General features: G+C 73.0%; 55 protein-coding genes (2 of these 55 running past the window's edge). 28 read left to right on the forward strand and 27 right to left on the reverse strand.

What is annotated here, in order from left to right:
- On the reverse strand, positions 1–1042 hold the 5' portion of the coding sequence (locus ACFVU7_RS18415) for an APC family permease (protein ID WP_387969862.1). It extends 596 nt beyond the left edge of the window; the window shows 1042 of its 1638 coding nt (coding positions 1–1042); it begins with the start codon at positions 1040–1042; the stop codon falls past the left edge of the window.
- 259 nt (positions 1043–1301) lie between these two features.
- Here ACFVU7_RS18415 and ACFVU7_RS18420 point away from each other — a divergent pair, with 259 nt between their 5' ends.
- Positions 1302–2876 (forward strand): phosphonate degradation HD-domain oxygenase, encoded by a 1575-nt coding sequence (locus tag ACFVU7_RS18420; protein ID WP_388045977.1) that lies wholly within the window; start codon positions 1302–1304, stop codon positions 2874–2876.
- Between the two features lie 9 nt (positions 2877–2885).
- On the opposite strand, the gene ACFVU7_RS18425 is transcribed toward ACFVU7_RS18420, so the two are convergent.
- The gene (locus ACFVU7_RS18425) at positions 2886–3728 is read right to left on the reverse strand and encodes a GntR family transcriptional regulator (RefSeq protein WP_234348617.1); all 843 of its coding nucleotides are present in this window, start codon (positions 3726–3728) and stop codon (positions 2886–2888) included.
- Positions 3729–4139: 411 nt separating this feature from the next.
- Between ACFVU7_RS18425 and ACFVU7_RS18430 the strand changes: the two genes are divergently transcribed.
- The 11 genes from ACFVU7_RS18430 to ACFVU7_RS18480 all read left to right on the forward strand — a co-directional run bounded on the left by ACFVU7_RS18430 (position 4140) and on the right by ACFVU7_RS18480 (position 13080).
- Positions 4140–5309, forward strand: coding sequence for an ABC transporter substrate-binding protein (locus ACFVU7_RS18430; RefSeq protein WP_380664315.1), 1170 nt, complete (start codon positions 4140–4142; stop codon positions 5307–5309).
- Positions 5310–5352: 43 nt separating this feature from the next.
- Complete coding sequence (locus tag ACFVU7_RS18435) at positions 5353–6333, forward strand: ABC transporter permease subunit (RefSeq protein WP_074001649.1); 981 nt, start codon at positions 5353–5355, stop codon at positions 6331–6333.
- Positions 6321–7166, forward strand: coding sequence for an ABC transporter permease (locus ACFVU7_RS18440; RefSeq protein ID WP_049654281.1), 846 nt, complete (start codon positions 6321–6323; stop codon positions 7164–7166). The genes ACFVU7_RS18435 and ACFVU7_RS18440 overlap by 13 nt, the downstream gene beginning before the upstream one ends.
- 21 nt (positions 7167–7187) lie before the next feature.
- Positions 7188–8273, forward strand: a complete 1086-nt coding sequence (locus ACFVU7_RS18445) for an ABC transporter ATP-binding protein (protein WP_388045978.1) — start codon at positions 7188–7190, stop codon at positions 8271–8273.
- Between the two features lie 93 nt (positions 8274–8366).
- Positions 8367–9065, forward strand: coding sequence for an HAD family hydrolase (locus ACFVU7_RS18450; protein WP_388045980.1), 699 nt, complete (start codon positions 8367–8369; stop codon positions 9063–9065).
- A gap of 1 nt (position 9066) precedes the next feature.
- Complete coding sequence (locus ACFVU7_RS18455; RefSeq protein WP_117490004.1) at positions 9067–9390, forward strand: multidrug efflux SMR transporter; 324 nt, start codon at positions 9067–9069, stop codon at positions 9388–9390.
- A 123-nt stretch (positions 9391–9513) separates the two neighbouring features.
- Positions 9514–10005: a hypothetical protein gene (locus ACFVU7_RS18460; RefSeq protein ID WP_074001651.1), complete on the forward strand. Its 492-nt coding sequence runs from the start codon at positions 9514–9516 to the stop codon at positions 10003–10005.
- Between the two features lie 169 nt (positions 10006–10174).
- Entirely contained in the window at positions 10175–10471 is a 297-nt protein-coding gene (locus ACFVU7_RS18465) for a hypothetical protein (protein ID WP_049654274.1), read from the forward strand.
- A complete protein-coding gene (locus ACFVU7_RS18470; RefSeq protein WP_375873262.1) occupies positions 10468–11787 on the forward strand; it encodes a putative T7SS-secreted protein in 1320 nt (439 codons plus the stop codon). The genes ACFVU7_RS18465 and ACFVU7_RS18470 overlap by 4 nt, the downstream gene beginning before the upstream one ends.
- Positions 11780–12451, forward strand: a complete 672-nt coding sequence (locus tag ACFVU7_RS18475; RefSeq protein ID WP_143204501.1) for a hypothetical protein — start codon at positions 11780–11782, stop codon at positions 12449–12451. The genes ACFVU7_RS18470 and ACFVU7_RS18475 overlap by 8 nt, the downstream gene beginning before the upstream one ends.
- Positions 12448–13080 (forward strand): hypothetical protein, encoded by a 633-nt coding sequence (locus tag ACFVU7_RS18480; protein ID WP_387825809.1) that lies wholly within the window; start codon positions 12448–12450, stop codon positions 13078–13080. The genes ACFVU7_RS18475 and ACFVU7_RS18480 overlap by 4 nt, the downstream gene beginning before the upstream one ends.
- 62 nt (positions 13081–13142) lie before the next feature.
- Here ACFVU7_RS18480 and ACFVU7_RS18485 read toward each other — a convergent pair whose 3' ends face one another.
- The 5 genes from ACFVU7_RS18485 to ACFVU7_RS18505 all read right to left on the reverse strand — a co-directional run bounded on the left by ACFVU7_RS18485 (position 13143) and on the right by ACFVU7_RS18505 (position 17110).
- Positions 13143–13862 carry a phosphonatase-like hydrolase gene (locus ACFVU7_RS18485; protein ID WP_388045981.1) on the reverse strand — a complete coding sequence of 240 codons (720 nt, stop codon included), beginning with the start codon at positions 13860–13862 and terminating at the stop codon, positions 13143–13145.
- An 11-nt stretch (positions 13863–13873) separates the two neighbouring features.
- Entirely contained in the window at positions 13874–14995 is a 1122-nt protein-coding gene (locus tag ACFVU7_RS18490) for a TIGR03364 family FAD-dependent oxidoreductase (RefSeq protein WP_049654265.1), read from the reverse strand.
- Between the two features lie 115 nt (positions 14996–15110).
- Entirely contained in the window at positions 15111–15626 is a 516-nt protein-coding gene (locus tag ACFVU7_RS18495; RefSeq protein WP_049654261.1) for a pyridoxamine 5'-phosphate oxidase family protein, read from the reverse strand.
- Positions 15627–15773: 147 nt separating this feature from the next.
- Positions 15774–16445: a phosphatase PAP2 family protein gene (locus tag ACFVU7_RS18500; protein WP_388045983.1), complete on the reverse strand. Its 672-nt coding sequence runs from the start codon at positions 16443–16445 to the stop codon at positions 15774–15776.
- Positions 16442–17110: a DedA family protein gene (locus tag ACFVU7_RS18505; RefSeq protein ID WP_049654256.1), complete on the reverse strand. Its 669-nt coding sequence runs from the start codon at positions 17108–17110 to the stop codon at positions 16442–16444. Before ACFVU7_RS18505 ends, ACFVU7_RS18500 begins: the two co-directional genes overlap by 4 nt.
- A 114-nt stretch (positions 17111–17224) precedes the next feature.
- Between ACFVU7_RS18505 and ACFVU7_RS18510 the strand changes: the two genes are divergently transcribed.
- From ACFVU7_RS18510 to ACFVU7_RS18520, 3 genes are all read left to right on the forward strand, one after another.
- Positions 17225–17629 (forward strand): BlaI/MecI/CopY family transcriptional regulator, encoded by a 405-nt coding sequence (locus ACFVU7_RS18510; protein ID WP_049654255.1) that lies wholly within the window; start codon positions 17225–17227, stop codon positions 17627–17629.
- On the forward strand, positions 17626–18750 hold the full coding sequence (locus tag ACFVU7_RS18515) for a M56 family metallopeptidase (protein WP_388045985.1): 1125 nt from the start codon (positions 17626–17628) through the stop codon (positions 18748–18750). The genes ACFVU7_RS18510 and ACFVU7_RS18515 overlap by 4 nt, the downstream gene beginning before the upstream one ends.
- A 169-nt stretch (positions 18751–18919) precedes the next feature.
- Complete coding sequence (locus ACFVU7_RS18520; protein ID WP_220450064.1) at positions 18920–20356, forward strand: helix-turn-helix domain-containing protein; 1437 nt, start codon at positions 18920–18922, stop codon at positions 20354–20356.
- A 39-nt stretch (positions 20357–20395) separates the two neighbouring features.
- Here ACFVU7_RS18520 and ACFVU7_RS18525 read toward each other — a convergent pair whose 3' ends face one another.
- Complete coding sequence (locus tag ACFVU7_RS18525; RefSeq protein WP_074001657.1) at positions 20396–20896, reverse strand: SsgA family sporulation/cell division regulator; 501 nt, start codon at positions 20894–20896, stop codon at positions 20396–20398.
- Between the two features lie 329 nt (positions 20897–21225).
- Between ACFVU7_RS18525 and ACFVU7_RS18530 the strand changes: the two genes are divergently transcribed.
- From ACFVU7_RS18530 to ACFVU7_RS18545, 4 genes are all read left to right on the forward strand, one after another.
- On the forward strand, positions 21226–22446 hold the full coding sequence (locus tag ACFVU7_RS18530; protein ID WP_388045987.1) for a hypothetical protein: 1221 nt from the start codon (positions 21226–21228) through the stop codon (positions 22444–22446).
- A gap of 172 nt (positions 22447–22618) precedes the next feature.
- A complete protein-coding gene (locus ACFVU7_RS18535) occupies positions 22619–23926 on the forward strand; it encodes a TerD family protein (RefSeq protein WP_388046133.1) in 1308 nt (435 codons plus the stop codon).
- A 124-nt stretch (positions 23927–24050) separates the two neighbouring features.
- Positions 24051–25016 carry an SGNH/GDSL hydrolase family protein gene (locus ACFVU7_RS18540; RefSeq protein ID WP_049654985.1) on the forward strand — a complete coding sequence of 322 codons (966 nt, stop codon included), beginning with the start codon at positions 24051–24053 and terminating at the stop codon, positions 25014–25016.
- Between the two features lie 59 nt (positions 25017–25075).
- Positions 25076–25594, forward strand: a complete 519-nt coding sequence (locus ACFVU7_RS18545) for a GNAT family N-acetyltransferase (protein ID WP_388045989.1) — start codon at positions 25076–25078, stop codon at positions 25592–25594.
- Positions 25595–25611: 17 nt separating this feature from the next.
- Here ACFVU7_RS18545 and ACFVU7_RS18550 read toward each other — a convergent pair whose 3' ends face one another.
- On the reverse strand, positions 25612–26304 hold the full coding sequence (locus ACFVU7_RS18550; RefSeq protein ID WP_049654991.1) for an RraA family protein: 693 nt from the start codon (positions 26302–26304) through the stop codon (positions 25612–25614).
- A gap of 149 nt (positions 26305–26453) precedes the next feature.
- On the opposite strand from ACFVU7_RS18550, the gene ACFVU7_RS18555 reads away from it, so the two are divergent.
- Positions 26454–27047, forward strand: coding sequence for a Uma2 family endonuclease (locus tag ACFVU7_RS18555; RefSeq protein ID WP_049654993.1), 594 nt, complete (start codon positions 26454–26456; stop codon positions 27045–27047).
- Positions 27048–27112: 65 nt separating this feature from the next.
- On the opposite strand, the gene ACFVU7_RS18560 is transcribed toward ACFVU7_RS18555, so the two are convergent.
- Both ACFVU7_RS18560 and pruA read right to left on the reverse strand, forming a co-directional pair.
- The gene (locus tag ACFVU7_RS18560) at positions 27113–28042 is read right to left on the reverse strand and encodes a proline dehydrogenase family protein (RefSeq protein WP_049654995.1); all 930 of its coding nucleotides are present in this window, start codon (positions 28040–28042) and stop codon (positions 27113–27115) included.
- A 161-nt stretch (positions 28043–28203) separates the two neighbouring features.
- Positions 28204–29832, reverse strand: coding sequence for an L-glutamate gamma-semialdehyde dehydrogenase (gene pruA / locus ACFVU7_RS18565; protein ID WP_049654997.1), 1629 nt, complete (start codon positions 29830–29832; stop codon positions 28204–28206).
- A 388-nt stretch (positions 29833–30220) separates the two neighbouring features.
- Between pruA and ACFVU7_RS18570 the strand changes: the two genes are divergently transcribed.
- On the forward strand, positions 30221–31822 hold the full coding sequence (locus tag ACFVU7_RS18570) for a CdaR family transcriptional regulator (protein ID WP_241852794.1): 1602 nt from the start codon (positions 30221–30223) through the stop codon (positions 31820–31822).
- A 36-nt stretch (positions 31823–31858) separates the two neighbouring features.
- On the opposite strand, the gene ACFVU7_RS18575 is transcribed toward ACFVU7_RS18570, so the two are convergent.
- Both ACFVU7_RS18575 and ACFVU7_RS18580 read right to left on the reverse strand, forming a co-directional pair.
- Entirely contained in the window at positions 31859–33349 is a 1491-nt protein-coding gene (locus ACFVU7_RS18575) for an alkaline phosphatase PhoX (RefSeq protein ID WP_049654998.1), read from the reverse strand.
- Between the two features lie 186 nt (positions 33350–33535).
- Entirely contained in the window at positions 33536–34852 is a 1317-nt protein-coding gene (locus tag ACFVU7_RS18580; protein WP_388045992.1) for a hypothetical protein, read from the reverse strand.
- Positions 34853–35000: 148 nt separating this feature from the next.
- Here ACFVU7_RS18580 and ACFVU7_RS18585 point away from each other — a divergent pair, with 148 nt between their 5' ends.
- Positions 35001–35474 (forward strand): VOC family protein, encoded by a 474-nt coding sequence (locus ACFVU7_RS18585; protein ID WP_049650575.1) that lies wholly within the window; start codon positions 35001–35003, stop codon positions 35472–35474.
- Between the two features lie 26 nt (positions 35475–35500).
- Here the strand turns inward: ACFVU7_RS18585 and ACFVU7_RS18590 are convergent, their stop codons facing one another.
- The gene (locus tag ACFVU7_RS18590) at positions 35501–37126 is read right to left on the reverse strand and encodes a hypothetical protein (protein WP_388045994.1); all 1626 of its coding nucleotides are present in this window, start codon (positions 37124–37126) and stop codon (positions 35501–35503) included.
- A 361-nt stretch (positions 37127–37487) separates the two neighbouring features.
- Here ACFVU7_RS18590 and ACFVU7_RS18595 point away from each other — a divergent pair, with 361 nt between their 5' ends.
- Entirely contained in the window at positions 37488–38822 is a 1335-nt protein-coding gene (locus tag ACFVU7_RS18595) for an MFS transporter (RefSeq protein ID WP_049650576.1), read from the forward strand.
- Positions 38823–38886: 64 nt separating this feature from the next.
- Here ACFVU7_RS18595 and ACFVU7_RS18600 read toward each other — a convergent pair whose 3' ends face one another.
- The 9 genes from ACFVU7_RS18600 to ACFVU7_RS18640 form a co-directional block, all read right to left on the reverse strand.
- Entirely contained in the window at positions 38887–39546 is a 660-nt protein-coding gene (locus ACFVU7_RS18600) for a Uma2 family endonuclease (RefSeq protein ID WP_388045995.1), read from the reverse strand.
- Positions 39547–39671: 125 nt separating this feature from the next.
- A complete protein-coding gene (locus ACFVU7_RS18605; protein WP_079271946.1) occupies positions 39672–40049 on the reverse strand; it encodes a metal-sulfur cluster assembly factor in 378 nt (125 codons plus the stop codon).
- Between the two features lie 21 nt (positions 40050–40070).
- Positions 40071–40523, reverse strand: a complete 453-nt coding sequence (gene sufU, locus ACFVU7_RS18610; protein WP_049650585.1) for a Fe-S cluster assembly sulfur transfer protein SufU — start codon at positions 40521–40523, stop codon at positions 40071–40073.
- A gap of 19 nt (positions 40524–40542) precedes the next feature.
- The gene (locus tag ACFVU7_RS18615; protein ID WP_049650586.1) at positions 40543–41802 is read right to left on the reverse strand and encodes a cysteine desulfurase; all 1260 of its coding nucleotides are present in this window, start codon (positions 41800–41802) and stop codon (positions 40543–40545) included.
- On the reverse strand, positions 41799–42563 hold the full coding sequence (gene sufC / locus ACFVU7_RS18620) for a Fe-S cluster assembly ATPase SufC (protein ID WP_049650587.1): 765 nt from the start codon (positions 42561–42563) through the stop codon (positions 41799–41801). Before sufC ends, ACFVU7_RS18615 begins: the two co-directional genes overlap by 4 nt.
- A 6-nt stretch (positions 42564–42569) precedes the next feature.
- Positions 42570–42887, reverse strand: a complete 318-nt coding sequence (locus ACFVU7_RS18625) for a bifunctional 3-phenylpropionate/cinnamic acid dioxygenase ferredoxin subunit (protein ID WP_049650588.1) — start codon at positions 42885–42887, stop codon at positions 42570–42572.
- Between the two features lie 5 nt (positions 42888–42892).
- The gene (gene sufD, locus ACFVU7_RS18630) at positions 42893–44122 is read right to left on the reverse strand and encodes a Fe-S cluster assembly protein SufD (protein ID WP_380780579.1); all 1230 of its coding nucleotides are present in this window, start codon (positions 44120–44122) and stop codon (positions 42893–42895) included.
- Between the two features lie 54 nt (positions 44123–44176).
- Entirely contained in the window at positions 44177–45592 is a 1416-nt protein-coding gene (gene sufB, locus ACFVU7_RS18635) for a Fe-S cluster assembly protein SufB (protein ID WP_049650590.1), read from the reverse strand.
- A gap of 50 nt (positions 45593–45642) precedes the next feature.
- Positions 45643–46467: a helix-turn-helix transcriptional regulator gene (locus ACFVU7_RS18640; RefSeq protein WP_388045997.1), complete on the reverse strand. Its 825-nt coding sequence runs from the start codon at positions 46465–46467 to the stop codon at positions 45643–45645.
- 154 nt (positions 46468–46621) lie between these two features.
- Between ACFVU7_RS18640 and ACFVU7_RS18645 the strand changes: the two genes are divergently transcribed.
- Positions 46622–47548, forward strand: coding sequence for an ABC transporter ATP-binding protein (locus tag ACFVU7_RS18645; protein ID WP_388045999.1), 927 nt, complete (start codon positions 46622–46624; stop codon positions 47546–47548).
- A gap of 20 nt (positions 47549–47568) precedes the next feature.
- On the forward strand, positions 47569–48345 hold the full coding sequence (locus ACFVU7_RS18650; protein WP_388046135.1) for an ABC transporter permease: 777 nt from the start codon (positions 47569–47571) through the stop codon (positions 48343–48345).
- A gap of 75 nt (positions 48346–48420) precedes the next feature.
- Here the strand turns inward: ACFVU7_RS18650 and ACFVU7_RS18655 are convergent, their stop codons facing one another.
- Entirely contained in the window at positions 48421–49095 is a 675-nt protein-coding gene (locus ACFVU7_RS18655; RefSeq protein WP_181970706.1) for an LAETG motif-containing sortase-dependent surface protein, read from the reverse strand.
- 413 nt (positions 49096–49508) lie between these two features.
- A complete protein-coding gene (locus ACFVU7_RS18660) occupies positions 49509–50828 on the reverse strand; it encodes a choice-of-anchor A family protein (protein WP_388046001.1) in 1320 nt (439 codons plus the stop codon).
- Between the two features lie 258 nt (positions 50829–51086).
- Between ACFVU7_RS18660 and ACFVU7_RS18665 the strand changes: the two genes are divergently transcribed.
- Positions 51087–52067 (forward strand): heme A synthase, encoded by a 981-nt coding sequence (locus ACFVU7_RS18665; RefSeq protein WP_049649626.1) that lies wholly within the window; start codon positions 51087–51089, stop codon positions 52065–52067.
- A 69-nt stretch (positions 52068–52136) separates the two neighbouring features.
- On the opposite strand, the gene ACFVU7_RS18670 is transcribed toward ACFVU7_RS18665, so the two are convergent.
- Positions 52137–52463: a hypothetical protein gene (locus ACFVU7_RS18670; RefSeq protein WP_053111946.1), complete on the reverse strand. Its 327-nt coding sequence runs from the start codon at positions 52461–52463 to the stop codon at positions 52137–52139.
- Positions 52464–52536: 73 nt separating this feature from the next.
- Here ACFVU7_RS18670 and ACFVU7_RS18675 point away from each other — a divergent pair, with 73 nt between their 5' ends.
- Positions 52537–53178 (forward strand): DUF2461 domain-containing protein, encoded by a 642-nt coding sequence (locus ACFVU7_RS18675; RefSeq protein ID WP_049649621.1) that lies wholly within the window; start codon positions 52537–52539, stop codon positions 53176–53178.
- Positions 53179–53243: 65 nt separating this feature from the next.
- On the opposite strand, the gene ACFVU7_RS18680 is transcribed toward ACFVU7_RS18675, so the two are convergent.
- On the reverse strand, positions 53244–54191 hold the full coding sequence (locus ACFVU7_RS18680) for a heme o synthase (protein WP_074001672.1): 948 nt from the start codon (positions 54189–54191) through the stop codon (positions 53244–53246).
- Between the two features lie 462 nt (positions 54192–54653).
- Here ACFVU7_RS18680 and tkt point away from each other — a divergent pair, with 462 nt between their 5' ends.
- On the forward strand, positions 54654–54816 hold the 5' end (the start) of the coding sequence (gene tkt / locus ACFVU7_RS18685) for a transketolase (protein ID WP_388046003.1). Its footprint extends 1937 nt past the window's final position; 163 of the gene's 2100 nt are visible here — the first part of the coding sequence; it begins with the start codon at positions 54654–54656; its stop codon lies off the right edge, out of view.

The following is a 54816-nucleotide window of genomic DNA, read 5'->3' on the forward strand; positions in this document are numbered from 1 at the left end:
GCTTGTCGGTGGACTGCAGCGCCTGCGGGGCGTAGCCGTTGCGGCTCAGGCCGTAGGTGACCCGCGAGCTGGAGGTGATGTAGACCAGCCCGGTGCCGGCCGGTGAGACGACCGCGTCGATGAACAGCACGGTGGCCAGCCAGCCCAGGCCGATCAGGGTCGCCAGGCCGGCGAACGGTCCGCTGATCCCGGGGTAGTCGAGCGTGGTCCAGCCCTTGGCGAAGGTCTCCGGCGGCAGCGCGCCGATGAACACCACCTGGAGCATCACGTAGACGACCGTGCCGATCACCACCGAGCCGAGCACGGCGCGCGGGATGTCCCGGCGCGGGTTGCGGCTCTCGCCCGCCCACTGGATGGCCTGCTCGAAGCCGAGCAGCGCGAAGATCACCCCGCTGCTGCTGATCGCGGCGAGCACGCCCTTGGCCCCGTCCGGGGCGAAGCCGTGGACGGTGAAGTTGGAGCCGTGGAACTCGGTGAAGCCGAGCGTGATGATGGTCAGCACCGGGATGGCGACCTTCCACACGGTGGCCGCGCTGTTGGTGTGCGCGAGCAGCCGCACGCCGAGGAAGTTGACCGCGACGAAGACCCCGAGCAGCAGGGCCGCGACGACGAACCCCCAGCCGGTCAGCGTCAGGTCCTTGTTCAGCAGGCCGTCCGCCCAGCTCCAGTGCTGGGCGTAGTTGATCATCGCCTGCACCTCGATCGGCGCGATGGTCGCGGCCTGCAGCCAGGTGAACCAGCCGAAGGACATCCCGGCGAACCCGCCGAAGGCGTAGTGGGGGTAGCGCGCCGTGCCACCCGCCACCGGGAACAGCCCGCCCAGTTCGGCGTGCACCAGCGCCAGCAGGATGATCGCCACCGCGCCGACGCCCCAGGACACCAGCGCCGCCGGCCCGGCCGCCACCGCCGCCTTCTGCGCCCCGAACAGCCAGCCGGAGCCGATGATCGCCCCGACCGAGGCCCAGAGCAGTCCGATGACGCCGACCTCGCGCCGCAGCGCGGTGTGCCCCGAGCCGGGCGGATTGGAGGAGGAATGGGCCATTGCTCGCACCTCTCATATATCGGGACAAATCCACCCCGACAGTGCCGCAGCCCCCACCCCTCCCCCACCGAAACGCGCGGCGCCCCGCACCCCCTCACCCGAACAGCCCGCCGGGACGGCCCACCGGGCACAGTTCCCGTGGCGTTCACCCGCTCGGCACGTGGAACTCACCGAGGGCGGGCAGGCTCCCGGCAGGGCTGAAGTTGGCTATACAACTTCAGCCGACACGACAGCCGTAGTGCCGCCGAGGAGAAGACCGATGACCGAGCTGCCGCCGTACTGGCTGCGCGACAACTGCCCGTGCGCCGAGTGCCGGGACCCGCGCAACGGACAGAAGCTGTTCCAGATCCACGAGCTGCCGCCGGACCTGGCGGTCGCCGCGAGCACGGAGGCCGACGGGCACCTGGAGGTGCTCTGGTCGGACGGGCACCGGTCGCGGTACCCGCGGGAGCGGCTCGACGGGACGGACGAGGGCGACGGGCGCACCGAGCGGGGCAAGCGGCTCTGGACGGCGGCGGACTTCGCACCCGGCCTCCCCGAGGCGTCGTGGGAGGCCTACCTGACCGACCCGGCCGAGCAGGCCGCGGTGCTGGCCGCCGTACGGGACAGCGGCTTCGCCGTGCTGCGCGGGGTGCCGACCGTCGAGCGGCAGGTGCTGCGGGTGGCGGAGAGCTTCGGGCACGTGCGGGTCACCAACTACGGGGAGCTGTTCGACGTCCGGGTCGAACCGTCTCCCAACAACCTCGCCTTCACCAGCGTCGCCATCGCCCCGCACACCGACAACCCGTACCGGGACCCGGTGCCGACCCTCCAGCTGCTGCACTGCCTGGAGAACTCGGCGACCGGCGGCGACTCCGGACTGGTGGACGGCTTCAAGGCCGCGGCGGTCCTCCGGGAGGAGGCGCCGGAGGCCTTCGAGGTCCTCACCCGCACGCCCGTCCCGTTCGTCTTCCGCGACCGCCGCACCGAGCTCCGGGCCGACCGCCCGCTGATCGAGCTGGACCCGAAGGGGCGAATCCGCGAGGTCCGGTTCAACAACCGCTCGACCGGCACCCTGCGCGGATCGGGCCTGGACGCCTTCTACGCCGCCTACCGCCGCTTCGCCGAGATCACCCTGCGCCCCGAGCTCCAGCTCACCTTCCGCCTCGGCCCCGGCGACTGCCTGGTCTTCGACAACACCCGCCTGCTGCACGCCCGGACGGCCTTCCAGCAGGACGGCCACCGGCACCTCCAGGGCTGCTACGCCGACCTCGACTCGCTCTCCTCCACCCTCGCCGTGCTGCGCCGCCGGGCCGCCGCCCTGGACACGATCGCCGCGCTGTTCGCCGGCGAGGGCGCCGCGGAGTACCTGGGCGAGGAGGTCACCATGGCCGAGCACATGCTCCAGGCCGCCGCTGCCGCCGAGGCGGCCGGGGCACCCGACCACCTGGTCGCCGCCGCGCTGCTGCACGACGTCGGCCACTTCCACGGGGCCCTGCACGGAACGGATCTGATGCAGGGTCAGGACAACCGCCACAGCGACTCCGGGGCCGACTGGCTGGCCCGCTGGTTCGGCCCGGAGGTCACCGAGCCGGTCCGGCTGCACGTGGCCGCCAAGCGCTACCTGTGCGCGGTCGAGCCCGGCTACCGGGAAAAGCTCTCCGCGGCCTCCGAGTACACCCTGACCGTCCAGGGCGGCCCGATGGACGAGCAGCAGGCCGCCGCCTTCGCCGAACTCCCGGGCGCGCGGGACGCGGTGGCGGTGCGGCGCTGGGACGAGCTGGCGAAGGAGGCCGGCGCCCCGACGCCCGGCTTCGCGCACTACCGCCCGCTGCTCGCCGCGCTCATGCGGTAGCCGAAGGGCTCAGTCCAGCTCCCGCGCGTGCCGCGAAAGCGCCGACGTGGCCAGGGAGTTGTGCACGCTGAACGCCACCGTCCCGGGCAGGTAGCGGTCCTGGGACCACTCCACCGGCGTGCCCGTCGGGTCGGTCGTGCGGCGCCGCTCGCGCAGCAGCGGACCGCCCCGGCGGCAGCCGAGCAGCCGGGCGTCCTCACCGTTGGCCGGGACGATGTCGATGGTGTGGTCGGCGTCGGTGAACAGGATGCCGTGCTCGCGCAGCACTTCGGTGTGCGAGACCACGTCCGGCGGCAGCTCGGCGACGATCTCGCCGACCCGCGGCGGGTAGACGGTGCGCTCGACCATCACCGGCGTGCCGGAGAGCGTCCGCAGCCGGACGATGACGTACACCTCGGCGCCCTGCTCCAGGCGCAGTTGCTCGCGCTCGGCGGCGTCGGCCGGGCGGCGCACCAGCGAGTCGAGGATGCCGCCGGGCTCCTCGCCCATCGAGTACGCCCAGTGCGTGAAGCTGAGCAGTTCGGAGAAGCTCTGCACCCGGGCACCGCCGAGGACCACCCGGCGGGTGCCGCGGCGGGAGGTGACCAGTCCGTCGGAGCGCAGCACCGCGAGCGCCTGGCGGACGGTGCCGCGGGAGACGCCGTACTGCTCGGCCAGCGCGCCCTCGGCGGGCAGCCGGCCGGCCTCGCCGTACGCGCCGGTGGTGATCGCCTCGCGCAGGTCGGCGGCCACCTTCCGGTACAGCGCGCCGGGGCGCTCCGCCGGGGGTTCCCCGGCCGCCGAGGGGGCTCCGGCCGCCGGGCTCCCGTCCGCGGCCGGGGGGCCCTCGGGGCGCTGGGGCTCAGTTGCCACGTCAGTCAATGTCCCTCCTGGGGCGGTGTCCTGCGCAGCCGTACCGGCGCGGACAGCCCGACCTTACTCCGCTGCGCCTTCGAAGCATCGCACCGAACGGATCACGCTCCGATGGCCGGATTCCACCGTTCCCGCACCCGACCCCGGCGCTGGGCCGTCCGTTCACCTTCCCGTCACCGGACTCCGGCGTACTTACTGCCGTCAGCGAAGTTGGCTAGTCAACTCGGACGACGTCGATCGATCGCTCACCCCGGTCGGCCCGCCGCCCTCCGCAAGGCCTCGCGAACCTTCGCAAGGCTTCACGAACCTTCGCAGGCCGTCCCAGGCCTTCGCGATCCTTCGCGAGACGCCAGCCCGCGGAACCCCCCGCGAGCGCCCTCGCAGTACGCCCCCTTAACAGGAGACTTCCCCGTGACCGTGCACCGCGCCCGCGCCGCCGCCTTCGCGGCCGTCCTGACCGCCGCCGCGCTCTCCCTCACCGCCTGCGGCTCCGCCGGTTCGAGCGCCAAGTCCGGCGACGCCGCCCAGGGCGGCGCCAAGGACGCCAAGACGGCCACCTCCGCCGCCGACTTCGGCGGCATGGACGGCCTGATCGCCGCCGCCAAGAAGGAGGGCAAGCTGCACGTCATCACGCTGCCCCGGGACTGGGCGAACTACGGCAAGATCATCGACAGCTTCAAGGCCAAGTACGGCATCGAGGTCGAGGAGGAGAACCCGGACGGCTCCAGCCAGGACGAGATCAACGCGATCAACTCCCGCAAGGGCCAGGACCGCGCCCCCGACGTGGTCGACCTGGGCAGCGCCTTCGCCCTCCAGGCGGTCAAGGACGGCATCCTCGCCCCCTACAAGGTCGCCACCTTCGACAAGGTGCCGGACACCATGAAGGACGCGAACGGCGCCGCCGTCAACGACTACGGCGGCTACGTCTCCATCGGCTGCGACGCCAAGAAGATCGCCAACTGCCCGAAGACCTTCGCCGACCTGCTCAAGCCGGAGTACAAGGGCCAGGTCGCCCTCAACGGCAACCCGACCAAGTCCGGCTCCGCCTTCGGCGGCGTCTACGCGGCCGCGCTCGCCAACGGCGGTTCGCTGGACAACATCCAGCCCGGCATCGACTTCTTCGGCAAGCTGAAGCAGTCCGGCAACTTCAACCCGGTCGAGTCGACCCCGGCCACCGTCGAGAAGGGCGAGACCCCGATCTCGATCGACTGGTCCTACCTGAACGCCGGCTACACCGACGAGTTCAAGGACAAGGGCGTCGACTGGAAGGTCTCCATCCCGACCGACGGCTCCTACGCCCAGTTCTACAACCAGGCCGTCAACAAGTGGGCCCCGCACCCGGCGGCCGCCCGCCTGTGGCAGGAGTACCTGTTCAGCACCGAGGGCCAGAACCTCTTCCTCGGCGGCTACGCCACCCCGTCCACCTTCGAGGCCCTGAAGAAGGACGGCACCCTGGACGCCGCCGGCGCCGCCAAGCTGCCCACCGTCGAGAAGCCGTTCACCACCTTCCCGACCGTCGACCAGATCAACGCGGCCAAGAAGGTCGTCACCGAGAACTGGACCAAGGCGATCGCGGGCTGACACCCAGGCCACGTACCGCACTTCGGGCTGAGAAAAGGCACTCATGACCACGGCTCCCACCCCGGTGCCGACCACCCCCGCCGCCACCTCCCCCGGTGGCGGCGCGGGGGCGTCCGCCACCGCCACGACCACCTCCCCCACCACCACCGCGCCCGGCCCGCGGCGCCGGCCGCTCGCCCGCCTCGGCGGCGCGTCCTGGCTGGCGGCCGTGCCGCTGCTGCTGTTCTTCCTGATCGGCTTCGGCCTTCCCGCCGTCGCCATCGTGATCGGCGCGTTCACCACCTCCAGCGACGCGGAGTCCGGCGCCGGGCAGTTCACCTTCGACAACCTGACGGCCTCCGTCCAGGGCGGCTACCAGACGGCCATGCTGAGCAGCCTCAAGCTCTCCGCGCTGACCGCGCTGCTCGCCACCGTCCTCGGCCTGCCGCTCGCCCAGGCCGTCGTCACCTCCCGGCGCGGCTGGCTGCGCCAGGCGGTGCTCACCGCCTCCGGCGTGCTCGCCAACTTCGGCGGCCTGCCGCTCGCCTTCGCGTTCGTCGCCACCCTCGGCAACGCCGGCGAGATCACCAAGCTGCTGCACCTCACCGACCACGGCTGGTCGCTGTACTCGTTCACCGGCCTGACCGTCGTCTACCTGTACTTCCTCGTCCCGCTGATGGTGCTCACCATCACCCCGGCCCTGGACGGCCTGCGGACCCAGTGGCGCGAGGCGGCCCAGAACAACCGGGCCACCACCGTCCAGTACTGGCTCCACGTCGCCCTGCCGATCCTGCTGCCCTCCCTGCTCGGCGGCTTCGTGCTGCTCTTCGGCAGCGCCTTCGCCGCCTACGCGACGGCCGCCGCCATGGTCGGCGCGACCGTCCCGCTGGTCAGCCGCTCGATCGCGGACGCGCTCTCCGGCAACGTGCTGGTCGGCCAGGGCAACCTCGCCCTCGCCCTCAGCCTCAACATGATCTTCGTGGCCGTCCTGGTGATGGCCGTGTACCTCCCCCTCCAGCGCCGGAGCGCCCGATGGCTCAGCTGACCACCCCCGCCCGCCCCGGCCGACGCACCGTCCGCTGGTGGCGCGGAGCCGTGCTGCTGCTCGCCGGCGTCTACTTCGTCGTCCCGCTCGCGGCCTCCTTCTGGTTCTCGATCGACGACCCCCAGGGCATCTCCTTCGCGGCCTACACCGGGCTGCTCTCCGCCCCCGGCTTCCTGGACAGCCTCTGGCTGACCCTCGGCCTCGCCGTCGTGACCGTCGTGGTGCTGCTGCTCCTGCTCGTCCCGGCGCTGATCTCCGTGCGGCTCGGCTCGCCGAAGCTGCGCCCGGTGCTCGACGTGCTCTGCACCCTGCCGCTGGTCGTCCCGCCGGTCGCGCTGACCGCCGGCCTGATCGGCGTGCTCCGCTGGGGCCCGGACTACCTGATGGACACCCCGTTCTTCCAGACCTTCGTGTTCATCCAGGACCCGGACTTCCCGCTGGTGCTGGTCATCGCCTACGTGCTGATGGCCCTGCCGCTCGCCTACCGCGCCCTGGACGCCGGGCTGCGCTCGATGGACGTGCGCACCCTGGTCGAGGCCGCCCGCAACTGCGGCGCGAGCTGGCCGCGCGCGGTGTTCACCGTCGTCCTGCCCAACCTGCGCGGGGCGCTGCTGAACGCCTCCTTCCTCACCCTGGCCCTGGTGCTCGGCGAGTTCACCACCGCCTCGATCCTCGGCTTCCAGCCCTTCCCGGTCTGGATCTACTCGGTCGGCAACAGCCAGGCCCACATGTCGGTCGCGGTCTCCATCCTGAGCCTGCTGCTCACCTGGCTGCTGCTGCTCCTGCTGGCCACCGCCGGGCGCGAGCGCCGCGCCAAGACCGCCACCTCCTGAAACCCCCCGGAGTCACCAGTCATGACCACGGCCACCGCCATCGCCGCCGACGCCCCGCTCGCCTCCGGCAGCGCCACCGTCGAATTCCGTTCCCTGCGCCGCGCGTTCGGCGCCACCACCGCCCTCGACGGCCTGGACCTGACCGTCCGCCCGGGCGAGCTGCTCGCCCTGCTCGGCCCGTCCGGCTGCGGCAAGACCACCGCGCTGCGGATCCTGGCCGGCTTCGAGCAGCACGACTCCGGCGAGGTGCTGGTCGACGGCCAGGACATCACCGCGATCCCCGCGCACAAGCGCGACGCGGGCATGGTGTTCCAGTCCTACAGCCTCTTCCCGCACCTGACCGCGCTGGACAACGTCGCCTTCGGGCTGCGGATGCGCGGCACCGGCAAGGCCGAGCGCCGCAAGCGGGCCCAGGAGCTGCTGGAGCTGGTCGGCCTGCCGCACCGCGCCGACCACTACCCGCACCAGATGTCCGGCGGCCAGCAGCAGCGCATCGCGCTCGCCCGCGCGCTCGCCCTCCAGCCGCGCGTCCTGCTGCTGGACGAGCCGCTGTCCGCGCTCGACGCCAAGGTCCGCCTCCAGCTGCGCGAGGAGATCCGCCGCCTCCAGCAGGAGCTGGGCATCACCACCCTGTTCGTCACCCACGACCAGGAGGAGGCGCTGTCGATGGCCGACCGGGTCGCGGTGCTGCGGGCCGGACGGCTGGAGCAGTGCGCCGCCCCGTCCGAGCTGTACGGCCGGCCGGCCACCGCCTTCGTCGCCGAGTTCGTCGGCACCATGAGCCGCATCCCGTGCACCCGCACCTCGGACGGCGTCGAGGTGCTCGGCCGCCGGCACGCGGTGGACGGCGAGGTCCCGGCCGACGGCGAGCTCCAGGTGCTGGTCCGCCCGGAGAACGTCACCCTGACCCCGGCCGAGGACGGCCCCGCGCTGGTGGTCACCGCCTCCTTCCTGGGCGCCGTCACCCGGCTCACCGTCCGCCTGGACGACGGCACCGAGGTCAAGGCCGACCTGCCCACCGAGGCCGCCGCCGCACTGCCGGCCGGCGCCCGGGCCGCGCTCACCCTGCCGGAGCGCCCGGTGCTGGTGGACCGCCGCGCCGCCTGAGAGCCTCGTACCTCCCCGCTCCGCCCGACGACGTACCGGCGGAGCACCGAAGAAGCGCCGACGAAGCGCCGGAGAACCACCGAAGGTACCGCCATGCCTGACACCGCCATGCCCGCGTCCAACGCGCTGCCCGCCGCCGTCCTGTTCGACATGGACGGCACCCTGGTCGACACCGAGCAGCTGTGGTGGCAGACCGCCGCCGAAATCGCCGAGGAACTGCGCCACCCGCTCACCGACCAGGACGCCCCCGAGGTGCTCGGCCAGGCCGTCGAGCACACCGCCGCCCACCTGCACGCGGTCAGCGGCACCGCCCTGAGCGAGGCCGAACTCGCCGCCCGGCTCGGCGAGTCCTTCGCCGCCAAGGTCGCCGCCGAGACGGTGCCGCGCCCCGGCGCGCTCGCCCTGCTGGCCGCGCTGCGCGACGCGGGGGTGCCGACCGCGCTGGTCTCCGCCTCCCCGCGCCGGGTGGTGGACCTGGTGCTGTCCGCCATCGGCCGGGACTGGTTCGCCGTCACTCTGGCCGCCGAGGACACCCCGCGCACCAAGCCCGCGCCCGACCCGTACCTCGCCGCCGCCGCACGGCTCGGCCTGGACCCGGCCGACTGCCTCGCCGTCGAGGACACCCCGACCGGGGTCGCCTCCGCCACCGCGGCCGGCTGCGCCGTGCTCGCCGTGCCGTCCACCCCGGTGCCGATGCCGCGGGGCGAGCGGATCACCCTGCTCGCCAGCCTGGAGCAGGCCGACCTCGCCCTGCTCGGGAAGCTCGCCGGCGCCGGCGCGGTTCGACCCTGACATGCCCTATCTCCTGCTCGCCCTGGCCATCATCAGCGAGGTCTGCGCCACCAGCTGCCTCAAGCTCACCGAGGGGTTCACCCGGCTCTGGCCGAGCCTCGGCGTCGGTGTCGGCTACGCGCTCTCCTTCCTGCTGCTCGGCCGCGCGCTCAAGCACATACCGGTCTCGGTCGCCTACGCGGTCTGGTCCGGGGCCGGCACCGCGGCGGTCGCCGGGATCGGGGTGGTCGCCTTCGGCGAGTCGCTCGGGCGGCTCCAGTGGCTGGGGATCGCGCTGGTGATCGTCGGGGTGGTCGTGCTCAACCTCAGGGGCGGGCACTCCTGACGCCGTTTCCGACGCCCTTTCTGACGGTCCGTCAACTCTGAATTCGCTGGTCAACTCCCCTGCCGGGGCGGGACGTCGGACGTGCCGACGACCCGCCCCGGACGCTTCGCTACGGTGTCCCCCATGACGGACCCCCGCCCACACCACTACCGCTTCGTCCACCGCGAGCTGGCCCGCCAGGTGCTGGAGTTCGGCCCGCGCGTGGCCACCCCGACTCCGGACGGCGGCAGCCTGCTACCCGTCGTCACCCAGATCTGGGACGACCTCGGCAGCACCCTGCCGCCCGAGGACCGCCTGCCCGACCACGGCCTCGACTGCCGCCACCTGTCGGTCGACGGCCACCACATGCTGCTGGTCACCCTGCCCGCCCCGGTCGGCGCCACCGAGGCCCACTTCGTCGCCGCCGTCCAGCCGGGCGGCGCCAGGACCGTCCGCTACGTGACCCTGGAGCACGCGTTCAGCCCCTTCGACGGCAGCCCCGGCACCGTCCTCGGCGAGTGGACCGCCGAGAGCCACCTCAACCACGGCCCGGGGCCCTCCCCCGTCGCCGAGCTGTTCGTCACGGCCGTGGTGCGGCTCGTCACCCCGAAGAAGCGCGGCTTCTGGCGCCGCTGAGACCGACCGTACGTATACACCTCGAAGCTGGGCCGCCGACGTCAAGAAGGCGTCGACGGCCCGTAAAGGTCCCGTAACGACCGCCTCCGGTTCCGACCGTGACGATCTCTCCCCGGTCGGCTGGAGCTATGCTCGCCCGGTCCGACAATCGACGCATCGGGGGGCGAAAGTGTCCGACTTCAAAGTCAGTACCGAATTCCTCGCAAAACTGGCCCAAGACCTCAAAGGCTGTGCCGACGAACTCGACCAGGGCCTCAAGGCCTTCGAGGCGGCCGGCCACACCGGCACCGGCTTCGACTTCCTGGACGAGGCCTGCGGGCACTTCAAGGACAAGTGGCAGTTCGGCCTGAAGAAGGTCCGCGAGTGCGTCAAGGCCCTGGACGAGGGCCTTGAGCAGGTGCAGAAGAACTACGACGGCACCGAGCAGAGCATCGTCAAGGTCCTCGCCCCGGCGGGGCAGTCGTGAGCGCCCCCACGCCGGCGCCCGACTGGTCCGGCCTCGGCTTCAACCCCACGCCCGGCGACTCCGCCGCCGTCACCGCGCTCAGCACCAGCCTGCGCCGGGTCGGCCAGCACCTGAGCGGCGTGCACACCACGCTCTCCCAGATCTCCAACAACGAGGGCCAGTGGACGGGTGAGGCCGCCAAGAAGTTCTCCGAGCAGTTCGGCAAGCTCCCCGGCTACCTCCAGGACGCCGCCGACTCGATCACCTCGGCCTACACGGCGCTCGACGTCTGGTACAAGGCGCTGACCGAACACCAGCCCAAGGCCGCCGAGTTGGCCGCCTCCGCGGTCGCCGCCAAGAAGAAGAAGGAGGAGGCGGACAAGGCCCACAGCGCCGCGGCCGCCGCCCCCGACCTCCAACTGGCCGGCCGCTCCTACCCCGACGACGCCAGCCTCGCCGCCGCGGAGCAGCGCTACAACACGGCGAAGAACCACCTGGACTCCGCCGCCAGTCTGCTCACCAGCGCCTCCAACGAGCTGGCCGGCCTCCAGAAGCAGGCCCACGAGCTCGCCGGGACCCACAAGTCGGACGCCCAGAAGACGGCCGAGGCCGTCCGCAAGGCCGCCGACAGCAAGGCCCCGCCGGAGCCGGGCATGCTCAGCAAGATCGGCGACTGGTTCAGCAAGCACGGCGGGGACCTGCTGACGGTGGCCTCCGGCATCTGCGGCGTCGCGGCCATCTTCTGCCCCGCGTTCGCCCTGCCCGCCATCCTGCTGAGCGTCGGCGCGGCGGGCCTGCACGCCAAGCAGTACGGCATCAAGGGCCTGATGCCGACCAGCTGGGACAACCTCGGCAACGACCTCACCCTGGCCGGCGACCTCCTCGGGGCCCTGCCCGGAGGCGCCCTCCTCAAGGGCGGGGTCACCGCGTTCCGGGGCGCCCGCGCCGCCGAGGGCGGGGCCAAGGCCGTGAGCGCCGGCGCCAAGGAGATCCGCGTCGCCGCCCGGGCGATGGACCCGGCCAGCCCGATCTTCACCACCGCGATCGAGAAGCCCGCCATGAAGCTCGGGCTCTCCAAGGCCGCCGCGATGAACGTCTCCGACGGCGTGCAGGCGGCCAGCGGGGTCGCGCTGACGGCCCCCACCGCGGCCGGCCTCTTCACCGACAGCCCGAGCCCGGGGCTGGGCGCCGCGATCAACTACACCACCGGCGGCGGCACCGCGCTCAACGGCGCCGGCGGCGCCATCGGCGGCAGCGGCAAGGGCCGGATCCTGCCCGCCCTGCTCGGCGGCGGCAGCGCGATCGTCACCGGTGTCTGGGGAGTGGGACATGACTGATACGACCATGCCGTCCGTCTGGCTCTCCCTGCCCGAGGGGTTCACGGACATCGACCTGGCCGAGGACCCGGGCGACCGGATGAGCCGGATCGTGGACGGGCTCGACGGGCTCACCGACGCCGGTCCGGAGCAGAAGCTCGGCATCGCCGTCTCCGCCGAGCTCGCCCTCCAGGCGCAGCTGCGCGAGGGTGCGGTGCACGTCTCCAACTGCCTGGTGCAGACCGAGGAGGGCGAGATCGTCCAGGGCGTGTTCAGCCTGTACCTGCGCGAGCAGGAGCAGGGCGCCCCGGGCGGCTACCCCCAGCGCGTCGCCCGGGAGCTCGCGACCGCCTGGCCGGACGCCGACATCGAGGTCCTCGACTTCCCGCTCGGCCGGGCCGCCGTGACCGTCCGCGACCTGGCCGTACCCGTGTCCGGGACGGCCTACGGCCTGCCGGGGTCGGGCGTCACCACCGTCCGCCAGCTGGAGGCCCTGTTCGCGCACCCGTGGAGCCCCCACGTGCTCGCCGTCGTCTTCTCCACCCAGCACCTGGACTACTGGGACGGCTGGTCGGTCCTGGTGGGCGCCGCCATCAGCGGGATCTCCTTCTACCCCCCGCTGAACGAGACGTCGAACGCCCTGCCGCCCGAGCGGCAGGACAACATCCGGAAGGCCTTCGGGTGACGATCACCCAGCCCGACCAGGGCACCACCCGGAGCGGGCCCCGCCGACTCGGCGGGGCCCTGGCCCTCATCGCCGTCACCACGGCGGTGCTCGTCGGCGTCATCGCGCTGGACGTCTACGTCAACTCGTTCCTCGCCGCGGTGGTGGGGCTCGCCTACCCGCTGATCGTGCTGTACGCGTTCGCCGTGCGCCGCGACGCCGACAGCAACCCCCGGTTCCAGAAGAACATGGTCGCCTGGGGCCTGGGCATCTCCGTCGTCGGCTTCGTCGCCTACCTGGCCGGTACCGAGGCCTGGGCGAACCTGATCCTGGGTTCGGGGCGGACCGTGCAGGCCGTGGTCGTCGACGAGAAGGTCACCGACGCGCTCCACGGCACCGGGCGGGCGTACAGCCTGGCCTCCACGGAGCTGAACGACGACGTGCCGGGCGGCCCGCTCACGGAGAGCTCCCCCCGGTTCAAGCGCGGCCAGGTGATCACCGTCCGGATGGACCCGGCCGGGCGGGTCGCCCCCAAGCTCCCCGGCGAGGCCGACTCCTCCGCCTACCTGCTGGCGTTCCTCGGCTGCAACGTCCTGATCGACGGCACCCTGCTCTGGTCGGTGCGCCGGCCGAAGGAGTCGTCCGCCTGAGCCGGCCGGTCGCCTGAGCCCACCGTTCCGCCCCGGGCCGCCGCCCGGGGCGGAACGCCGCATCAGCCCAGCAGCGCGGGCAGTTCGGCGATCGAGCCGAGGACGTGGGTGGCGCCGTCGGCCCGCAGCCGGGCCTCGTCGTGGGCGCCGGTGAGGACGCCCGCGACGACCGGGGCGCCGGCCCGGGTGCCGGTCAGCATGTCGTAGCCGGTGTCGCCGGCGACGGCGATCTGGCGGACCGAGTCGGTGCCGGTGCGCAGCAGGGCGGTGAGCGCGAGGTCGGGGTACGGGCGGCCGCGGCCGGCCTCGGCGGGGCAGAGGGTCAGGTCGGCGACGGACCGCCAGCCGAGGGCGTCCAGGATGCGGTCCTGGGTGGCCCGGGAGAAGCCGGTGGTGAGGACCACCTTGCGGCCCTGGCCGCGCAGTTCGGCGATGGCCTCGGCGGCGCCGGGCAGGGCGGCGCAGTGCCCGGCGTCGACCAGGTCGTGGTAGGCGGCCTCGAAGGCGGTGTTGGCCCGCTGGGCCTTCTCCTCCGCGCCGAACAGGTGCCGGAAGACGGAGATCTTGGACTCGCCCATGGTGGCCCGGACATGGGCCAGCATCGGGTCGAACTCCGGGCTGCCGGCCTCGACGCCGAGCGCCGCGGCGGCCGCGGTGAAGGCCTGCTCGACGAGGCCGTCGTCGGCCACGGTGGTGCCGGCCATGTCGAGCACGACCAGGCGGATGTCGGCGGTCACAGCGGCATCGGTCACAGCGGCATTGGTCACAGCGGTGTTGCTCACAGCGGCGCTCCTTACAGGTTGGCGAGGTCGGCGGTGGTCTCGGCGATGGCGGGCGAGCAGGTCATGCCGCGGCCGCCGGGGCCGGTGACCAGCCAGACGCCGTCGCGCACGCGCTCGCGGTGGACGACCCGGGTGGTGTCGACGCACTGCGCGTACACCCCGGCCCAGCGGCGGCGGATCCGCGGCATCGGGCGGCCGAGCAGGTCCTCGACGACGCCGACCAGGTGGTCGTACGGGTCCTCGACGACGTCGAAGCCGAACGGCTGGTCGTACTCGTGGGTGTCGCCGATGGTCAGGCCGCCGTCGCGGCGCTGGACCATCAGCAGCTGCATCCGGTGCTCGGCGGCGACGGGCGGCTGCGGCTGGGTCTCGCGCAGCCGGTCCAGGGCGGTGCCGGCGAAGGCGGGGTAGTAGCGGAAGCTGTCGCCGTCGGCGACGGAGGTGGTGAGGGTCTCGCCGAGCGGGTCGGTCTGCATCATCTGGAGCCGCACCCGGCGGACCGGCAGGGCTGGGGCGAGTTCGCGGACCAGGCCGCCGAGCCAGGCGCCGGTGCAGAGGACGACCAGGTCGCCGGTGTGGACGTCGCCGTGGTCGTCGCGGACGGCGTTCTCGCCGACCACCTCGCGCACCTCGCGCCCGGGCAGGAAGGTGTACCGGCCGGTGGCCTCCAGGGCGGCGCGCAGCGCGGGCTGGGCGGTGCGGGGTTCGACGGCGGCGTCGCGCCCGCACCACAGGGCGCCGAGCAGCTTGCCGCGCAGGGCCGGGTTGGCGGCGCGGGTCTCGTCCGGGTCGAGCAGCCGGTAGCCGCGGGCGGCGGCGTCCGGCAGGGCCAGGGCCTGTTCGGCGACGGCGAGTTCGGCCTCGGTGCGGATCGCGGTGAGCGATCCGTTGGCCCGGAAGCCGAGGTCCGGGACGCGGGCGCCGATGGACTCCCACAGTTCGCGGGCGCGCAGCGCGGTGTCCAGTTCCTCGCCCTGCGCGCGGCCGCTGACCCAGACCAGGCCGAAGTTGCGCACCGAGGCGCCGCGCGCCTCGGTCTCGCGCTCCAGGTGGACGACCTCGTGGCCGCGTTCGACGGCCTGCCAGGCGTGCATGCTGCCCAGGACGCCTGCTCCTACGACGATGACTCTCATGCGTCCAGGCTGGTGCGCCCGGGTGTCCGAGGGGCGTCGGGACGCCGTCCCGCAGATGAACCACCTGGGAAGTTGTACAGACAACCCGTCGGCCACCCCGGGGCCGCCGCGGCGGCTACGACCGCACCACCCGGGCCCGCAGGTAGTTGCGCCGCCCGAAGTTCGGCTCGTCCACCGCCGTCAGCTCCTCCACCTGGAACCGGTACAGCGCCGCCGCCCCGCCCCCGGTCAGGAACTGCCGCCGGACCTCCTCGTCCCGCGCGAAGACCGGGTAACGCCCCTGGTAGGCGGCCAGCGCCGCCTCGGCCTGCCGCCCCCAGGCCTCGCTCGCGCTGCCGGTCAGCTGGAGGCCGCGCAGCTGCTCGCCGAAGACCGGCGGCGGCAGGAAGACGGTGGCGGCGGCCCGGGCCTCCTCGGCCAGGTGGTGGCTGTGCCGGGTGGAGCGCTCGCTGACGAAGTAGAGGACGAGGTCGTCGTCGTACGCGAAGAAGGCCAGGTTGGCGTGCGGGCCGTGCTCGTGGCCCGCGGTGGCGAGGGTGAGCACCATGGCCTCGGCCAACAGCCCCTCGACGCCCTTGTGCAGCAGGTCGCCCGGCCAGTCCCCCTGCGTGATGTCGAGTCGGTACGGCATTCGGCACTCCCTCCGCTGGCACGCCCGGCGCCCGCGCGCCCGAGCACGACTGAGCCGGGCGGGCGCCCCCTAAGGAGGCTCCACGCCCGGCTCACATGCTCCACCCGCCGTCCGAGACCGGACAAGGGGCAGGGACGGAAGTCCGGCTCAGCGCTGCCGGGACCCGTACGACGCGTACCCGCGGGCCACGACCGGCGGCTGCCCCGGTCCGAGCAGCGGCCGCAGCGCGCCCGCCCGCATCCGGTCCACCAGCGGACCGCAGCGCCCGGCGAGCGGCGCCAGCACCGCCGCGGCCAGCAGCCCGACCAGCGCGCCCACCGCCACGTCGTGCGGGTAGTGCACGCCGACCCAGACCCGGGAGGCGGCCATCAGCACCGCGAACAGGCCGGCCACCAGGCCGAGCCGCCGGTTGACGAACCAGAGCGCGGTCGCGGCGGCGAAGGCGATCACCGAGTGGTTGCTCGGGAAGGACCAGTCCCCGGTGCCCGGGCAGGTCTCCAGCGACACGCTGCCGGGGATCTGCGCGCACGGCCGGAGTTCCTCGACCGCGCCCTTGAACACCGAGTTGACGCCGTACGCGACAACCACGATCAGCGGCGAGGCGAGCACCCTGGCCATCACGGCCGAGTCCGCGCCGCGCGCCCGCCACCAGGCGTAGAGCATGAAGACCGCGAACAGCCCGAGGCCGAGCGCCGACCAGACCTTGATCAGCTCGTCCAGCCAGTGCGGCGCCGACTGCGCCCAGCCGTTGACCCGGGTGTACAGGCCGCCGTCGATTCCGCTGCCGTCGTACACGGCGAGCGCCCTGGAGGGCGTCACATGTCACCTCCGTGACGTCGCGCCTTACGGGCGCGGAACAGTTCGAGAACAATAGGGAGCACGGAGACAACTACTACCAGACCGATGATCGGCAGCAGGTACTGGTCGATGCCGGGGATGGACGAGCCCAGCCCGTACCCGGCGAACACCACGCCGACCGTCCAGACCACGCCTCCGGCCACCTGCCACAGGGTGAACGAGCGGACCGGCACGTCGAGCACGCCGCAGAGCGGATTCAGCACCGTTCGGACCACCGGAATGAACCGGGCGAGCACGATCGCCTTGCCGTGGCCGTACTTGGCGAGCAGCTCCTCGGCCCGCGCCACGCCCTCCAGCAGGCTCTTGCGCCTGGTCCGGCCGAGCAGCGCCCGGCCGCCGCGCCGGCCGATCAGGTAGCCGACCTGGGCGCCGACGAGCGCGCCGACCAGGGCGGCGGGCAGCACCTGCCACAGGTGCAGCTGCGGGCCCTTGGTGGCGCCGGGCACGCAGAGCAGCCCCGCGGTGAACAGCAGCGAGTCGCCGGGCAGGAAGAAGCCCACCAGCAGCCCGGTCTCGGCGAACAGCACGACGGCGATGCCGAGCGCGCCGAAGGCGGCGAGCAGTGAGGACGCGTCCAGCGGGTTCACCGCGAGGTGAACGGCCGGATCGGCGAGGAACTGGAGCAAGGCCGACGGACCTCCCGTACGTTGGAGGGCGGTTCGCACCGAACCCGCCCGGACCGTCTACAGTTGCGTAGACGGTCTACACGACTGTAGACGATACTTGGAGGAAGCGCCGCCATGCCCGACGTACCGTCCGCCCGCCGGCCCGCCGGGGAGCTGGAGGCCGAGGTGCTGGCCGCCCTCTGGTCCGCCCGGCAGCCGATGACGCCGCAGGACGTCCAGGCCGCGCTCGGCGGGGACCTCGCCCGCACCACCATCGCGACGATCCTGGCCCGGCTGTTCGACAAGGGGACGGTCGAGCGCACCCGAGCCGGCCGCGCCTACGCCTACACCCCGACCGTCCAGGACACCGCCGGGCTCGCCGCCCGCCGGATGCACACCGAGCTCGGCCGCGAGACCGACCGCTCCACCGTGCTCGCCCGCTTCGTCTCCGACCTCTCCGCCGAGGACGAGCAGCTGCTGCGCGACCTCCTCGGCGACGGCAACCCCGGGGCTCAGACACCGGGAACGGCGGGCCGATGATGCTCGCCGTCTGGGTCCCCCTGCTGCTGCCCTTCCTGGCCGCCCCGCTGGCCCGCCGCCTCGCCGATGCGCTGCCGCCGCGGGCCGCGGCCTGGATGCTGGCCGGCAGCGCCGCCGTCCTGGCCGGCGGCACCCTCTGCTCGCTCGGCCTGCTGGCCGCCGCCGGACTGCTCCAGCTCCCGCCGGTCGCCGCCCTCGGCCACCTCTCGCTGCCCTGGCTCACCGCGGCCGCGCCCGACGCGCCGTTCCCGGCCGCGCTGGCCGCCCTGGCCCTCCTCGCGCTCGGCGCCCTCGCGGTGCGCACCGCCCGCCGACGGCTGCGGGAGCTGCGCGCCGCCCGGGCCGCGCTCCCGGCCGACGCGCACCGGGCGGAGCCCTCCGACGGCCCCCGTCCGGACCGTGGACCTTCCCCCGCCCAGCATCCGGACACGCGCCCCCCGCGCGCCTCCGTGCGCCGGTCACGCCCCTCGGCATGGCCGGCCGCGCTCCTCCGGCCCGCCGCCCTGCTGCGGCCCGCCGACCACCCGCTCACCGTCCTGGACGACGAGTGCGCCGACGCCTTCGCCCTGCCCGGCCGCCTGGGCCGCCCCGGCCGACCGGGCGAGCCCGGCCGGATCGTGGTCACCTCCGGCATGCTGCGCGCCCTCAGCGGCCCCGAGCGCTCCGCCCTGCTCGCCCACGAACGGGCCCACCTGACCGCCCGCCACCACCTCTTCCTCGCCCTCGCCGAGCACGCCGCCGACGTCCACCCGGCACTCCGCCCGCTGCGCGCACCCCTCGGCTACCACCTGGAGCGCTGGGCCGACGAGGTGGCCGCCGCCCGGGTCGGCGACCGCGCCGTCACCGCCCGCGCGGTCGGCCGGGCCGCCCTGGCCGCGAGCCGCTCCCCCTGGCCGGCCCGCCCCCGGCTGGTCGCCGCCGCCCACTCCGGCCCGGTCCCGCGCCGGGTCGCCGCACTGCTCCAGCCCCGCCCGGCCACCGCCCCCGGCACCTGGCTGCGGGCCGCCGCCGTGGCCCTGGCCGCCTGCCTGGCACTGAGCACCGGCGCCGCCCTGGAGGCCGGCGCCGACCTGCACCACACCGTGGAGGCGGCCCAGCAGGGCTCCGGCGCGCAGCGCTGACCCCGTCCGGCCGTCAGGCGGTACGGCGGTACGGAGCGCGGGCCCGCGTTCCGTACCGCCCGGTATGCCGACTTGCCCGACCCCGTCCCCAGCGGCCCACCGCCCCCGTACGCTTTCGTCAGCGCGTCGGCCCCGACGCGTCCTCGAACGGCGGCGAGGAGCGAAGCGAGTGCGGCAGACCGGACGGCAGTCCCGACGACCCGAGCGCCGCACCCCGCCGACCGCGTCGGAGCTGGCCAAGGTCCACGACCGCACCCTCGCCGACGCCGCCGCCCGGGAACTGGCCGTTCCCGCCCTCACCGAGGAGACCGGCGGCCCCGGCCTGCTCGAACCCCGCCCCGAGATCGGCGACTCCTGGGCCCGGCTGCGCCGCCTCGGCCTCGACCCCGACACCGGCGCCGCCGCCGTCCTGCTGGGCCCCGGCGAAATCGAACAGCGCCGCCGCACCAGCGGACTCGACGCCGTCCTGCCGGTGCTGCGCGAGACCCTGCTGGAGGTGGGCGGCGCGGCCCCGCTGCTGCTGGCCGTCGCCGACGCCGAGGGCCACGTGCTCTGGCAGGAGGGCGAGCGCGGCCTGCGCCGCAGCGCCGACCGGATCGGCTTCATCACCGGCGCCCGCTGGATCGAGGAGAGCGTCGGCACCAACGGCATCGCGGTCGCGCTGCGCGCCCGGCGCCCGATGCACGTCCACTCCGCCGAGCACTACCTGCGCAGCCACCACGCCTGGACCTGCGTGGCCGCGCCGGTGCGCGACCCCGGGACCGGACGGCTGGTCGGCGCCATCAACCTGAGCGGCCCGGCGCACAGCGTCCGCCCGTTCCTGATCCAGCTCACCGCCACCGCCGCCCGGCTCGCCGAGGCCGAGCTGCGCGCCCACCGGCTGGAGGCGCTGCACCAGCTGCGCGCCCTGGCCGCCCCGCTGCTCGCCCGGGTCGGCGGCCCGGCGCTGGTGGTCGACGCGGCCGGCTGGACCGCCGCCGCCGCCGGACTGCCGCCGCCCAGCCGGCTGCGGGTGCCCAGCGAGGGCTGGACCCCGGCCACCGTGCACTGGGTGCCCGGCCTCGGCGAGTGCGCGCTGGAGCCGCTCGCCGACGGCTGGCTGGTGCGCCCGGTCCGGCCGCCCGAGGAGGACGGCTCCGGCACGGTGACCGCCGAACAGGCCGAGGGCGCCCACCTGCGGCTCGACCTGCGCCGCCCGGACCGCCCCGAGCTGTCCGTCCGGGGCGCGGCCGACAGCTGGTCGCACCCGCTCAGCCCGCGCCACGCCGAACTGCTGCTCCTGCTCGCCACCGGACGCGAGGGCAGCACCGCCGCCCAGCTCGCCGAGGCGCTGTTCGGCGACGCGGGCCGGACGGTGACGGTCCGCGCCGAGCTGTCCCGGCTGCGCCGCTACCTGGGCGGGCTGCTGGCCCACCGGCCGTACCGGATCGCCGAGTCGGTGCTGGTCAGCGTGGACGGGCCGGACGACCCGTACGACCTGCTGCCCGCCTCCTCGGCCCCGGCCGTCCGGCGGCTGCGGGCCGCGCTGGCGGCGGGGACGGCCCGGTTGCCCGGCGCGCCGCCCCTCGCGCCGCCGTGCGCCGCCGGGCCGCCGGAGCGCCGCTGACGGCCCTGATGCCCGGCGGCCTGGCGTCGGCGGCCGGCCTCAGCCCTCGGCGAGCAGCGCGGCCAGTTCGGCGTCGGTGGGGCCGCAGTGGCGCTCCTGGTGCTCGGAGACCAGCGCGTAGGTGCGGTCCAGCCAGGCCTGCACCCGGGGCTTGGAGGCCTCCAGCAGCGCGCTGCCGTGCGGGGATTCGAGCGCCAGGTGCAGCGTCGAGCCGTGGCACGGGCAGTACGCCGGCCACAGTTTGACGTCGCCCTGGCCGCTCAGCGCGCGCAGGCCGTCGCGCAGCAGTTCACGCGAGAACACCCAGTCCGCCTCGTCCGGCCGCCCCAGGTGGAAGGTCAGCAGCACCTCGTACGGGCGCGCGGCGGTGAACCGGAACCGGGTGCGCACCTCGCCGACCACCTCCTCGCCCAGCGAGATCCGCAGGATCAGCACCTCCTCCACCGCCGCCGGAGCGGCGGTGGAGACCTCCCCATCGCCGCCCGTGGGGGTGGCGGCGAGGGGTGCACTGGAGGCTGCGGACAGCGGGTCGGACGGCATGACGGTCTCTCCGGGACGGCGTGGGATGCCCTCAGCCTGCGTCACGCCCGGTACGGCGGGCAAGGGTTGCAAGGGGGTTGCAATAACCCCCGGCCGGGCCTTCCTTCCCCTGTCGGCGCTTATCAGACGGAGCGTCAACTTCCGTGTGGCGCACGGATGTCCGCGAAGTGGAGGGGGTGCGACCGGGCCACGGCCGCCCGCTGGTACGCTCTCCCCTCTCCCCACGCGGGCCCGCGTGGAACCGGCCCTCCACGGGCGGAGCCGGGCCCGGCGGCGGCGCGTGGGAGAATACGGCGACGCGACGGCGGCTTCGGGGAGGGAGGGGTCCGGTGGCTGTGCGCGAGGACACCGCGCGGGACGTGCAGCACGAGCCCGCACGGCAGGGCCGGCACGGGCGGCCGCGCCCGTTCGGCGGCCTGTTCCGGCTGCCCAGCCTGCGCTTCTCCGGCGCCGCGATGGCGATGTCCACCGTGGTCGGCATCAGCATCGCGACCACCCTGCTGCTCAACGAACAGCAGGGGATCGGCCGCCGGGCCGGCGTCGCCCGGGTCGGCAGCACCCCGCCGCCCACGCCGGCCGCCACCGAGGAGGCCGAGGCGGTCTCGGCGCAGACCCCGACCGACGGCCCGTCGTCCTCCCCCGCCGCGAACCGGCCCTCGACGCACCCGTCCACGCACCGCTCGGTGGACCCCCCGGTCGCCGCCTCCCCGCCCGCGCCCCGCGCGACGGTCCCGGGCGCACCCCAGACCGGCGGCCAGGCCTCGGCCGGGCAGGACGCACCCGCCTCAGGCACCCAGCTCGCGGGCACCGAGGCCGGGCTGCTCGGCGCCACGGCCCCGGCCGGCCCCTCGCCCTCCCCTTCCGTCTCCGTCCCGGCCCCGGGCGCCAAGCAGCCCGGCTTCGGCCCGCCCACCCCCGGCCGCCCGGCGCCGCCGCCCGCCCTGCCCGTCCCCGACACCGACGGCGCGGCGGACACCGGCGACACCCCGGACACCGACGGCACCGATGGCACCGATGGCACCGACGGCAGCGCGGACACCGACCACGCGCTGACCGGCGCCGCCCGGGTCTCCCCGCTGGGCCGCGACGGCCTGCGCCACCAGCTCACCCTCGCGGCCACCGAGCCGGTCACCGCGTTCCAGGCCGAGTTCCGGCTCGTCCCGGGCGAGTCGGCCCCCGGCCCCGGCTCCGCCTGGACCGACCTGCCGGGCGCCGTGGTGACCGTCCAGCAGGAGCGCGGCACCCTCGTCTACCGCTTCACCACCCCGCCCGGCACCGACGTCCGGCCCGGCCGCTACACCTTCGGCGTCCGCGGCGCCCGTCCGGCGGCCGACCCGTCCGCCGTGGTGCGCAAGTCGGCTCCGGCGGAGAGCTGGAGCGTCTCCGCCTTCGCCCTCGACCGCCCCCGCGCGGTCGCGGCGCTCGGCTCCTTCGGCCCGCCTCCGCCGCCGCCGTCCGCCGAGCCGTACGCACCCGGCACCCCGGCCGCCACACCGCTCGCCGCTCCGGCGCCCACCCCGGCCGCGACCCCGACCGCCGCGGCCCGCTGAGCCGCCGACGGCCCGCAGCGGACGATCGTCCGACGATCCGACAGCCGGGCCCGCCGGACGGGCGCATCCCCGCACCCTCGTTCGTTACTGTGGGCAGCACCCGGCCCGGCGCCCCCAACGGCCCCGGCCGGGCCGCCGTTCCGCACCCGAGGAGGAGTCCGTGCCCACCGTCCTGACCCAAGGCGGCAACGCACCGCTGACCGCCGCGCGAGTGACCGTCGAGGTCACCGCGCCCAAGGCGCTGGACGTCTCCGGCCTGCTGCTGACCGATGCCGGAAAGGTCCGCTCGGACGACGACTTCGTCTTCTTCAACGCCCCGAACGGCCCCGGCGTCAGCCACCGCCCGGCCTCCGCCGGCACCCCCGACGCGATCACCGTCGACACCCGGGCCGTCCCGGCCGGGATCACCAAGATCGTGGTCACCGCGAGCCCCGCCGACCAGGTCTCCACCTTCGCCGGGACGGAGCCCACCGCCACCGTCCGCGACGCCGACACCGGCGAGGTGCTGGTCACCTTCACCCCGCCCCGGCTGGGCCTGGAGACCGCGCTCATCGTGGTCGAGGTCTACCAGCGGGGCGGCGCCTGGAAGGTGCGCGCGGTCGGCCAGGGCTACGCCGACGGCCTCGCGGGCATCGCCACCGACTTCGGCGTCACCGTCGACGACTCCCCGGCCCCCGCGCCCGCCGCCCCGGTGGCGGCGGCCGCACCGCCGGCCCCGCCGGCCCCGGTGGACCGGACCATCCAGCTCCCGACCGCTCCGCCGGCCGCCCCGCCCGTGCCGCCCGCACCGGCGGCCTCCCCGATCGACCCGCGGATCGCCCTCGCCACCGGCCAGACCGCCGTCCCGGCCCCGCCCGCGGCTCCTCCGGCGCCCGCCGCACCCCCGGCCCCGGCCGCCCCCGGCAAGGTCACCCTGGACAAGGGCCGGGTCAACCTGGTCAAGGGCAGCTCGGTCTCCCTGGTCAAGAACGGCCGCCCCTTCCTCTCCTCCGTCCGGATGGCCCTCGGCTGGAAGTCCGCCGCCCGCGGCCGCGACATCGACCTGGACGCCTCCTGCCTCGCCTTCGACGCCCACCACAAGCGGCTGGAGACGGCCTGGTTCATGAAGCTGAGCATCTTCAACGGCGCGATCTCCCACTCCGGCGACAACCTGGTCGGCGGCGAGGGCGGCGACGACGAGGCGATCACCGTCCACCTGGAGGGCCTGCCGGCCGAGGTCCACGCGCTGGTCTTCGTCGTGAACTCCTTCTCCGGCCAGCGGTTCACCGAGGTGCGCGACGCCTACTGCCGCCTGCTGGACGCCCGGACGGAGGAGGAGCTGGTCCGCTTCGACCTCACCAACTCCGAGCCCCACACCGGTGTGATGATGTGCAAGCTGGTCCGCCGCCCGGGCGGCGAGTGGGAGATGACGGCGCTCGGCGAGTACGTCGACGGCAAGACCGCGCGGGCGATGATCGAGCCCGCCGCCGCGACGCTCTGACACCCGGCGTCACCGTCCTGCCCGTGGTTTCACCCTCCCGAGGCATCAAGTCGTCCACAGAGCGACTCGATTGACTCTCAGGAGGGTGAAACCGCACTCTCCCCCTATCCCCAGGAGGAGAGCCGTGCCACGCTTCCTGTCCCGCCTCGCCGTCGCCGGCACCGCCACCGTGCTCGCCGCCGGGCTGATCACCCCGACCACCTCCCAGGCCGCCGCCCGGCCGGGCACCCGCGCCGGCGCACTGAGCTGGACGGCCCTCGGCGACTCCTACACCGCCGGGGTCATCGAGGCCACCGGCGACGAGACCGCGCCCCGCGACGGCTGCGCCCGGACCGTCGACTCCTACCCCGAGATCATCCGCCGCGACCTCGGCTCCCTGGCCGACCTGCGGAACGTCAGCTGCAGCGGCGCCACCACCGACGGCGTCGACGTGACCGCGCAGGCCCCGCTCGGCCGCCCGCTCCCGCCGCTCGGCACCGACCCGAACGGCCCCTACCCGCCCGTCCCGCCGCAGATCGACGCCGTCGACCCGGCCACCGGGCTGGTCACCGTCGGGATCGGCGGCAACGACCTCGGCTTCGCCGAGATCCTCAAGAGCTGCATCGAACTCGGCGCCGTCCAGCTCGGCCGGGGCACGCCCTGCAAGGACAAGTTCGACGCGGGCCTGCCCGACCGCTTCGCCCGGCTGCGCAACGGCTACGACCGGATGCTGACCGCGCTGCACGCCAAGGCCCCGTCCGCCAGGATCCTCACCGTCGGCTACCCGCACCTCGTCCCCGAGAACGCCGGGCTCTGCCAGTTCGGCAACCTCCTGCAGTTCGGCACCTTCACCGGCGGCGACCTCGTCTGGGCCCGCACCGCGATCGTGGAACCGCTCAACGCGCTCGTCGCCCGGAGCACCGCCGCCCACGGCGACACCTTCGTGGACCTCTACCCCGCCAGCGCCGGCCACAGCGTCTGCGACGCCGACCACTGGCTGGACGGCGTGCTGACCAGCGTCCTCCCTCTCGAGTACGCCGTGGTGCACCCCAACGCCACCGGCCAGGCGCACACCGCCGCCCTGGTCGAGAAGGCCGTCCTCGGCGGTTGACCGGCCGCTCCGACCGAAAACCGCTGGCCCGCCCACCCCTCGAGCATCATCCTGGTCCGATGCCCCTGCCCACGCCCACGCCCGCTCCCGTCCGCATCCGCGAAGCCGTCCCCGAGGACTGGCCGGACATCTGGCCGTTCTTCCACACCGTCGTCGCCGCCGGCGAGACCTTCCCCTACCCCCTGGACATGTCCTCCGAGCTGGGCCGGGAGTGGTGGATGCTCGCCGCCCCGAACCGCACGGTGGTCGCGGTGGACGGGGACGGGCGGATCCTCGGCACCGCCACCATGAGCCGCAACCGCCCCGGCAACGGCTCGCACGTGGCCAGCGCCAGCTACCTGGTCGACCCGGCCCACCACGGCCGGGGGATCGGGCGGGCCCTGGTCGAGTACACCCTCGACTGGGCCCGCCGCTCCGGCTTCCGCGCCATGCAGTTCAACGCCGTGGTCGCCACCAACCACCACGCCGTGCGGCTCTACGAGTCGCTCGGCTTCGAGGTCGTCGGCACCGTCCCCGAGGCCTTCGACCACCCCGTGGACGGCTACGTCGGCCTGCACGTCATGTACCGGAAGCTGTAAAGCCGTTACCCCTGCTCCTACTCCTCGATCGCCCCGCCGATCCGCCGCAGGTGCCGCCGGAAGCTGTACGCCGGGTCGGCGGCGCGCCGCTCCAGGTACTCCTCGAAGGAGGTCTGCCGGCGCAGCGTGTCCCCGGAGGCGATCCGGGCGGCCTGCGCGCGCTCGGTCCGGGCGATCCCGCCGGCCGTCTCCAGCACCTCCGCGACCCGGTCGCCTGGCACGAACAGCACCCCGTCCGGGTCGGCGAACACCACGTCCTCCGCGCTCACCGGGTGCGGCCCGAACTTGGCCGTCAGCAGCGCCGCCGGCTCCCGGTCGTCCAACCGCACCGGGCCAAGCGGCAGCGCCCCGTAACTGAACACCGGCAGCCCGATCTCCCGCAGCTCGGGGGTGTCCCGGTGCAGCCCCCACACCACGATCCCGGCCACCCCGGCGGCGCGCGCCTCCAGCACCGCGAGGTCCCCGATGCAGGCCTCGTCGGTCCGCCCGCCGTTGTCGACCACCAGCACGTCCCCGTCCCGGGCCGCCCCGTACGCCTCCAGGAACACGTCCACGCTCCCGTAGTGCCGCACCGGCAGCACCCGCCCCGCCACCCGGGCCCCGGCCACCACCGCCCCCACCCCCGCCGGCGCCACCCGCACCCCCACCCCGAGCCGCACACAGGCATCCGCCACCAACGGCGTGGACAGCTCCGCGAAAGCCTTCAGCATCCCCAACTCCTCCACTCGAAAAGCCAGTTCACCAGCAGGAAGATCCTAGGTCCTACTTAAACTCACACCATCGAGTGAAACCATGCCATATGCGGCATAACCCGTTCCGGGACCGCAGTAGCGTGACGGCCACCTGAAGGAGGGGCATCATGAGTGCTGTGGCGCATGAGCAACCGATCACGGGCTCCCCATCGCAGGCGGACATCCTGCTGGAGAGCTTCCTGAGCCTGCACTCCCCCGAAGGCTTCCGGGCCGAGCTCGTCGAGGGAGAGATCATCGTGGCACCACCGCCGGACGGCGATCACGAGGACTACATCAACCACCTGCTCAAGCAGGTGATCCGGCGCTCCAAGACCGATATGAGCGTTTCCGGAGGCAAGGGCCTCCGCCTCGTGAGCGGCGGTCTCTGTCCGAAGAACCACGTCATCCCGGACGTCACATTCGCTCCCGAGGAACTCCGCCTCTTCCGGGGCGCACCGTCCTGGATGGAACCGGACGGCGTCGCCATGGTCGCGGAAGTGACCTCCGCCAAGCCCGACCAGGACCGCATCGCCAAGCGCCACTGCTACGCCCGGGCCGGCATCCCGCTCTACCTCCTCATCGACCGCGAGAAGTCCCAGGTCAGTCTGTTCGCCAAGCCGCACCGCGACGAGTACACCGAGGTGCACCTCGCCGCCTTCGGCGAACCGCTCGCGCTCCCTGCCCCGTTCGACTTCGACCTCGACACGAAGCCGTTCCTCTGACGTCGACAACGCGCGACGGCCCGCACCCCCCGTCAGGGGTGCGGGCCGTGGCCTGGGGCGCCGGGTCAGCCGCGGGTGGCCATGGCGCGCAGGAAGAAGGTCAGGTTGGCGGGGCGCTCCGCGAGGCGGCGCATGAAGTAGCCGTACCACTCCTGGCCGTACGGGAGGTAGACCCGCATGGTGTTGCCCTCGGCGGCGAGGCGCAGCTGCTCCTCGGGGCGGATGCCGAACAGCATCTGGTACTCGAAGGAGTCCCGCTTGCGGCCGTTCCACTGGGCCAGCTGGCCGGCGATCTTGATCATGTTGGGGTCGTGCGAGGCGATCATCGGGTAGCCCTCGCCCGCCATCAGGACCTTCAGGGCCCGGACGTACGCGAGGTCGACCTCGTGCTTGCCCTGGAAGGCGACCGACTCGGGCTCCTTGTAGGCGCCCTTGCACAGGCGCACGCGCGAGCCGGCGCCGGAGAAGTCGCGGCAGTCGGCCTCGGTGCGGCGCAGGTAGGCCTGGAGCACGACGCCCAGCCACGGGAAGTCCGCCCGCAGCTCCCGCGCGATGGCGAGGGTGGAGTCGGTGGTGGTGTGGTCCTCCATGTCGAGGGTCACCGTGGTGCCGGCCTCGGCGGCGGCCTCGCAGATGCGGCGGGCGTTCTCCAGCGCGATCTTCTCGCCGTCCACCGGGAGGAACTGGCCGACGGCCGACAGCTTGACCGACACCTCGGCGCCGGCCGCGAGGCCGGTGTCCTTGAGGGCCTTGAGCAGGTGCTCGTAGGCCTCGGCGGTGCCGGCGGCCTGGGCGGCGTCCTGGGTGTCCTCGCCGAGGTGGTCGAGGGTGACCTTGCGACCGGTGGCGATCAGGTCGTCGGTGGCGGTGACGGCGTCGTCGAGGACGTCACCGGCGACGAAGCGCTCGACTATCGCGTGGGTCGGCGGGAACTTCTCGACCACGGTGCGGACCTGCGGGGACCGGGAGGCCGCGAGAAGGGCGGAACGGAGCATCGTGACTCCTGGAGCTGGTGCTTCTTAAGGATGGCAGAAAGGGCCGGGGCGGCGGTGCGGGGATGGGGCACCGCCGCCCCGGGAGGCGGCGCCCGGCTGCGGGACCGGGCGTCGCGGGTGACCGGTGGCTACGGGACGAGCCGGCTGGCCAGGGGGGCTGGTCAGCCCATGTGCGGGTAGCGGTAGTCCGTCGGCGGGACGAAGGTCTCCTTGACCGAGCGGGTCGAGGTCCAGCGCGCCAGGTTCTGCTTGGCGCCGGCCTTGTCGTTGGTGCCCGAGGCCCGGCCGCCACCGAAGGGCTGCTGGCCGACGACGGCGCCGGTCGGCTTGTCGTTGATGTAGAAGTTGCCGGCGGCGAAGCGCAGCTTGTGCATCGCGTCCTGGGCCGCGGCGCGGTCCTGGGAGATGATCGAGCCGGTCAGGCCGTACGGGGACACCGACTCCATCTGGGTCAGCATCTCCTCGTACTTCTCGTCCTCGTAGACGTACACGGCCAGGATCGGGCCGAAGTACTCGTCCTTGAAGTACTCGGCGGCCGGGTCCTGGCAGACCAGGACGGTCGGGCGGACGAAGTAGCCGACCGAGTCGTCGTAGGTGCCGCCGGCGAGGACCTCGACCTGCGGGTCGGCCTGGGCGCGGTCGATCGCGGCCTTGTTCTTGGCGAAGGAGCGCTCGTCGATGACGGCCGACATGAAGTTGGACAGGTCGCTGACGTCGCCCATGGTGAGGCCGTCGACCTCGGCGGCGAACTCGTCCTTGAGGCCGGCCCAGAGCGAGGCGGGGACGTAGGCCCGCGACAGCGCCGAGCACTTCTGGCCCTGGAACTCGAAGGCGCCGCGGGTCATCGCGGTCTTCAGGACCTTCGGGTCGGCGGACGGGTGGGCGACCAGGAAGTCCTTGCCGCCGGTCTCGCCGACGATCCGCGGGTAGGTGCGGTAGCCGGAGATGTTGGTGCCGACCTCGCGCCACAGGTGCTGGAAGGTGGCGGTGGAGCCGGTGAAGTGGATGCCGGCCAGCGCCGGGTGCTTGAGCGCGACCTCGGAGACGGCCAGGCCGTCGCCGGTCACCATGTTGATGACGCCCTTGGGCAGGCCGGCCTCCTCCAGCAGCTGCATCAGCAGGTGCGCGGAGAACTGCTGGGTCGGGGACGGCTTCCACAGCACCACGTTGCCCATCAGCGCGGGCGCGGTCGGCAGGTTGCCGGCGATCGCGGTGAAGTTGAACGGGGTGATCGCGTAGACGAAGCCCTCGAGCGGGCGGTGGTCGCTGCGGTTCCACACGCCGTCCGAGGAGATCGGCTGCTCGGCCATGATCTGGCGGGCGAAGTGCACGTTGAAGCGCAGGAAGTCGACCAGCTCGCAGGGGGTGTCGATCTCGGCCTGCTGCGCGGTCTTGGACTGGCCGAGCATGGTGGCGGCGGCCAGGGTCTCGCGCCAGGGGCCGGCCAGCAGGTCGGCGGCCTTGAGGAAGATCGCGGCGCGGGAGTCGAAGGAGAGCGCCTGCCAGGCCTCGGCTGCGGCCAGGGCAGTGTCGATGGCCTCCTGCGCGTCGGCCTGGGTGGCGTTGCGCAGGGTGCCGAGCCGAGCCGCGTGGTTGTGCGGCTGGACGACGTGGATCTCGGTGCCGCCGCCCATCCGGCGCTCACCGTTGATCGTCATGGTCAGCTGGACCGGCTCCTGGCCGCCCAGCTCCTTCAGCTTGGCCTCCAGACGGGCCCGTTCCGGGCTCCCGGGGGCGTAGCTGTGGACCGGCTCGTTCACCGGCGCGGGGACCTGGGTCACAGCGTCCATAGAGCGCACGCTCTCCTTCGTTCAGTGCGGGGGGATTGCCGGCGCGGGTTGCACGCCGACCACAGCACGAACGCTATTCCTGGCCACCGGGCGACTTGATTGGCCGCGCGGCTAAATTCCCCCGTACGGCGTTGTCCGGCCCGACGAAGTCGGTCACGCCGCGGTCACGAACCGTCCCCGATCGCCCCACTGTTCACACCACCCCGCGCCACCTCGCGCCTCCAGGCTCACGCCCCCGGCCCGCGAAGGCGGCTCGCACGCCGGTGCCCGTCAGCAGGCCCCGGCGCGCCCGCGCGCCGGGCCGCGGTCCGGCGGCCACGCCGAATCTCTGTCCGTCCGGCTAAAATCGACCGCGAAACGTTGTCCGAGCGGATGAAGGAGGACCGGCGTGACCACCCCCGGCCTGCCGCTCCGTCAACTCCTGATGTCCCTCGGCGAACCGCTGGTCGAGCTGCAGGCCGCCCCGCTGGGCCTGGACGTCCCGGTGCGCGACGTCGCGATCCTCGACCCGGAGGACCCGCCGACCGCCGCCCCCGGCGAGCTGGTGCTCGCGATCGGCGCCCGCGGCCGCGCCGCCCTGCCCGCCCTGCGCGCGGCCGGCCGGGCCGGGGCCGCCGCCGTCGCGGTGAAGCTGGACGGCCCCGGCCAGGCCGACGCGCTGCGCGAGGCCGCCACCGACGCGGGCGTCGCCCTGCTCTCGGTGCGCCGCGAGACCCGCTGGGAGCACCTCGACTCGCTGGCCCGGGCGATCATCGCCGGCCCGGACGCCCCGGACGCCCCCGGCGCCCCCGAGCCCAACGCGGGCGACCTCTTCTCCCTCGCCCAGACCGTCGCCGTCCTCACCAACGGCATCGTCTCGATCGAGGACACCTCCAGCCGGGTGCTGGCCTACTCCCGCTCCTCCGACTCCGACGAGGTCGACGACCTGCGCCGGCTGTCCATCCTCGGCTGGCAGGGCCCGGAGCCGTACCTGTCCAAGCTCCGCGAGTGGGGCATCTTCCAGCACCTGCGCAGCTCGGACACCCCGATCGCGGTCGAGCCGCACCCCGAGCTGGGCCTGCGCCGCCGCCTCGCGGTCGGCATCCGGGCCGGGGCGCAGCCGCTCGGCACCATCTGGGTGCAGGAGGGCGCCCAGCCGCTGGCCCCGCTGGCCGAGCAGTCCCTGGTCGGCGCCGCCCGGGTCGCGGCCGCCCAGCTGGTGCGCCGCCGCCGGGAGCTGTCCGCCGACGTCCGGCTCACCCAGACGCTGCTGACCGGCCTGCTGGAGGGCTCCACCGGCCCCCAGTCGCTCGCCACCCACCTCGGCCTGGACCTGCGCCGCCCGGCCACCGTGCTGGCCTACAGCGCGCACACCACCGACGTGCTGCACCGCTCCGACGTCACCGGCCTGATCTCGGTGCACACCGCCGCCCGGCACCGCACCGCGCTGCTCGCCCCGATCGAGTCCCGGGTGTACGTGCTGCTGCCCGAGCTGCCGCCCGGCCTGCCGATGACCACCGTGCGCGACTGGGCCTTCGAGGTGGTGGCGGCCGCCCGGGAGCACCTGGGCGTCCCGCTGCGCGCCGCGATCGGCTCGACCGTCGACGGCCTGGCCCAGGTCCCCGACTCCCGCGCGCAGGCGGACCGCATCCTGGACGCGATGGGCCGCGGCGGAGTGGACCTCGACGTCGCGGCGCTGATCGACGTCCAGGCGGAGGTGCTGGTCAGCGAGATGCTCGCGCTGCTCCAGGAGCGCACCGGCCTGCGCGACCCGCGGCTGACCGCGCTCACCGCGTACGACCGCCGGCACGGCACCCGGCTCGCCGAGTCGGTGCTGGCCTGGCTGGACGCGCTCGGCGAGGTCCGGGTGGCCGCGGACGCCCTGCACATCCACCCCAACACCCTGCGCTACCGGGTGCGCCGCGCCGAGCAGTTGACCGGCATCGACCTCGCCCAGCCGCAGCAGCGGCTGCTGGCGATGCTGCAACTGCGGCTGCCCGCGGACGAGTAGTCCGCGGGCAGCCGCACGGTCATTCCTGACGGTTCGTCACTCGCCGTAGCCCTGGCCGCGCTTGTGCTCGTTCAGCCGGCGCCACGGGCCGCTGATCGCCAGCTGGATGCCCGGGGTCTGGATGTTGGCGAACAGGGTCTTGCCGTCGTCCGAGAAGGTCACCCCGGTGAACTCGCTGAACTCGGGCTTCTCGGCGGTGCCGATGTTCAGCTCGTTGCGGGCGATCGGGTAGACCAGCCCGTCCTCGGTGGCGCCGAACAGGTGCGAGACGCCCTCGCCGTCCTCGCAGATCACGATGCCGCCGTACGGCGAGACGGTGATGTTGTCCGGGCCGTCGAAGTTGTCGTGGTCGCCCCAGACGTCGGTGTTGACGCCCAGCAGCACCTTCAGGGTGATGGTGCGGCGGGCCGGGTTGTAGAACCAGACCTGGCCGTCGTGCTGGAGCGGGCTCTCCGAACGGGCGAAGCTGGAGACGAAGTAGAAGCCGCCGTCACCCCACCACATGCCCTCCAGCTTGCGGGCGCGGCTGACCTCGCCGTCCTTGAACTGCTTGCGCACCGAGACGGTCCTGGCGTCGCGGTCCTGGACCTTGACCCAGTCCACGCCGTAGGTGGTGCCGACCTTGGTGGCGCGGGAGAGGTCGTCGACGAACTTGCCCTGGGCGTCGAAGACCTTGAAGGCCTCCAGCACACCGGCGTCGGCGGCGAGCTTGCGCAGCTGGTAGCGGCCGTGCTTGAAGCCGGCCGGCGGGGTCCAGCGGAACAGCAGGCCGTTCGGGTTCGAGGCGTCCTCGGTCAGGTAGACCTGGCCGCGCTTCGGGTCCACGACCACGGCCTCGTGCGCGTAGCGGCCGAAGGCCTTCACCGGCTGCGGGTCCCGGTTGTAGTCGTCGTCGAAGGGGTCGACCTCGAAGATGTAGCCGTGGTCCTTGGTGAAGCCGTTCTTGCCGGCCTTGTCCTCGGTCTCCTCGCCGGACAGCCAGGTGCCCCACGGGGTCACGCCGCCCGCACAGTTGGTGGCGGTGCCGGCGATGCCGACCCACTGCTCGACCGAGCCGTCCCGCTTGGCGTGCACGATGGTGCAGCCGCCGGCCGCGCCCGGGTCGTAGACGTGGCCCTCGGTCAGCGGCACCGGGTGCGGCCAGTTCGCGCGGGCGCCGGCCAGCTCGTGGTTGACGACCATCAGGTTGCCGCCGCGCTCGTCCTCGAAGGCGGAGGTGCCGTCGTGGTTGCTCGGGGTGAACTCGCCGGTGCGCAGCTTGGTGACGCCGGCCCGGTTGAGGACCTTGTACGAGAAGCCCTTCGGCAGGGAGAGCAGGCCGGCCGGGTCCTGGACCAGCTGGCCGTAGCCGACGGCGGTGCCGCCGGCCGAGTTGGTCCCGGCGGCCGCGGCGACCGGGGCCTCGCCGCCGACCGGGGCGGCGATCGCGCCCGGGGCGCTGGCCAGCGCCTCGGCGCCGCCGGCGATCAGCACGCCGGCCCCGACGAGGGTGGAACGGTTGACGAAGTCCCGGCGGGACAGCGACATGGCAGCAACTCCTGAGGATGAGCGGGGGCGCCGGTGCGGGATGCCGACGCCCAGCAGGCTCCGCCGGGCGGGTGAACCCGGCATGACGCCCACCTCACGCCCAGGCGGCCATTTGCCGACTGATGACCGTCACATGACCTGTGCTTTACTGAGGCCCCCGCCGGCCCGCCCGACCCGCCCGACCCGTCAGCGCCGCGCCGCCCGCCACTGCTCCCAGGCCGACAGCCACAGCTGCTCGGCCAGCCGCTGCTCCTCCCAGACCCCCGCCCCGCCGCCGCCCGGCCGCTCCCGCCACAGCTGCGCCCAGGCCCGCTGCGCCGGCAGGCTCGCCACCTCGCTCGCGAACACCGTGTACCGGACGACCTCCTCGACGGCCGCCTCCCCCTCCGCCGTGCCGACCAGCCAGTGCGTCTGCTGGGACAGCCGGTTGAGGTGGTTCACCATCGAGGTCACCGCCGCCGCGGCCTCCTCCCGGGTCTCGGTGGCCAGCCGCATCTGCTGGCGCACCGCCGCCTCCCAGCGCACCGCGCCGACCTCCCCGCGCAGCCCGCGCGGCAGCCTCGGCGTGCGCCCCACCCGCACCTGCGCCTCGATCGCGGCGGACTCGGCGACGCTCTGCGCGATCAGCGCCCGGTGCGCCTCCATCCCGACGGCGGGCGGCAGTTCACGCTCCTCGACCGGCACCCGGCGGGCCCGCCGGGCGGCCAGGTCGCGCAGCAGCTCGGTGCGGCCGCGCAGGCAGTCCTCGAAGTCGCCGATCGCGCCGAGCTCCACCGCGCCGGGGGCCACCCCGCGCGCGCACACCGTCACGGTCAGCCCGCCGACCCGCAGCCGCCCGGCCCACACCGGCTCCGGACCGTCCGCCGCCGGGGCGCCGGGCTCCGGCACCGGCACCGGCCGGTCCTCGTGCACCTCCACCGCGCAGGGCTCGCCGTCCACCGTGATCCACGCGCGCAACGCCCGTACCCGGCCCGGCCCGTCGCCCTCGTCGACGCCCAACTGCTCGTAGACGCGGTCCCGTTCGTCCTCGACCAGGTCCTCCAGCTCGGGCAGCCGCTCGCCCGGTTCGGCCCCCGGCCGGTAGGTGCGCACGGTCACGTACGGGCCGGCCGCCGAACGCCAGTCGCCACACTGGACCTCGACCCAGCGCAGCTCGCCGCCGGAGGTCTCGAAGGCGGCCAGCGCCTCACCGGCCAACGCCCCGTCGGCCGTCATCGTCCCGCCCGCGGGGACCCCTCCCGCGGGAGCCTGCCCCGCGGCCACGCCGTACACCGGGAAGTCGGCCGCCGCCAGGGTCCGGCGGGAGAACTCCTCCTGGTCGGCGAACCGGTCGACGGGCCTGCCCGCGGGCCGACCGGCACCCTGCTCGGCAGACCGGTCCAGTGACCGGTCCGCGGGCCGACCGGCGAAACGGTCCTCCCGGACCGGCCGGTCCGGGGCCGGGGCGGACCCCGAGGACCCGGCGTCCCGCTTCTGGTGCCTGCCGCCGCTCTCCCGCATCATCCTGTGCCGCACCCCCGAGACCTCGCACCCGCACCGCTGACGCCACCTTACGTGGCCGCAGCTGCCGGGTCATCAGCTCGGCCCCCGGACGGGGGTGGTGGCCGTGTCAGGGCGCCCGGTTGTCAGCCGCCCTCCCTAACCTGGCGGCATGACAGCACAGAACGACGCAGCGCAGGACCGCACCGGGCAGGGCGCCTTCCCCGCCCGGATCAGCATCGTCACCCTCGGGGTGACCGACCTCGACGAGAGCGCCCGCTTCTACGAGGCGCTCGGCTGGAAGCGCTCCACCGCCTCCAGCCCGGAGATCGTCTGGTTCCGCACCGCCGACTCGGTGCTCGGCCTCTTCCCCACCGACGAGCTGGCCGCCGACGCGGGCGTGCCCGCCACCGGGGAGCCCTCCTTCCGCGGCGTCACCCTCGCGGTGAACCTGGAGTCCCCCGCGCTGGTGGACGCCGCGCTGCGGACGGCGGTCGAGGCCGGCGCCGTGGTGGTCAAGCCGCCGGTCCCGACCGACTGGGGCGGCTACTCCGGCTACTTCGAGGACCCGGACGGCCACCTCTGGGAGCTGGCCCACAACCCGTTCTTCCCCTTCACCGAGGACGGCTCACTGGACCTTCCCTAGACCGCCGTACGGTGCGCTCGGAGGGCTCAGCTCCTGGAGCGCGCCTTGAACGCCGCCTTGCGCGCCTCCTTGGCCAGCGCCCGGTCCGGATGCAGCTCCCCGATCGCCTCCAGGACGTCCGCCGTGTACGGGTGGTCGACCCTCCACAGCTCGCCGAACCACCCCGCCGGATCGCCGTTCACCGGCAGGTCGGCGACGAGCTCGCCCAGCAGCTCGGCGTCCCCGCCGTTGTCCAGCAGCTGGGCGGCGAAGGTGTCGACCACCGTCCACAGCGCCATCGCCCGGTCCGGCACCGGGACGTCCGTCGCCCCCTGCGCGGTCAGCCAGGCCCGCACCGCACCGCCCAGCTCCGGGTCGTCCATGACCTCCCGGGCGGCCGGCTCCGCGCCCGGCCCGAGCAGGTTGAGCGCCGAGACGCCGAGCATCCGGCGCAGCGGGCCGTAGCCGTCGGAGCCGCGCGCCGCCGCGAGCAGCTCGCGCGCCGCCGCCACCGGCTCCCGGTCGGCGGTCCACGCCCGCAGCTCCTCCTCCGGCAGCACGTTGGCCGACTCGCACACGCCGCGCAGCAGCTCGGCCGCGTCCCCCTTGGCCAGGTCGCCGACCAGCGGCGCGTCGTAGCCGTCCTCCAGCAGCCACTGCCGGATGCCGTACTGGCCGAGCGGGGTGAGCCGGACCAGCCCGAAGCGGGCCGACTCCTCCTCGTCCAGCGGCTCCTCGCCGACCACGCCGGGCTCCTCGCCGTCCTCCTCGTCGAACAGCTCGGGGTCGATCGGGCGGTAGTCCAGCAGGCCCAGCTCGGCGAGGTCGCCCAGCATCGGGTCCAGCGCGACCATCACGTCCGTGATGTCGCCGAGCAGTTCCTCGCTGGGCTCCTCGCCCTCCGGGACGACCAGCAGCGCGGCCAGCACGCCCAGCGGCACGGTCTCGTTGCCGGGCTCGGCGAAGGCGGTGGTCTCGTAGAGCACCTGCAGGGCCTCGTCCAGCAGCTCGGCGGCCTCGTCACGGGCCTCCTCGACCTCGGAGAGCGCGTCCTCGTCCTCCTCGCCCTCCTCGCCCTCCTCGGCCCCGGCCTCCCCGGCGCCCTCCTCCGGGACGGAGTCCGCCTCGACGGCCAGCTCCCGGACGATCCCGGCGGCGGTCAGCCACAGCTCCAGGACGGTCTCCGGGTCCCCCTGCTCGGCGGGCTCCAGGTCCGGGCCGGGGACGGCGACATGCTCGCCCTCCGCGGTCGTACCGAGCTCCACCAGGTCCAGGTCGCAGGCCAGCGACCAGGCCCGCAGCGCCTCGACCTCGGCCTCCTCGAGCACCTCGCCCTCGGCCGGGGCCAGGCCCAGCAGCCGGGCCGCGGGCGCCCGGTCCGCCTCGACCAGGTCGCCGAACTCGTCCACCTCCCGGTGCGGGGCGGACCAGCGGGCCAGCGCCAGCGCGTACCCGAACATCGGTACGGCCTTCGCCTGCTCGGCCAGCTCGCGCTCGGCGGGCAGCTTCACCGGCGGGACCAGGACGGCCGCGTCGTCCAGGTCCTCGTCGTCCAGCCCGTGCGCGGCGAACGCCCCGTAGAGGTCCTGGAGCTCCAGGTCGGCGGGCAGCACCGCCTCGGCCGCGCCCTCACCCGTCGAAGCCCCGGTGTTCTTGCGACGTCGTCCGGCCATCGTTGTGCGCTCTCCCTCAGCCCAGCGGTCAGCCCAACAGCGCCGCGTACCGATCCATCACCTCAGCGTATAGGCCGGGCACCCCCGACGCCCGGCCGTACGGGGCGCACCCAGGGGCGCGCGCCATGGGCGTACGCCCACCCCTTATCCTTCGGTCTGGTACCGCGCACACCCCGCGCGTGCCACCGGGGCAACGAAGCCCAACCGCCCTCCGCCCGACCCCGGGCCGGAGGGGCCCTCTTCAGCTCACCTCGCCCCACCAGGGAGCCCGTACCCTCGGCCACCACCACAGCGCCTCCGGACGGGCGCGCCGGCACACCCCGCCGACCCCGGTGGTGCCCGGCCACAGGAGACCCCTGCCATGGCGGACCTCTCCCCCGCCGGCTCCGGCCTGCGCACCGCGCAGCTCGACGGACGCCGACTGTCGGAGGCCCTGCTTCCCCCGGAGCTCGCGCCGCGCGCCCAGCTCCGACTCGCCGCGATCAGCCGCTGGAACGCGCTGCGCGGCGTCCGCGTCGGCCTGGTGGCCGCCGCCCTGCTGCTGATGCTGATCGGCGCCAACCTGGCCACGCCGATCTACTCGCTCCTCCAGCAGCGGCTGCACCTCACCGCGCTCGACACCACCGTCCTGTTCGCGATCTACGTGCTGGCGCTGGTCCCGGTCCTGGCCGTGGTCGGCCACTGGTCCGACCACCTCGGCCGCCGCGCCCTGATCCTGCCCGCCGTCGCGCTGTCCGCCGTCGGCGACGTCGTGTTCGCCACCTCCGACAGCTTCTGGCAGCTCGCCGCCGGCCGGGCCGTCCAGGGCATCGCCGTCGGCCTGTCCACCGGCGCCGCCGGAGCCGCCCTCGGCGACCTGCTGCCCGACCACCCGACCCTGGCCGCCAAGATCACCCTGGCCTGTTCCGCGGGCGGCGTCGCCCTCGGCCCGGTGGTCGGCGCCCTGCTCGCCGGCGGCTCCGACCCGCTGCTGACGCCCTTCCTGCTGCACGCCATCGCCCTGCTCGCGCTCTGCGTGCCGCTGGCCCTCCTCCACCCCCGGATGCCCGGCCGCAGCCGCCCGCCGGCCTCCCCGCCCCGCATCACCACCCCGGCCCACCTGCGCCCCCAGCGCCTGCGGCTGCCGCGCACCGGGCGCCGCGAGTTCCTGCTCGCCGCCACCGCCGGCTTCATCTCCTACGCGGTGTTCGGCGTCTACCTCAGCCTGGCCCCGGCCTTCGCCGCCAAGCTGCTGCACACCGACTCCAAGCTGGTCGGCGCGATCGTGGCCGCCCTCCTGCTCGGCTCCTCCGCCGCCACCCAGCTGCTCGTCCCGCCGACCTCCGACCGCGTGGTGACCGCCCTCGGCATGACCGGCCTGGCCACCGGCCTCGGCCTGGTCGTCGCCGCCCAGTACACCGGCACCCCGGCACTGCTCTTCATCGGCAGCGTCCTCGGCGGCGTCTCCCAGGGCGTCGCCTTCCGCTCCCTGTTCACCAGCGCCGTCACCGCGATGAACCCGGAACGCCGCGGCTCCGAACTGAGCGCCCTCTGGGTCATCGTCTACCTCGGCAGCTCCGCCCCCATCATCGCCCTCGGCGCCCTCGTCCAGACCTACGGCCTCCTCCCCTCCGTCAGCGGCTTCGCCGCCCTCGCCGCCCTCGCCTGCACCGCCCTCGCCATCGCCGTCGCCCGCAAACCCAAGCCCACCGCCTGACGGCCCACACACAGAACGCCGCTGCCCGGGACTTCCGAAGAAGTCCCGGGCCGCGCGGCAGGCCTCAGACGCTCCAGGGCTTCCAGGCGTCGGTTGCGATCTCGACGTCGAACGGCTCCGGCAGCCGGACGGTCTCACCGAACTTCCACTCGCCCAGCACCTCGTACGTCCCCTCGCCCCGGTTCGGCTCCCCGAACAGGGTGACACCGGACTGCCGCGGGTCGCGGTCCACCAGCAGGTAGTACGGCACCCCGCCCCGGGCATACCCGTTCCACTTGGTGGACCTGATCTGCCGCCCGAACATCGGGCGGCGGTCATAGCGGGCATTGGACGGGGAGGTCACCTCGACCGCCATGCCGATGTCGTCCGGGTGGAGGCGGGAGAGGTCTCCGTTCAGAGCCCGCTCCTCGACCTCGGTACCCACGATGACGAGGTCCGGGATGTAGCCGTCACCGATCTCCACCAGGTCCAGGTTGACCGTCTGCAGTGCCCTCCACGGGAAGGCCGGATCCGAACCCAAGGCCAGCGTGAACCGTCGCTCGATGTGCGAGAGGAACACCGCATGCGTAACTGCCGGCGCCGGTGACACGACGAACTCCCCTCCAATGACCTCGACCCGCGTGCCATCGTCCGGAATCCGCAGATACTGCTCAAGCTCGCCCCGGACCCACATGGCGTACGGCGAGTCGGGCAACGTCCAGTGCCCGGTTGCTTCCACAGCCATTACGTCGCTCCCTCCACGGTCGCGGCTCCAGCCTGGCCGCCCGGTCGCAGATATACCACTGCCGTACAAACCTTTCCCTCGAAGGGGAGGTTTGTACGGCAGCAGGTTGACGAACTAGCCCGTCCTCAGACGTTGAAGCCGAGGGCGCGGAGCTGGTCGCGCCCGTCGGGGGTGATCTTGTCGGGGCCCCACGGCGGCATCCAGACCCAGTTGATGCGCAGGTCCTGCACCAGGCCGTCGGTGGCCGTCTTGGCCTGGTCCTCGATGACGTCGGTCAGCGGGCAGGCCGCCGAGGTGAGCGTCATGTCGATGGTGGCCACGTCGGACTCGTCGATGTGGATGCCGTAGATCAGGCCCAGGTTGACGACGTCGATGCCCAGTTCGGGGTCGACGACGTCCATCAGGGCCTCGGTCAGGTCCTCGACCGAGACGGTGCCGGCGGTGGTGCCGACGATGACGGTGCCGGTCTGCTCCTCCGCAGTGGAGGGGGTTTCGTCACTCATGGTCTTGTCCTCCTCTGCGGGTCAGTCGTTCACGGCGGGGTTCTTGGCGAGCGCCTGGGCGGTGGCGTCCTTCCAGGCCATCCAGCTGAGCAGCGCGCACTTGACCCGGGCCGGGTACTTGGAGACGCCGGCGAACGCGACCGCGTCCTCCAGCACCTCCTCGTCGCCCTCGCCCTGGCCCTTGCTCTGCATCAGCTCCAGGAAGGCCTCCTGGACGGCCTGCGCCTCGCCGACGGTCTTGCCGACCACCAGCTCGTTCAGCACCGAGGCGCTGGCCTGGCTGATCGAACAGCCCTGGGACTCGTACGAGACGTCGGTGACCTTGGCACCGTCGAGCTTCACCCGCAGGGTGATTTCGTCGCCACACGTCGGGTTGACGTGGTGCACCTCGGCGTCGCCGTCCCGCAGCCCCTTGCCCTTCGGGTTGCGGTAGTGGTCCAGGATGATGTCCTGGTACATCGAGTCGAGCTTCATGGTCGTCCTGCCCCGTCCCTCAGCCGAAGAAGTTCCGGACGTGGTGCAGGCCGTCGATCAGCGCGTCGACCTCGCCCGGCGTCGAGTACAGATAGAACGACGCCCGCGTGGTCGCCGGAATTCCGTACCGCAGGCACACCGGCCGCGCGCAGTGGTGGCCGACGCGCACGGCGATGCCCTGCTCGTCCAGCACCTGGCCCACGTCGTGCGGGTGGATGTCGCCGAGGGTGAAGGAGATCGCGGCGCCGCGGTCCACGGCCGTGCGCGGGCCGATGATCCGCAGGTCCGGGACCTCCAGCAGCCGCTCGACGGCGTACTCGGTGATCGCGTGCTCGTGCGCCGCGATCTTCTCCATGCCGATGCCCTGGAGGTAGTCGATGGCCGCGCCGAGTCCGACCGCCTGGGCGATCGGCGGGGTGCCGGCCTCGAACTTGTGGGGCGCCGGGGCGTAGGTGGACGAGCCCATGGTGACGGTCTCGATCATCTCGCCGCCGCCGAGGAACGGCGGGAGGTCCTCCAGCAGCTCCTGGCGGCCCCAGAGCACGCCGATGCCGGTCGGGGCCAGCATCTTGTGCCCGGTGAAGGCGACGAAGTCGGCCTCCAGCGCCTGCACGTCCAGCACCATGTGCGGCGCGGCCTGCGAGGCGTCGATGACGACCAGCGCGCCGACCGACTGGGCCTTGCGGACGATCGTCTCGACCGGGTTGACGGTGCCGAGCAGGTTGGAGACCAGGGTGAAGGAGACCACCTTGGTCTTCTCGGTGATCAGCTCGTCGATGTTCGACAGGTCGAGCCGGCCCTCGTCGGTCAGCCCGAACCACTTGAGCTTCGCACCGCTGCGCTGCGAGAGCAGCTGCCACGGGACGATGTTGGAGTGGTGCTCCATCTCCGTGATGACGATCTCGGAGTCGGCGTCCACCCGGTACGGCTCGTCGGCCCAGGCCAGCATGTTGGCGACGAGGTTGAGCGACTCCGAGGCGTTCTTGGTGAAGATCACCTCGTTGCGGCTCGGCGCGTTGACGAACGCCGCGACCTTGTCCCGGGCGCCCTCGTACAGCGCCGTGGCCTCCTCGGCGAGCACGTGCACGCCGCGGTGGACGTTGGCGTTGTGCCGCTCGTAGTAGGCGTTCAGCGCCTCCAGCACCTGGCGCGGCTTCTGCGAGGTCGCCGCGTTGTCCAGGTAGACCAGCGGCTTGTCGTCGTGCAGCACCCGCTGGAGGACCGGGAAGTCCTTGCGGATCGCGTCGGTGTCGAGCAGTCCCGCGAACGGATGCGTCACTCGGACGCGCCCCCCTTCACATACGCCTCGTAGCCCTCGTTCTCCAGCTTGTCGGCGAGCTCGGCGCCGCCGGACTCGACGATGCGGCCGCCCGCGAAGACGTGGACGTAGTCGGGCTTGATGTACCGCAGGATGCGGGTGTAGTGAGTCACCAGCAGGGTGCCGACCTCGCCGGTCGAGCGGACCCGGTTGATGCCCTCGGAGACGATCCGCAGCGCGTCGACGTCCAGGCCGGAGTCGGTCTCGTCGAGGATCGCGATCTTCGGCTTGAGCAGCTCCAGCTGGAGGATCTCGTGGCGCTTCTTCTCACCACCGGAGAAGCCCTCGTTGACGTTGCGCTCGGCGAAGGCCGGGTCCATCTGGAGGGCGGCCATCGCCTCCTTGACCTCCTTCACCCACAGCCGCAGCTTGGGGGCCTCGCCGCGGACGGCGGTGGCTGCGGTGCGCAGGAAGTTGGAGACCGAGACGCCCGGGACCTCGACGGGGTACTGCATGGCCAGGAAGACGCCGGCCTTGGCGCGCTCGTCGACGGACATCTCCAGGACGTCCTCGCCGTCGAGCAGCACCGAGCCGCCGGTGACGGTGTACTTGGGGTGGCCGGCCAGCGAGTAGGCGAGGGTGGACTTGCCCGAGCCGTTCGGACCCATGATGGCGTGGGTCTCGCCCTGCTTCACGGTCAGGTCCACGCCCTTCAGGATCTCGCGCGGGCCGTTCTCGGCGTCCACGGAGACGTGCAGGTCGCGGATTTCAAGGGTTGCCATGTGTACTCAGGACTCCTGGTTGACGGAGACGAGCACATCGTCCCCTTCGATCTTTACGGGGTAGACAGCGACCGGCTTGGTGGCGGGCAGGCCAGACGGCTTGCCGGTGCGCAGGTCGAAGCTGGAGCCGTGCAGCCAGCACTCGATCATGCAGTCCTCGACCTCGCCCTCGGAGAGCGAGACGTTCGCGTGCGAGCAGGTGTCGTTGATCGCGAACACCCCCTCGTCGGTGCGGACGACGGAGACCGGCACGCCGTTGAGGTCCACGCGCTTGGGAACGTCCTCCTGGAGGTCGTTCAGCGCGCAGGCACGGAGGAAGGTCATCGGGCTCAGACCGCCGATTCCAGCTCGGCGTCGATCTTCTCCATGAGCTGGTCCTGGACCTCGGCCACGCCGATCTGCTGGAGCAGCTCGGCGAAGAAGCCGCGCACCACCAGGCGGCGGGCCTCGTCGGCCGGGATGCCGCGGGCCTGCAGGTAGAACAGCTGCTCGTCGTCGAAGCGGCCGGTCGCCGAGGCGTGGCCGGCGCCGACGATCTCGCCGGTCTCGATCTCCAGGTTCGGGATCGAGTCGACCCGGGCGCCGTCGGTGAGCACCAGGTTCCGGTTGAGCTCGTAGGTGTCGGTGCCGAGCGCGGCGGCGCGGATCAGCACGTCGCCGACCCAGACCGCGTGGGCGTCCTGGCCCTGGAGCGCGCCCTTGTACGCCACGTTCGACCGGCAGTGCGGCGTGTCGTGGTCGACGACCAGGCGGTGCTCCAGGTGCTGGCCGGCGTCGGCGAAGTAGAGGCCGAACAGCTCGGCCTCGCCGCCGGGGCCTGCGTAGTTGACCCGCGGGTGCAGCCGGACCAGGTCGCCGCCGAAGGTGACGACCACGGACTTGTAGGAGGCGTCCCGGCCGACCAGCGCGTTGTGCTGGGCGACGTGGACGGCGTCGCGGTCCCAGTCCTGGACGGAGACGAAGGTGAGCTTGGCGCCCTCGCCGACCAGCAGCTCGACGTTGGCGGCCCGGGTCCCGGTGCCCGCGTGGTTGAGCACCACGACGGCCTCGGCGAACGGCTTGACGTCGATCACCACGTGGGCGAAGCGGACCCCGCCCTCGCCGCGCACGTCGATCCGGACCGGCTCGGCCAGCACCGACTCCTTGGGGACGGTGACGACCAGGGCCTGGTCGAAGGCGCTGAACGCCTGCGCGGCGACCCGGTCGACCGGCGTGCCGGCCTTGCCCAGGCGGGCGTCGTCCCGGCCGACGGTCTCGGCGGTGACGCCGTCCGGCAGCGTGAACTCGACCTTGTCCTCGCCGCGCTCGGCAGCGGCGGCGGTGCCGTCGTGCAGCCCGCCGAGGCGGTGCAGCGGGGTGAACCGCCAGTCCTCCTCGCGGCCGGTGGGCACCGGGAAGTCGTTCACGTCGAAGGACGGCTTGACCGCGACGCGCGCGTCGATCGGCTGCTGGACCGTGGTGCGGCCGGTGCCGGGGCCGGCGAGCTGCGCGCCCGCGCCGGCCGTGCCGACCTCGATCGAACCGGCGGTGGTGGAGCCGGTGGTGTTCTGCTCAGCCATGGCTGTTCGTAGTGCTCTCTTCCTCGGAAATGAGTGGACGGCGGCGGCCGGAGGTCAGCCGACCGCGCCCTCCATCTGCAGCTCGATCAGCCGGTTGAGCTCCAGCGCGTACTCCATCGGCAGCTCGCGCGCGATCGGCTCGACGAAGCCACGGACGATCATCGCCATCGCCTCGAACTCGGTCATGCCGCGGCTCATCAGGTAGAAGAGCTGGTCCTCGCTGACCTTGGAGACGGTCGCCTCGTGGCCCATGGACACGTCGTCCTCGCGGACGTCCACGTACGGGTAGGTGTCCGAGCGGGAGATGGTGTCCACCAGCAGCGCGTCGCACAGCACGTTGGACTTGGCGCCCTTGGAGCCCTCGCCGATCTCGATCAGACCGCGGTAGGAGGTCCGGCCGCCGCCGCGCGCCACCGACTTGGAGACGATGTTGGACGAGGTGTTCGGCGCCATGTGCACCATCTTGGCGCCGGCGTCCTGGTGCTGGCCCTCGCCCGCGAAGGCGATCGAGAGGGTCTCGCCCTTGGCGTGCTCGCCCATCAGGTAGACGGCCGGGTACTTCATGGTGACCTTGGAGCCGATGTTGCCGTCGACCCACTCCATGGTCGCGCCCTCGTACGCCACGGCACGCTTGGTGACCAGGTTGTAGACGTTGTTCGACCAGTTCTGGATGGTCGTGTAGCGGCAGCGGCCGCCCTTCTTGACGATGATCTCCACGACCGCCGAGTGCAGCGAGTCGGAGGAGTAGATCGGGGCGGTGCAGCCCTCGACGTAGTGGACGTAGGCGTCCTCGTCGACGATGATCAGCGTCCGCTCGAACTGGCCCATGTTCTCGGTGTTGATCCGGAAGTAGGCCTGCAGCGGGATGTCGACGTGCACGCCCTTCGGCACGTAGATGAACGAGCCGCCGGACCACACGGCCGTGTTCAGCGCGGCGAACTTGTTGTCGCCGGCCGGGATCACCGTGCCGAAGTACTCCTTGAAGATCTCCGGGTGCTCGCGCAGCGCGGTGTCGGTGTCCAGGAAGATGACGCCCTGCTCCTCCAGGTCCTCGCGGATCTGGTGGTAGACGACCTCGGACTCGTACTGGGCGGCGACACCGGCGACCAGGCGCTGCTTCTCCGCCTCCGGGATGCCGAGCTTGTCGTAGGTCGCCTTGATGTCCGCCGGCAGGTCCTCCCAGGACTCGGCCTGCTTCTCGGTGGAGCGGACGAAGTACTTGATGTTGTCGAAGTCGATGCCGGTGAGGTCGGAGCCCCAGGTCGGCATGGGCTTCTTGCCGAACAGCTTCAGGCCCTTGAGCCGCAGGTTCAGCATCCACTCGGACTCGTTCTTCTTCGCCGAGATGTCGCGGACGACGTCCTCGCTGAGCCCGCGCTTGGCCGCGGCACCGGCGGTGTCCGGGTCGGCCCAGCCGTACTCGTAATTGCCGAGGCCTTCGAGCTCGGGGTGCGAAACGGTGTCAGTCATGCGAGCTTCCTAACGCGCGGACGCTGAATCTTCGGTGGACACAGAATTTTTCATGTACTGGCAGTCGGCATCGCATCGGAGCCGCGTCCCGCCGGGGGCTGGGCGGGCGACGATGCGGCACCGGGTGCCGGCACATAGGTGGTGCAGACCCCGTCGCCGTGGGCGATCGTGGCCAGCCGTTGCACATGGGTGCCCAGGAGCTGGGAGAAGACCTCGGTCTCCGCCTCGCAGAGCTGCGGGAACTGCTCGGCGATGTGCGCGACCGGGCAGTGGTGCTGGCAGAGCTGGGCGCCCGCCGGGGCCTTGGCCGCGGCCGACGGGACACGCCGCACCGTGGCAGCGTACCCGTCCGCGCTGAGCGCCTGGGCCAGCGCCTCGGGGCGCTCTCCGGCGGCGGCCAGGCGCAGGGCCTCCAGGTACTTCTCGGCCTGCTTGCCGAACCGGGCGCGGGCGAAGGCGGCGACCGCCTCCTCGCCCGCCTTGCCGCCGCCCACCGAGTCCGCGATCCAGCGCAGCGCGTCGGCGGCGAGCTGGTCGTACGCCTGGTAGAAGGCGTCCCGGCCGGCGTCGGTGAGGGCGAAGACCTTGGCCGGACGGCCCCGGCCGCGGCTGCCGTAGACCCGCTGTTCGCGGGACTCGACCAGACCGGTGGCGACCAGGCCGTCGAGGTGGCGGCGGACGGCGGCGGCGGTGAGGCCGAGCCGGTTCGCCAGGTCGGCGGCGGAGGACGGGCCGTGGTCCAGGATCGACCGCGCGACCCGGTCCCGGGTGGCCCGGTGGCCCTCCAGCAGCACCTCGGCCGCCGTCACGGGCACGTCACAGGAGGAGGCCGACTCGGCCTCCCGCTGCTGGGCGTGCTCGCGCATGTTTTTCACAACACCAGTGTTGCGTAATTACTTCCGCCGGGACAAGCCGTGACCCAGGCCTCACCGGTGTCATCTGTCACGCAGGTTAGCCTTACCTGACCTGGGAAAACGATCACCGAGCCGCCGTCCGGCCGGCGCGTCAGGCCCTCTTACACTCGCCGGTATGCACTCCGAACCCGCGGTCCAGATCGCCGGGCTGGTCAAACGCTACGACGACAAGCTCGCGGTGGACGGCCTCGACCTCACCATCCCGGCCGGCGCGATCACCGCCGTCCTCGGCCCCAACGGCGCCGGCAAGACCACCACCATCGAGACCTGCGAGGGGTACCGCCGTCCGGACGGCGGCACCGTCCGCGTCCTCGGCCTCGACCCGGTCACCCAGGGCGCCGCGCTCCGGCCCCGGATCGGCGTCATGTTGCAGTCCGGCGGCGTGTACGCGGGCGCGCGCGCCGTCGAGATGCTGCGGCACACCGCCAAGCTGCACGCCCACCCGCTGGACGTGGACGCCCTGGTCGACCGCCTCGGCCTCGGCTCCTGCGGCCGCACCACCTACCGCCGGCTGTCCGGCGGCCAGCAGCAGCGGCTCGCCCTGGCGATGGCCGTGGTCGGCCGCCCCGAGCTGGTCTTCCTGGACGAGCCCACCGCAGGCCTCGACCCGCAGGCCCGCCGGGCCACCTGGGAGCTGGTGCGCGACCTGCGCCGGGACGGCGTCACCGTGGTCGTCACCACCCACCACATGGACGAGGCCGAGCAGCTCGCCGACCGGGTCGCCATCGTCGACCGCGGCAAGGTGATCGCCGACGGCACCACCGAGGAGCTGTGCCGCGGCGGCGCCGAGAGCACGCTGCACTTCGACGGCCCGCCCGGACTCGACCTCGGCCCGCTGCTCAAGGAGCTGCCCGAGGGCGCCACCGCCACCGAGACCGCCCCCGGCAACTACCACGTCGAGGCGCCCGTCGACCCGCAGCTGGTGGCCGCCGTCACCGGCTGGTGCGCGGCCTCCGGCATCCTGCCCGAACGGCTGTCCGTCCAGCGCCGCAGCCTGGAGGACGTCTTCCTCGACCTGACCGGACGGGAGCTCCGCTCATGAGCGAACGCAGTGAGGGAACCATGAGCGCCGCCACGACGGACTACTCCCCCCAGCCGGGCCCCGCGCCCGTCGGCCGGATGCTGCTCGCCCAGACCGCGTTCGAGACCCGAATGCTGCTGCGCAACGGCGAGCAGCTGCTGCTCACCGTGGTCATCCCGACCGTGCTGCTGGTGCTGTTCTCCGCCGTGGACATCGTCGCGGTCGAGGGCCCCGGCAAGCGGGTCGACTTCCTGGCCCCCGGGCTGCTCGCGCTGGCCGTGATGTCCACCGCCTTCACCGGCCAGGCCATCGCCACCGGCTTCGAGCGCCGCTACGGCGTGCTGAAGCGGCTCGGCGCCAGCCCGCTGCCGCGCTGGGCGCTGCTGACCGCCAAGACCGGCTGCGTCCTGGTGACGGAGGCGCTGCAGGTCGCGCTGCTGTCGGTGATCGCCCTGGCCCTCGGCTGGTCCCCGCACGGAAACCCCCTGACGGTCGCCGCGCTGCTGGTCCTCGGCACCGCCGCCTTCTCCGGGCTCGGCCTGCTGATGGCCGGCACCCTGAAGGCCGAGGCCACCCTGGCCGGCGCCAACCTGGTGTTCATCCTGCTGCTGCTCGCCGGCGGGGTGGTCGTGCCGCTGGGCAAGTTCCCCGACGCGGTGCGCCCGGTGCTGGAGCTGCTGCCGATCTCGGCGCTCTCGGACGGCCTGCGGTCGGTGCTCCAGGCCGGCGCCGGGGTGCCGTGGGCGGACCTCGGCATCCTGGCCGGCTGGTCGGTGCTCGGCCTGGCCGCGGCCGCCCGCTTCTTCCGCTGGGAGTGACCGGCGACGGCAACGCACAACGCCCCCCGGCCACTTGGCGGCCGGGGGGCGTTGCCGTTGTCGACTGACCTGGCGTCAGCTCTCGCTGCCGCCACGGCGCTTGCGGGCGAGCAGCACGAGCGCGCCGCCGACCAGCAGCACGCCGCCGCCGGCCGCCGCGATCATCGGGGTCGCGTCGCTGCTACCGGTCTGGGCGAGCGCCGGCGCGCTGGCGGAGGGCGACGGGGTGGGGGTCTTGCTCGGGGTGTGGGTCACCGACGGGGTCGGGGTGGCCGGGGGCGTCGTGACCGGCGGCGGGGTGCTCGGGGTCACGGTCGGCGTCGGGGTGGGAGTCGGGGTCGGGGTCTTGGTGGGGGTCGGGGTCGGAGTCGGCGTGTGGCACGGCTCGATGGTCTTGGTCTCGTTGATGTTCCAGCCCTTCTCGTTCGGGTTCTCCGTGGTGGTGACCACCAGGTTCGCCTTGATCGGGGCATCGTGGTCCTTCACCGGGAAGGAGCCGTGGAACTCCGCGGGGAAGGCCTTGGCGTCCAGGACCTTCTCGCCGTCGATGGTGAGGCTGACGGTGTTCTTCACGTCGGCCTTGGGGCTGTAGTTGATCAGATCGATCACGATCTTGTCGCAGGTCACCGACCAACTCGGCACGTGCGCCGAGGCATTGGTGGCCAGTGCCAGAGGCAGGAGAAAACCGGCCGCAGCCGTGCCGGCGAGTGCCGTCGCGCCGATCGCGAAGTGCCGCTGCTGTCGCGCCATTACTTTGTTCCCCTCCGAACGGTCGTGCGCAGCAGGCGTGTTGAGTGGTACGCGGTGGCCCGCTACGACTGTCCGGGGGACTCTACCGGCACTCCCGCACCCCGCCACACCCCGCCGCACGACCGGATATCGACTGTCCGTCCGTCTTCCGATGTGCTTGGGCCAGCCCATCACAGCCGTCACCTCGCAGAACGCGGATTCGGCAAACCTGAATGGACTTCGCCACTTCAGGGAAGAACGGAGCCCCCGGTGATCAGGTTCAATCACCGAGGGCTCCGATTCGGTCAGCTGACGAACGCCGGGCTATTCCGGCCTTTCCGTCGTTTCCGACCTTTCCGTTCTTTCCGACGCTCCCGTGCCTCCGACGCTCCCGCGTTCCGGCGTTCCCGGCCGGATCGCCGGGCTCAGCCGGTTCAGGCCTTCCGGGCCGCCTTGCGCCGGGCGGCCACCACGATCCCGCCGCCGGCCGCGAGCACGACCGCACCGCCGATCGCCAGCGGCAGCACCGGACCGGAGCCGGTGTGCGCCAGGTTGCCCCCGGCGTCCGGCTGGGCGGACGGGCTGCCCGAGGCCGTCGGAGCGGCCGTCGAGCCGCCGGCCGACGGGCTGCCGCTCGCACTGGGCTTGCCGCTCGTCGACGCGGACGGGCCGCCCGAGGGGCTCGCCGAACCGCTCGGGGCGGTCGACGCGCTCGGCGTGGCCGACGGCGAGCCGCTCGGCACGGTCGGCGGGACGGTCGGCGGCACCGTCGGGGTGCCGGACGGCGTCGGGACGGTGGTGCCCGGCAGGCAGCCGGTGAAGGGGTAGTGGTGCGTCTCGGCACCGCCCTTGCCGGTCAGCGAGGCGGCGATCACCGAGCCGTTGACCGGGCCGCCGCTGCCGAGGTCGAAGGCGGCGTTCGGCGCGAGCACGGTGCCGGCCCAGGCGGCCTGGCTGTTCTTGACCACCTTGGTGGCGGTCGGGAAGTTCCAGAGCAGCCTGGACCGGATCGCCCCGCCCGCGGCGCTCTGGAGCTTGTCGTCCAGCACGAAGGCCTTCTTGCCCTCGTCCCACAGGTGGAAGCCGGTGGTCCCGGCCGCCGCCATGTCGTACGAGCCACCGGTCACGTTGACCACCGTCACCGAGCCGGCCGGCACCTTGAGGTAGACGTCCTTGGCGCCCTGCAGCTTCGCCGCGTCGACGGTGAAGCTGTTGTACTTCGCGTCGCCGCCGGTGAGCGTGAGCTTGGCGCCCTCGGCCTGGACGGTGGCGCCGGCGGTCTGCGGGACGGCGGCCAGCGAGGTGGCGGCGGCGCGCAGCTTGGCGAACTCGGCCCTGAAGTCGATCGGCGAGGGGCCCTGGTTGACGGTGCCGGCGTGGGCCTGGGCCACCGCGCCGTCGGCCTTGGAGCCGAAGACGCCGTTGCCCTTCATCACCTGGGTGTTGTGGCCGGTGAGCTTGCCGGCCACGACCAGGGCGTTCTTGCCCGGCAGCGCGTCGACCTGGGCCTGGGTGAGCTCCTGGCCGACCGAGAAGCCGCCGGTGAAGTCGGCGTTGCCGCCGACCGCGACCGCGCCCTCGGCGTCGGGGGTGTGGGTGTCGTCGCCCTCGATGAACTCGCCGTAGAGGTTGGCGACCCCGAGGCTGCGGCACTCCTGGTCGGTGCCGACGGCCTGGGCGGCCGGCGCGACGAGCCCGGCCAGTGCGAGCGAGCCGCCTACCGCGAGCGCGGCGGCGGAAATGGGTATGCGCATGTGCAGGTCTCCGCTTGCGTGCGGGCGTAGATGGGGGGAGGGGTCCTCAAAAAGGTATGGACCAATCCGCACTCTTTCGGCCAAACGGGTGATTGGTCAAGACCAATAACCTCCTTGACCGAACCACCCCGGTTTGTCCGCGTGTCGCACCCCAGCGTGTCGCCGCCCGCCGGCTCCGCCGCCTCCCGCCGCACCACCCGCGCCACACCGCCGCGCGGCCCGTGCCCCGCCCCAAGATCGCCTGTAAGGCCGCCTACGATTGACCGCGTGCCTAATCCCTTCTCCCTGCTCGCCGAGCGCTGGCAGCCATCCGCCGAGATGGTCCGGCGTGCCACGTTCGCCGCGCTGGTGATGAGCGTGGTGATCGTCGTCACCGGCGGCGCCGTCCGCCTCACCGCCTCCGGCCTCGGCTGTACGACCTGGCCCCGGTGCACCGACGAGAGCCTGACGCCCACCGCCGAGATGGGCTTCCACGGCATCGTCGAGTTCACCAACCGGATGCTCACCTACGTGCTGAGCGCCGCCGTCGGCTGGGCCATCCTGGCCGCCCGCTGCCACCGGCCCTGGCGGCACAGCATGACCCGGCTCGGCTGGGCCCAGTTCTGGCTGGTGATGAGCAACGCCGTGCTCGGCGGCATCACCGTGCTGACCGGCCTCAACCCGTACACCGTGGCGCTGCACATGATCGCCGCGATGGCCCTGGTCTGGGTCGCGCTGCTGATGTGGGAGCGGTCCAAGGAGGGCGACGGCCCGCCGACGCTCGTGGTGCCCCGCCCGGTCCACCAGCTGTCCTACGTCCTGGTCACCGTGATCGGCCTGCTCGTCGCGGCCGGCACCCTGGTGACCGGCGCCGGCCACCACCCCGGCACGCCCAAGGACAACAAGATCGTCCCGCGCATCCCGATCGACTACGACCGCCTCGCCCAGTTCCACGCCGACTTCGCGTTCGTGTCCGTGGGCCTGGCCATCGCGGTGATCTTCGTCCTCGCCGCCGTGAAGGCCCCCCAGGCGGCCAGGTCCCGCACCAAGGAGCTGCTGGCCGTCCTCCTCCTCCAGGGCGTCCTGGGCTTCATCCAGTACTTCACCGACGCCCCCGAGCTGATGGTCGGCCTCCACATGCTCCTCGCGGCACTGACCTGGATCGCCGCCCTGCGCGTCCCCCTCGCCCTGCGCACCCGCGGCGCCGAGGCGGTCACCGACCAGCTCCCCGCCCAGACCCCGCAGCCCGCCGCGGTCTGACCGCGCACACGCCGACGGCCCGGCTCCCCCGCGTGGGGGAACCGGGCCGTTCGTCGTACCGGGATGCGGTCAGATCTGGATGCCGGCCATCCGCTTCCACTCGTACGCGCCGGTCTTGACCTTGAGGCCCAGCTCGCCCTCGAAGTCGTCGTGCAGGGTCAGCCCGGCCAGCTCGGCGGCGCGCTTGCCCACGGCGTAGCTGGGGGCCACCTGGTCGCCCCAGGCGCCGTCCGCGCCGACGACCACGATGCGGGTGGCCACGGAGCCGACGTACTCGACGACGGCGTCGCCGCCCCCGTGCTCGCGGGCGAAGCTGGTGAGGTGCTTGGCGATGCGCTTGGCGCGGCGCTCGGTGCGGGCGTCCGGCGCGGCGGTGGCGGTCTCTGCGCTGCTCATGTCCCGCATGCTACCCACCGGTAGCGCCGCTGGCGACGGGAGCGCCCTGTGCACCGGGCCACATACTGGAGGGGTGACCTTCTCCGGCTGGCCGGCCGAGGCGCTCGACTTCTACGAGCACCTGGAAGCCGACAACTCCAAGACCTTCTGGCAGGCCCACAAGGACGTCTACGACGGCGTCGTCCGGGCCCCGATGGAGCTGCTGCTCGCCGAACTGGAGCCGGAGTTCGGGCCGGGGAAGATCTTCCGGCCCAACCGCGACGTCCGGTTCAGCGCCGACAAGTCCCCGTACAAGACCCACATCGGCGCCCATCTGGAGAGCGGCGGCTACATCCAGCTCTCCGCCGACGGTCTGGCCTGCGGCAACGGCCTCTACCAGCTCGCCCCGGACCAGCTGGAGCGCTACCGCGCCGCCGTCGCGGAGGACGTCACCGGCGCGGAGCTGGAGCGGGTGATCGCCCGGGTGGAGCAGCAGGGCCCGCTGGTCGTGGGCCGGGACTCCCTCAAGTCGGCCCCGCGCGGCTACCCCAAGGACCACCCCCGGATCGGGCTGCTGCGCCACAAGGGCCTGGTGGCCTGGCAGGAGTGGGAGCCCGCGAAGTGGCTGGGCACCCGCGCCGCCCACACCCGGATCGCCGGCTTCCTGCACGCCTCCCAGCCGCTGCGGGACTGGCTGGACGGCCACGTCGGCCCCTCCGAGCTGCCCGCCCGCTGAGAACGCGAAGAGCCCCGGTCCGCCTGGACCGGGGCTCTTCGCGTAAGCCTCTGCTTCGTAAGCCTCTACTTGACGAACGGGTCGATCGCGCAGACCACCATCAGCAGCGACAGGTAGGTGATCGACCAGTGGAACAGCCGCATCTCCTTGAGCTTCGCGCCCACGATCCCGGCCTTGGCCCGCCCGTACAGCGCGTGCGCCTCGCGCAGCCAGGCCCCGCCCAGCAGCACCGCGGCGACCGGGTACAGCCAGCTCATGTGGCCCAGCGGCCAGACCGCCAGCGAGACCGCCACCATCACCCAGGAGTAGGCGACGACCTGCTTGCCGACGGCCACGTTGCCCTTGACCACCGGCAGCATCGGCACGCCGGCCCGCTCGTAGTCGTCGCGGACCTTCATCGACAGCACCCAGGTGTGCGGCGGCGTCCAGAAGAACACGACCAGGAACAGCATCACCGCGGCCCAGGACACCGAGTTGGTCACCGAGGACCAGCCGATCAGGACGGGCATGCAGCCGGCGATGCCGCCCCAGACGATGTTCTGCGAGGTACGCCGCTTGAGCCCCAGCGTGTAGACGAACACGTAGAACAGCAGCGCGCCGAGCGCCAGCCAGGCCGACAGCCAGTTGACCCCGAAGCCCAGCAGCAGGGTGGAGACGACGGCGAGGACGATGCCGAACACCAGCGCCTCGCGCGGCGACACCATCCCGGTGACGATCGGACGCCGCTCGGTGCGCGACATGACCGCGTCGATGTCGCGGTCGATGTACATGTTGAGGGCGTTGGCGCCGCCGGCCGAGAGGTAGCCGCCGACGACGACCTTCAGCACCAACAGCATGTTCGGCACGCCCTGCTGGGCCAGGAACATCACCGGCACGGTGCTCATCAGCAGCAGCTCGATGATCCGCGGCTTGGTCAATGCGACGAACGCGCCGACACGGGCCCCGAACGGCCGGTGCGCAGGAGTCGCCCCGGTGACCCCGGCGGGACGGGTTTCGACGGCGGTCACTAACACCCCAACTGAAGATGAATCTTCGCAGGCGTCCACAGGAACGAAGGGTCCCGAATCGTCCGCTCTGCGCGTACCACGACACCATAGACGTTCCATATATCCCATCCGGCTCCGGGGTCCCCCGGCGAGGCGGAACGCACACCCCCGGGTGAACCGCCCGGGCGGGGCCGTCGAGCGCCTCCGCCGGGTCCGCTAGCCCGTCCTGACCACCGGAGCGGCGCGACGGCGCGAACCGGGAGAGTCTGGGACAAATCCATCCGCACCGCTCCAGTGGGAATCTGCATGCGGAATTGCCGGTTGTCCCAGCACGGAGGGTGAGCCGCACCCCGGACGGTAGGCTCGCGGACAGAAGCGGGATCTACCCTCCGTGACCGGCACCACCCAGCGTCGGGACCACAGCGCCGTGGCCGACCCGGTCCCCATTCACGGGGTCACTCTTCACAATGGAAGGAGCCCTGAGACAGGGTGAGCACTGCGCCGACGAACGCATTCGAGTGGACCGATCTGGATGAGCGCACCGTTGACACGGCGCGCGTCCTGGCCATGGACGCTGTCCAGAAGGTCGGTAACGGACACCCCGGGACGGCCATGTCGCTGGCCCCGGCCGCGTACCTGATCTTCCAGCGGT

It is taken from the genome of Kitasatospora sp. NPDC058046 (genome assembly GCF_042885595.1).
Lineage (GTDB): Bacteria > Actinomycetota > Actinomycetes > Streptomycetales > Streptomycetaceae > Kitasatospora.

Excerpts from the sequence above, each read along its gene's own strand:
- ACFVU7_RS18420 (WP_388045977.1), top strand. The coding sequence starts at position 1,302 with ATGACCGAGCTGCCGCCGTACTGGCTGCGCGACAACTGCCCGTGCGCC.
- ACFVU7_RS18435 (WP_074001649.1), top strand. The coding sequence starts at position 5,353 with ATGACCACGGCTCCCACCCCGGTGCCGACCACCCCCGCCGCCACCTCC.
- ACFVU7_RS18440 (WP_049654281.1), top strand. The coding sequence starts at position 6,321 with ATGGCTCAGCTGACCACCCCCGCCCGCCCCGGCCGACGCACCGTCCGC.
- ACFVU7_RS18445 (WP_388045978.1), top strand. The coding sequence starts at position 7,188 with ATGACCACGGCCACCGCCATCGCCGCCGACGCCCCGCTCGCCTCCGGC.
- ACFVU7_RS18450 (WP_388045980.1), top strand. The coding sequence starts at position 8,367 with ATGCCTGACACCGCCATGCCCGCGTCCAACGCGCTGCCCGCCGCCGTC.
- ACFVU7_RS18455 (WP_117490004.1), top strand. The coding sequence starts at position 9,067 with ATGCCCTATCTCCTGCTCGCCCTGGCCATCATCAGCGAGGTCTGCGCC.
- ACFVU7_RS18460 (WP_074001651.1), top strand. The coding sequence starts at position 9,514 with ATGACGGACCCCCGCCCACACCACTACCGCTTCGTCCACCGCGAGCTG.
- ACFVU7_RS18475 (WP_143204501.1), top strand. The coding sequence starts at position 11,780 with ATGACTGATACGACCATGCCGTCCGTCTGGCTCTCCCTGCCCGAGGGG.
- ACFVU7_RS18490 (WP_049654265.1), bottom strand. The coding sequence starts at position 14,995 with ATGAGAGTCATCGTCGTAGGAGCAGGCGTCCTGGGCAGCATGCACGCC.
- ACFVU7_RS18495 (WP_049654261.1), bottom strand. The coding sequence starts at position 15,626 with ATGCCGTACCGACTCGACATCACGCAGGGGGACTGGCCGGGCGACCTG.
- ACFVU7_RS18510 (WP_049654255.1), top strand. The coding sequence starts at position 17,225 with ATGCCCGACGTACCGTCCGCCCGCCGGCCCGCCGGGGAGCTGGAGGCC.
- ACFVU7_RS18515 (WP_388045985.1), top strand. The coding sequence starts at position 17,626 with ATGATGCTCGCCGTCTGGGTCCCCCTGCTGCTGCCCTTCCTGGCCGCC.
- ACFVU7_RS18525 (WP_074001657.1), bottom strand. The coding sequence starts at position 20,896 with ATGCCGTCCGACCCGCTGTCCGCAGCCTCCAGTGCACCCCTCGCCGCC.
- ACFVU7_RS18545 (WP_388045989.1), top strand. The coding sequence starts at position 25,076 with ATGCCCCTGCCCACGCCCACGCCCGCTCCCGTCCGCATCCGCGAAGCC.
- ACFVU7_RS18550 (WP_049654991.1), bottom strand. The coding sequence starts at position 26,304 with ATGCTGAAGGCTTTCGCGGAGCTGTCCACGCCGTTGGTGGCGGATGCC.
- ACFVU7_RS18555 (WP_049654993.1), top strand. The coding sequence starts at position 26,454 with ATGAGTGCTGTGGCGCATGAGCAACCGATCACGGGCTCCCCATCGCAG.
- ACFVU7_RS18560 (WP_049654995.1), bottom strand. The coding sequence starts at position 28,042 with ATGCTCCGTTCCGCCCTTCTCGCGGCCTCCCGGTCCCCGCAGGTCCGC.
- pruA (WP_049654997.1), bottom strand. The coding sequence starts at position 29,832 with ATGGACGCTGTGACCCAGGTCCCCGCGCCGGTGAACGAGCCGGTCCAC.
- ACFVU7_RS18575 (WP_049654998.1), bottom strand. The coding sequence starts at position 33,349 with ATGTCGCTGTCCCGCCGGGACTTCGTCAACCGTTCCACCCTCGTCGGG.
- ACFVU7_RS18580 (WP_388045992.1), bottom strand. The coding sequence starts at position 34,852 with ATGATGCGGGAGAGCGGCGGCAGGCACCAGAAGCGGGACGCCGGGTCC.
- ACFVU7_RS18585 (WP_049650575.1), top strand. The coding sequence starts at position 35,001 with ATGACAGCACAGAACGACGCAGCGCAGGACCGCACCGGGCAGGGCGCC.
- ACFVU7_RS18590 (WP_388045994.1), bottom strand. The coding sequence starts at position 37,126 with ATGGCCGGACGACGTCGCAAGAACACCGGGGCTTCGACGGGTGAGGGC.
- ACFVU7_RS18595 (WP_049650576.1), top strand. The coding sequence starts at position 37,488 with ATGGCGGACCTCTCCCCCGCCGGCTCCGGCCTGCGCACCGCGCAGCTC.
- ACFVU7_RS18600 (WP_388045995.1), bottom strand. The coding sequence starts at position 39,546 with ATGGCTGTGGAAGCAACCGGGCACTGGACGTTGCCCGACTCGCCGTAC.
- ACFVU7_RS18605 (WP_079271946.1), bottom strand. The coding sequence starts at position 40,049 with ATGAGTGACGAAACCCCCTCCACTGCGGAGGAGCAGACCGGCACCGTC.
- sufU (WP_049650585.1), bottom strand. The coding sequence starts at position 40,523 with ATGAAGCTCGACTCGATGTACCAGGACATCATCCTGGACCACTACCGC.
- sufC (WP_049650587.1), bottom strand. The coding sequence starts at position 42,563 with ATGGCAACCCTTGAAATCCGCGACCTGCACGTCTCCGTGGACGCCGAG.
- ACFVU7_RS18625 (WP_049650588.1), bottom strand. The coding sequence starts at position 42,887 with ATGACCTTCCTCCGTGCCTGCGCGCTGAACGACCTCCAGGAGGACGTT.
- sufD (WP_380780579.1), bottom strand. The coding sequence starts at position 44,122 with ATGGCTGAGCAGAACACCACCGGCTCCACCACCGCCGGTTCGATCGAG.
- sufB (WP_049650590.1), bottom strand. The coding sequence starts at position 45,592 with ATGACTGACACCGTTTCGCACCCCGAGCTCGAAGGCCTCGGCAATTAC.
- ACFVU7_RS18645 (WP_388045999.1), top strand. The coding sequence starts at position 46,622 with ATGCACTCCGAACCCGCGGTCCAGATCGCCGGGCTGGTCAAACGCTAC.
- ACFVU7_RS18650 (WP_388046135.1), top strand. The coding sequence starts at position 47,569 with ATGAGCGCCGCCACGACGGACTACTCCCCCCAGCCGGGCCCCGCGCCC.
- ACFVU7_RS18655 (WP_181970706.1), bottom strand. The coding sequence starts at position 49,095 with ATGGCGCGACAGCAGCGGCACTTCGCGATCGGCGCGACGGCACTCGCC.
- ACFVU7_RS18660 (WP_388046001.1), bottom strand. The coding sequence starts at position 50,828 with ATGCGCATACCCATTTCCGCCGCCGCGCTCGCGGTAGGCGGCTCGCTC.
- ACFVU7_RS18670 (WP_053111946.1), bottom strand. The coding sequence starts at position 52,463 with ATGAGCAGCGCAGAGACCGCCACCGCCGCGCCGGACGCCCGCACCGAG.